This window comes from Rhizobium sp. AN5 (assembly GCF_900215255.1).
GTDB lineage: Bacteria > Pseudomonadota > Alphaproteobacteria > Rhizobiales > Rhizobiaceae > Agrobacterium > Agrobacterium tumefaciens.
Genome location: NZ_OCMJ01000004.1, coordinates 2,151,830 through 2,207,898 on the forward strand (window position 1 = coordinate 2,151,830; position 56,069 = coordinate 2,207,898).

The following is a 56,069-nucleotide window of genomic DNA, read 5'->3' on the forward strand; positions in this document are numbered from 1 at the left end:
GATTGCAGCACCGGAAACAGGCTGAAAATATCGTCAGGAATGAAACGCTCCTTGCGCGGCAGTGGCGCATAACCGCTTTCAAGGTTTTCCTGCACGCTGAGCAGCGGAAAGATTTCACGCCCCTGTGGTACGTAGCCGACGCCGCGCTTGGCCCGGTGGTAAGGCGCCAGCCCATCCAGTGCCGCCCCTTCAAAGCTGATCGACCCGCCACTGATGGCATGCTGGCCGGTGACCGCGCGCAACAACGAGCTTTTGCCCACGCCGTTTCGGCCGAGAACACAGGTGATCTTGCCCATCTCCGCTTTCAGCGACACGCCCCGCAGAGCCTGTGCTGCGCCATAGTGGAGGTTGATGTTTTCGACGTTCAGCATGGTGCAACTCCATTGATGCTTTGGTGGGCGGCGCTTACCCCCCTCTGCCCTGCCGGGCATCTCCCCCACAAGGAGGGAGATCGATTCGCGGCTATGTCTCGCCCATCTCGACTTTAGAGCACGAAGTTGTGGAAGAGAGCCTTGCTGATCTCCCCCCTTGTGGGGGAGGGGGTAAAGCCGCAGATGCTTCCATCACCGTCCCAGATAATTCTCGATCACCTTCGGATCGCTGGACACAAAATCGATCGACCCTTCAGCCAGCACCGAGCCCTCGGCAAGACACGTCACCTTCACGCCCAGCTCGCGGATGAAGCCCATGTCGTGCTCCACCACCACGACCGAGCGGGTCTTGGCGATTTCTTTCAGAAGCACGGCGGTTTCGGCTGTCTCCGCATCCGTCATCCCGGCCACCGGCTCGTCTACCAGAAGCAGCTTCGGCTCCTGCGCAAGCAGCATGCCGATTTCCAGCCACTGTTTCTGGCCGTGCGAGAGATTGGCCGCGAGATCGCCGCGGCGGTGGCTGAGACGCACGGTGGCGAGGATCTCCTCGATACGCGCCTTGTCCTCCGCTGTCAGCCTGTAGAACAGCGTGGCGAAGACGCCGCGTTTGCGGTTCAGCGCCAGTTCCAGATTGTCCCAGACGGTATGGCTTTCAAACACCGTTGGCTTCTGGAATTTACGTCCGATGCCCAGCTGGGCAATATCCGCCTCGTCCTTTTTCGTGAGGTCGATGCTGTCTTCGAACAGCACCGTGCCGGTATCCGGCCGGGTCTTGCCGGTGATGATATCCATCATCGTTGTCTTGCCGGCGCCATTCGGACCGATGATGGCCCGCAGCTCACCCGGCTCCACCACGAAGGACAGGGAATTGAGCGCCCTGAACCCGTCGAAGGAAACGGAAACACCGTCGAGATAAAGCAGGCTTTTGGTTCTGTTTTCGGAAACCGTGTTCATGTCAGCCTCACTCCGCCGCCTGTTGCGCCGCTGTTGCAGCACTGTCATTGCCCGGTTGTCCGGCCGCACTTGCCGCCCGCGCAACACGCTTTTCGCGCCGGCCGACCAGATAATGCTGCACGGTGCCGACGATGCCCTTGGGGAAGAACAGCGTCACCGCGATGAACAGCCCACCCAGCGCAAATAGCCAGAATTCGGGGAAAGCGCCGGTGAAATAGCTCTTGCCGCCATTGACCAGCAGCGCGCCGATGATCGGCCCGATCAGCGTGCCGCGCCCGCCGACTGCGGTCCAAACCACCACCTCGATGGAGTTGGCGGGGGAGAATTCGCCGGGATTGATGATGCCCACCTGTGGCACGAACAGCGCACCGGCAATGCCCGCCATCATGGCCGAGACGACGAAGGTAAAGAGCTTGATATTTTCCACCCGGAAACCGAGGAAGCGCACCCGGCTTTCGGCATCGCGCACGCCCACCAGCACCTTGCCGAATTTGGAATTGACGATGCCGGATGCAATCAGCAGCGATATCGCCAGCATAACGGCCGTCATCGCAAACAGCACGGCACGGGTGCCATCCGCCTGCACGGAAAAGCCGAGAATATCCTTGAAATCGGTGAGACCATTATTGCCGCCGAAACCCATATCGTTGCGGAAGAAGGCAAGCAGCAGGGCGTAGGTCATGGCCTGCGTGATGATGGAGAGGTAAACGCCGTTGACGCGCGAGCGGAAGGCGAACCAGCCGAACACGAAGGCGAGCAGGCCGGGCACCACCAGCACCATCAGTGCTGCAAACCAGAACATGTCGAAGCCGTGCCAGAACCACGGCAGTTCCTTCCAGTTGAGGAACACCATGAAGTCAGGCAGCACGGGATGGCCGTAAACACCGCGCGTGCCGATCTGCCGCATCAGATACATGCCCATGGCATAACCGCCGAGAGCGAAGAAGGCGGCGTGGCCGAGCGAGAGAATGCCGCAATATCCCCAGACCAGATCAAGCGCCAGCGCCAGCAGCGCATAGGCCAGATATTTGCCGAGCATCGACATGATGTAGGTCGGGATGCGGAACGCGCTGTCGGCTGGCAACAGCAGATTGGAGGCGGGCACCAGCACGGCGATGGCCAGGATGATGCCGATGGCGATGGAAATGCGGCGATCGAGCGCGCGCAGGAGGAAGCCGGTAATCATGCTTCGATCGCCCTTCCCTTGAGTGCGAAGAGACCACGCGGCCGCTTCTGGATGAACAGGATGATGAGAACGAGCACGAGGATCTTGCCGAGCACGGCGCCCACCGTCGGCTCAAGGAACTTGTTGAGCACGCCGAGCGACAGCGCACCCACCAGCGTTCCCCAGAGATTGCCAACCCCGCCGAACACCACCACCATGAAACTGTCGATAATGTAGCTCTGGCCGAGATTGGGCGAAACATTGTCGATCTGCGACAGCGCCACGCCGGCAAGGCCGGCAACGCCGGAACCGAGCGCGAAGGTGAAGGCATCCACCCAGGGCGTGCGAATGCCCATGGAAGAGGCCATGCGGCGGTTCTGGGTCACAGCGCGCATCTGCAAGCCGAAGGCGGAGCGCTTCAAAAGCACCAGCAGCGCGAAGAAGACGGAAAGCGAGAAGCAGACGATCCACACGCGGTTCCAGGTGAAGTTGAGGTAACCAACGCTGAACGAGCCGGACATCCAGCTCGGGCTGCCGACCTCACGGTTGGTCGGGCCGAAGATGGAACGCACGCCCTGTTGCAGGATCAGCGAGATACCCCAGGTGGCGAGCAGCGTTTCCAGCGGCCGCCCGTAGAGATAGCGGATGACACCGCGCTCCATGACAAGGCCGACGCAGGCCGTGACCAGAAAGGCGGCCGGCAGCGCAATCGCCAGTGACCAGTCGAACAGGCCGGGGAAATGGCTGCGGATCAGCTCCTGCACCATGAAGGTGGAGTAAGCGCCGATCATCACCATCTCGCCATGCGCCATATTGATGATGCCCATGACGCCGAAGGTGATGGCAAGCCCGATGGCGGCCAGCAGCAGCACGGAACCGAGCGACAGGCCGTACCAGATGTTCTGCGCGTAATCCCAGATGGCGAGCGCACTTTGAATGCCTGATATCGCGCTGTCGATATCAGGCTTCAGGCTTGGATCGACCGAAGGGGACGCCGCCATCAGAATGCCGATCGCGTCGCGTCCGCCAAGCTTCTTGATGGTCGCAATCGCATCCTTCTTCTGTTCAAGCGACCGGTCGGAGGAGAGCAGCGAGACAGCCCGCGCCTCCTCCATCCGGGTCCGCACCTCACTGTCGGTTTCCTTGGATATGGCCGCTTCCAGCAATTCCAGATTTTCGGCGCTGGGGGCTTTCAGAACCGCATCGGCGGCGGAAAGCCGCACCGAGCGTTCCGGACTGAGCAACGTCAGGCCGCCCATCGCGGCGCGGATGACGCGGCGCAGATTGTTGTTGACCCTGATCTTGGTAACCGCCGCCTTAGGCGCTTCGCCAGCGCTTTCGCCGGTCAGCGGATCGATGAGCGTGAAATTGGAACCCGACAGCTTGGTCATGAACACCAGATTGTCGGCCTTGCGCACGTAAAGATCGCCTGATGCAAAAGCCTCAAGCGCCGGCACCACCCGCGCGTCGCCGGTGGCAGCAATCTGGCCGATCAATGTTTCGGCCTGCTTGAAGTCAGCCGTGCCGAGCTGGTCGATCAGCGCCTTCGGATCGCTCTGCGCGAGGGATTGGGCGGCGATCCCCAGGGTGAGCCAGAGGAAGATGGCTCCGAGAAAAGATCGGATCGTCATGTCGGGTTCCTTGGAGCGGCGGTGTATTTTATCTGGCGATGAGTATGTGGCTTACCCCCCTGCCCTGCCGGGCATCTCCCCCCACAAGGAGGGAGATCGGCAAGGTGCACCCGCATCGCTCCATCTCAACCGACGAGAAATGCGGGGCCTCACCACGAGTCGATCTCCCCACCTGTGGGGGAGACGCCCGGCAAGGCAGAGGGGGCATGCTTGTTCAGTTTTCAACTATTCAAGCGCCGCCCCCAGCAAAGAGGGCGGCCCCAACACCCCGCCTATCAGCTACCCTTGCCGCCGCACTTACCGGTCGCAACGTTGAAGTTCCCGCAGGACATCGGCTTGCGCCAATCCGAGATCAGGTCCTTCGAGTCAGGCAGATAATCCGACCATTCGTCACCCACGACCTGTGGCGTCTGCTGCACGATTTCGAACTGCCCATCGGCCTGGATTTCGCCGATCAGCACCGGCTTGGTGATGTGGTGGTTCGGCATGACGGTGGAATAACCGCCCGAAAGGTTTGGCACCGAAACGCCGATGATCGAGTCGAGAACCTTGTCCGTATCGGTGGTGCCGGCGGATTCGACGGCCTTTACCCAGGCGTTGAAGCCGATATAGGCGGCTTCCATCGGGTCGTTGGTCACGCGCTTGTCGTTCTTGGTGAAGGCGTGCCAGGTCTTGATGAACTCGGCATTGACGGGCGCATCGACGGACTGGAAATAATTCCACGCGGCGAGGTGGCCGACCAGCGGTGCGGTATCGAGACCGGCAAGTTCCTCTTCGCCCACCGAGAAGGCGACGACCGGAATATCCTCGGCCTTGATGCCCTGGTTGGCCAGTTCCTTGTAGAAGGGCACGTTAGCGTCACCATTGATGGTGGAGACAACGGCGGTCTTCTTGCCGGCCGAGCCGAATTTCTTGATGTCGGACACGATCGTCTGCCAGTCGGACTGGCCGAACGGCGTGTAGTTGATCATGATGTCCTCTTCCTTGACGCCCTTCGACATCAGGTAGGCCTTCAGGATCTTGTTGGTTGTCTGCGGATAGACATAGTCCGTGCCGGCCAGAACCCAGCGCTCGACGCCTTCGGTGCTGGCGAGGTAATCGACGGCCGGAATGGCTTGCTGGTTGGGCGCCGCACCGGTGTAGAAGATGTTGCGGGAGGATTCTTCACCCTCATACTGAACCGGGTAGAACAGCAGGGAATTCAGCTCTTCGAAAACCGGCAGCACGGATTTGCGCGACGAGGATGTCCAGCAACCGAAAACGGCGGCGACCTTGTCCTGCGAAATCAGCTGGCGGGCCTTTTCGGCAAACAGCGGCCAGTCGGAAGCCGGGTCGACCACGACGGCTTCGAGCTTCTTGCCGAGAACGCCGCCCTTTTTGTTCTGCTCGTCGATGAGCATCAGCATGGCGTCCTTCAGCGTCGTCTCTGAAATCGCCATGGTGCCGGAAAGAGAATGCAGCACGCCTACCTTGATCGTATCGTCGGCGGCAAATGCGCCGTGGAAGGCGGTGGTGGACATGATTGCGCCGAGCAGTGCGGCGCTAAGCGTCTTGCGGAATGTCATCGGAAGAACCCCTCTCCTTGTTTAGCCCTCGTGGGGCTTCAGCGGCATCGTTGACCGCTGCTGGAAGGGACTATCGATCTCGCGGGCGAGAAACCGTATACGTCAATTGACGTAGGCGGGGTGGCGAAAGCTGCAGGGAGTGTTGGGGAGAGAGAAATCCCGGCCGGGGCAATCAATGTGAAACGTGACATTTCAACTTGCTTCCTCTCCTCCAGGGAGACGAGCGCGGCAGCGGGTCGAGGGTGGAAGGTCGGAGACAGACTGAGAAGTTGTTCCTTCATCCGGCGCTTCGCGCCACCTTCTCCCCGGCAGGGGAGAAGAAACGATCAGCAAAGCTTCACATCAAGCGTGCGGCTTGTCGTCCCGCTCTTCGTCGCGGATCGCGTCGTCATGATACCAGGAGCCGAAATCGACATGCGGCTGACGTGCCTCGCGCTCCAGATCGCTCAGCCCAATGTTACGGAACTTTGAGAGCCCCGCGCGTCCGCCGACCGGAAATTGAAAGATCGTTGCCGTTTCGCGATGAAAGCCAGTTGCCATATCGAACATCTCACTTTGTTTGCATCGAAGCACTTTGGTCGTGAAGCAAACCCGTTAGCTCTGGTTTAGCTCCATCTGATTAAAAAAAAATCACGTTGCGAAAAATATAGGCATTAAATGATCATTCAGCAAGAAAAACCATTCCGGAAGCGCCGGTTTTTGGGGCAAATGCCGATCCGCCGTTCGCAATCGAAAACATTGCACCGCAACAGGGCATTTTGAGCGATGCCACCCGCTATCTGTTAGGAATCACTGACGAAACATTGGGGTTCGATTTACCTGCCGCAGTGCAGCATGAGCGGTTAATGGCCATATCGGCCGCCTCAGCCCTGAGCATGCCTGAAAGATTTTTCGAAGAATCCGCAAAACATCGCCAATCTGGCACGCGGCATGCATCTATATGGCCAGCCCTTGAACGCGAATGTGCTTCCGGTGGCGAAAGCCACGGCAAGCCTCAAGGCTTCGCATTGTTACCTATGAGAGGTTCGTAATGACTAAGTTCAAACTCGAGTACATCTGGCTTGACGGTTATAAGCCGGTCCCCAACCTGCGCGGCAAGACACAGGTCAAGGAATTCGATGAATTCCCGACGCTCGAGCAGCTGCCGCTTTGGGGTTTTGATGGCTCGTCCACACAGCAGGCCGAAGGCCACTCTTCGGATTGCGTGCTGAAGCCCGTCGCGATCTACCCCGATCCGGCCCGCACCAACGGCGTACTGGTCATGTGCGAAGTCATGATGCCTGACGGCGTCACCCCGCATGCATCGAACAGCCGCGCGACCATCCTCGACGACGAGGACGCATGGTTCGGCTTCGAACAGGAATATTTCTTCTACCAGGACGGCCGCCCGCTCGGCTTCCCCGAGCAGGGTTACCCGGCTCCGCAAGGTCCGTATTACACCGGCGTCGGCTTCAAGAACGTCGGTTCGGTTGCCCGCGAAATCGTTGAAGAACATCTCGACCTCTGCCTCGAAGCCGGCATCAACCACGAAGGCATCAATGCCGAAGTGGCCAAGGGCCAGTGGGAATTCCAGGTATTCGGCAAGGGCTCCAAGCGCGCCGCCGACCAGATCTGGATCGCCCGTTACCTGCTGCTGCGTCTTTGCGAACAGTACGGCATCGACGTCGAATTCCATTGCAAGCCGCTCGGCGATACCGACTGGAACGGTTCGGGCATGCATTGCAACTTCTCCACCAAGTTCATGCGTGAAGTTGGCGGCAAGGAGTATTTCGAAGCCCTCATGGCCGCTTTCGCCAAGAACTGGCAGGAGCACATCGACGTTTACGGTCCGGACAACCACCTGCGCCTGACCGGCAAGCACGAAACCGCTCCGTGGAACAAGTTCTCCTACGGCGTTGCCGACCGTGGCGCCTCGATCCGCGTTCCACACTCCTTCGTCAACAACGGTTACCGTGGTTACCTCGAAGACCGTCGTCCGAACTCGCAGGGCTGCCCTTACCAGATCGCTTCCGTCGTTCTGAAGACGATTGCAGAAGTGCCGCTCGCAAAGTCGGCTGCTGCCTGATAACCCAAGACATGGCGTCGCCCGCAACCGGGCGACGCCATTTTTATGTCCACCGAACGGCCGGACCGGACAGGCGACCTTTCGCCCTCTGCCCTGCGTGGAATATTCTTGCCTATGCGCAAACTCGAAGACGTTGCGTGGCTTTGACCAACCGCATCGGCTTTTCCGAAACCGCGACACGGTTTTCGGTCCGATGCTCTAAAGCAAGAAGGTGAGCGATGGGCATTCTCAAAAAATTCTCTCTCGAAAACCGCATCGCCATCATTACCGGCAGCGGCCGCGGTCTCGGTTTCGAAATCGCCAGGGCCTTTGCCGAGGCTGGCGCCCATGTGTGGCTGACCGGCCGTAACGCCGAGGCGCTGGAACAGGCAGCAGACACACTTCGCAATGCCGGCGGAAAAGCCGATTATGCCGCTTTCGACATTGCCGATACCGCCGCCGGAACTGCCCTTGTCCACCGCATCATGGACGAATTCGGCCATCTCGATATCCTCGTCAACAATGTCGGCGCACGCGACCGCCGCCCGCTTTCCGAATTCAGCGACGAGGACGTGCTGGAGCTTATCCGCACCGACCTCACCTCCTCCGTCTCGTTGTCGCGAGATGCCGCGCAAGCCATGAATACCAACGGTTACGGCCGCATCATCACCATCACCTCCATTCTCGGCCACATCGTCAGGCCGGGCGATGCGATCTATCCCGTTGCCAAGCAGGGGCTGACAGGGCTGATGCGCGCAATCGCTGTCGAATATGGCGCGCGCGGCATCACCAGCAACGCCATTGCACCGGGCATGTTCGCCACGGAAACCAATGCGGCCCTTGCCGAAAATCCTGACATGGTCGCCTTTGCCAAGCTGCGAGTGCCGTTGGAACGCTGGGGCAGGCCGGATGAAATCGCCGGTGCTGCCCTGTTTCTGGCCAGCGACGCGTCCTCCTTCGTCAACGGCCATGTGCTGACGGTCGATGGCGGCATGTCGGTGCGGCTGTGAGAATGGCAAAACACCTTTTGCGGGAAGGGGCTGGATCCTAGGCATGGCCGCACGGCAACGCATCATCCCCGTCAGGCGCGAATATAACCGCTGGGTCGCCAACCAGACGCTGGAAGATTATGCGCTGCGCTTCACCGCCAAAAGCGCCCGGCAATTTTCGTCCAACCGCATCTCCCACACCGCCATCGGCGCGATTTCCTTTCTGGCGCTCGAAGCCATCGGCGGCGCGATCACGCTGTCATACGGCACCACCAACGCCTTTTATGCCATCATCGTCGCGGCCATTGCCATGCTTGCCGTCGGCCTGCCGATCAGCCGTTACGCCATCCGTCACGGCGTCGATATCGATCTCCTGACACGCGGCGCGAGCTTCGGTTACATCGGCTCCACCATCACCTCGCTGATCTACGCCGCCTTCACCTTCATGCTCTTCGCCATCGAGGCGTCGATCATGTCCGGCGCGCTGGAGCTGGCGCTCGGCATTCCGCTGTGGATCGGCTACATCATCTCCGCCGTCATGGTCATTCCGCTCGTCACCCATGGCGTGCGCCTCATCAGCCGTTTCCAGATCATCACCCAGCCCTTCTGGATCGTGCTGAACGTATTGCCCTTCATCTTCATCGCTTTGATGGACTGGGAAAAATACGATCTGTGGCGGGCCTTTTCCGGTATTCATCACGCCTCCGGTCCGCCGGGCACCGTGGCCCATTTCAATCTGGTGGAATTCGGCGCGGCGTCTGCCGTCATCCTCGCGCTGATGTCGCAGATCGGCGAACAGGTGGATTTCCTGCGCTTCCTGCCCGCCGAGGGCCAGAGCCGTCTGCGCCATCGCATCGCGGTCTTTCTGGCCGGTGCTGGCTGGGTCGTCGTGGGCGTGCCGAAGCTGCTGGCCGGTTCCTTCCTCGTGGTCTTGACCTTCAGTTCCGGCGTCTCGGTGGACCGCGCCGCCGATCCGGCCCAGATGTACCTGACCGCCTTCGGCTACATGATCCCCAACCATACGGCGGCCATGCTGCTGATGGTCGCCTTCGTGGTGGTCTCGCAGCTGAAAATCAACGTCATGAACGCCTATGCGGGCTCGCTCGCCTGGTCCAACTTCTTCTCCCGCCTCACCCACAGCCATCCCGGCCGCGTGGTCTGGCTGGTCTTCAACGTGGTGATCGCGCTGCTGTTGATGGAACTCGGCATCTATCGCCTGCTGGAAGAAACGCTCGGCATTTTTTCCATCGTCGCCATGGCCTGGCTCTGCACCATCTCGGCCGATCTGTTCATCAACAAGCCGCTCGGCCTTGCCCCACCGGGCATCGAGTTCAAGCGCGCCCATCTCTACGATATCAACCCCGTCGGCGTTGGCTCCATGGCGCTTTCGGCCACCATTGCGCTGATGGCGCATTTCGGCACCTTCGGCGCACTCGCTGCCTCGCTAGCGCCCTATCTCACCCTCATCGTCGCCTTCATCGCCTCGCCGCTGATCGCCTGGGGCACGAAGGGCAAATTCTATCTGGCCCGCAAGCCGCGCCAGAAATGGCGCGAGCTGAGCGCCATCACCTGCTCCATCTGCGAACACCCGTTCGAGCCGGAAGACATGGCATGGTGTCCGGCCTATGCGGCGCCGATCTGTTCGCTCTGCTGCTCGCTGGACAGCCGCTGCCATGACATGTGCAAGCCGAAGGCCAAGCTCAACTATCAGGTCGCGACGGTCGCAAAATCTTTCCTGCCCCACCAACTGGTTGCAAAACTCGCCACAAGGCTCGGACGTTATGGCATGGCGGCGGCCATCGCCGTCACCGCCATTGGCGGCATATTGGCGCTCATCGCCCATCAGGTCGGCACCGCCTCGCCGGCAACGGCTGACGTGGTCAACCGCACCATCCTCATCGTATTTTTCGTCTTTGCCGTCATTGCCGGCATCGTCTGCTGGTTTCTGGTTCTTGCCCATGACAGCCGGGTGGTCGCGGAAGAGGAATCCTCACGCCAGAACACGCTGCTGTTGAAGGAAATCGCAGCCCACAAGAAGACTGACGCCGCCCTTCAGGACGCCAAGGAAACGGCTGAGGCCGCCAACCGCGCCAAGAGCCGCTACGTGGTCGGCCTCAGCCACGAATTGCGCACGCCGCTCAACGCTGTTTTGGGCTACGCCCAAATCCTCGAACGCGATGAGACCATTCCCGCGCCGCGGCAATCGGCCATCAAGGTCATTCGCCGTTCCGCCGACCATCTCTCCGGCCTGATCGACGGGCTTCTGGATATTTCCAAGATCGAGGCTGGCCGCCTGCAGGTCTATTCCAACGAGATCAATATTCAGGATTTCCTCGACCAGATCGTCGATATGTTTCGCCCGCAGGCGCAGGCCAAGGGTCTGGAATTCCGGCATGAACGCGCCCATTCCCTGCCGCAATATGTCCGCACGGATGAAAAGCGTCTGCGCCAGATCCTCGTCAACCTGCTCTCCAACGCCATCAAGTTCACCGACGAGGGCAGCGTCACCTTCGATGTCGCCTATCGCAGCCAGGTGGCGAGCTTCACGGTGTCGGATACCGGGCGCGGCATTGCCGAAAAAGATCTTGCCCGCATCTACGAGCCTTTCCAGCGCGGCGAGGCCGAAAGCGTGCGCCCCATGCCGGGCCTTGGCCTCGGCCTCACCATCACGAGGCTTCTGACCAACACGCTGGGCGGCGAGATTTCCGTCTCCAGCGAAAAGGACAACGGCTCCACCTTCCGCGTCCGTCTCATGCTGTCGGCCGTGCACCGGCCAAGTACCGCACCTGCGCCGGAAAAAACCATTCGCTCCTATTCCGGCCCACGCCGCACCATCGTGGTGGTTGATGATAACGAGGATCACCGCGAGCTGATGCGGCAGGTGCTTTCGCCGCTCGATTTCGTGGTTCTGACCGCCCAGAGCGGACCGGAATGCCTGACACTCATCGAAGGCGTGCAGCCCGACCTCTTTCTCATCGATATCTCCATGCCCGGAATGTCCGGCTGGCAGCTTGTGACGAAGTTGCGTGAAGCAGGGCAGACGGCTCCGCTCATCATGCTCTCGGCCAATATCGGTGACGGCACTGTAGCGGGTGCCGGAGAAGACAATCACAACGACGCCATCGCCAAGCCGGTCGACATCCGCCACCTGTGCGACAGGCTTGCGGTGCATCTCGGCCTGAAATGGATTTACGATACCGACCTTCCCCCGGCACCCATCCCCCAGCCGCCGGCGCAGATCGTTCATCCCGGCGCAATTCATATCAAGGATTTGCAGAGGCTCGGCGAAATAGGCTACATACGCGGCATAGAGGCAAAACTCGCAGATCTCGCCCGCAACACGGACAACCTGCCCTTCACGCAAGAGCTTGGCACCTATGTGCAGGCTTTCGATCTGGCCGGTTACGCCCATTTTCTAAAGCGGTTTGAAGAGAGCGACAGGGGAGACGGCAAGGCATGAGCGGGCAAGGCGCAGCACTGCCGAGAGACATTGTATTGCTGGTGGATGACAGCCCGGAAGCGCTGGGGTTCCTCACCGATGCGCTGGAACAGTCAGGCTTTTCGGCGCTGATCGCCACATCCGGTCAGGCCGCGCTCAACATTGCAGAACGCATCACGCCCGATATCATCCTGCTCGATGCCGTCATGCCGGCCATGGACGGTTTCGAAACCTGCCGCCGCCTGAAGGCCAACGCCGCCGTGGCCCAAGTGCCTGTCATCTTCATGACCGGGCTGACGGAGACCGAACATGTGGTGCGGGCGCTCGAATCCGGCGGTGTCGACTATCTGACCAAGCCGATCAACATCGACGAGCTGCGCGCCCGCATCCGTGTGCATCTCTCCAATGCCCGCTCGGCGCAGAGCGCCCGCGTGGCGCTTGATGCCGCCGGACGCCACCTGCTTGCCGTGCGCGCCAACGGCGCGATCCACTGGTCCACACCACAGGCAACCCGGCTGGTCAACGCCGCCACCGGCCGCGATGATGGGCTGGAGATCGTCGTTGCCCATATTTCCGGCTGGCTGGCCGACAGGACAACGGTGGATTCCGCCCGCGATGCACCGCTGACGATCACCGAGGCCGGGCGGCCCGCTTTGCAGCTCTCCTTCCTCGGCGCAATGGGACCGGACGAATATCTCTTCCGTCTGACAGCCGCCAACGAGAAATCCGACGACCACCTGCTGAAGGACCACTTTGCCCTGACGACGCGGGAATCGGAAGTTCTGCTCTGGATTGCCAAAGGCAAATCCAACCGCGATATCGGCGATATTCTCGGCCTTTCCGCCAGAACCGTGAACAAACATCTGGAACAGATCTACGTCAAACTCGGCGTCGAAAACCGCGCCTCCGCCGCCGTCAAGGCCGCGCATATTTTGCATCAGGGGTGACGGCTGCATCTGATGTGATACGGTTCGGAAAACATATATTTTCCGCCTAAGCGTAGAGCATCAACTTATTCGCCGAGCGAGTGCAGCATATTTCTTCTCCCCTCGGAGAAAAGAAACAAGCGGCAACGCCGCAATCCAAGCCCCCCAAAAAACATCACCTTCCATCCAACCCAGACCCCGCAGGGAGGTTCCCATGGACCATTTCATTATTCTTTCCGGCTGCTCCGGCGGCGGCAAATCAACCCTGCTTGCCGAGCTTGCTCACCGCGGTTTCGCAACCGTCGAGGAACCGGGGCGGCGGATCGTTATCGAGGAAACGAGAAATAACGGCACCGCCCTCCCCTGGATCGACCTCGAGGCCTTCGCCCGCCGGGCGATCGCCGTGGCGCTGGAGGACCGGCAAAAGGCGCCAGCGGAAGGCCTCGTCTTCTTCGACCGCGGCCTGATCGACGCCGCCTCAGCACTTCACCATATAAGCGGCGATGGTTTCATCGAAACGCTGCGGCGCACGCACCGCTATAACCCGCTGGTCTTCCTCACCCCGCCCTGGCCGGAAATCTACCGGGGCGACAGCGAGCGCAAGCACGGTTTTGAGGCGGCAGTGGAGGAGTATCACCGCCTGCTGCACGACTATGCCCGATTGGATTATGAGACGATTGTGCTGCCGAAAGCCCCCGTCACGGAACGTGCCGATATCGTCCTGGAGAGGCTGGCGGTTGAAGCTGGCTGAATGTGCGATCATGGCTTCGAGCCTTTCCCATCACCGTCATTCCGCCTTTGAGATGGAATCCGGCTGACGTGCGGCTGGGAGAGTCCTTCAACCCAAGGACTTAGGCTGGCTGAGTTCCGGCTCCAGGCCCGCATGATGGCGCCGGGAATGCCCCGCACCAAAAAGCAGAAAGCCCGGTCTTGCGACCGGGCCTCCGTATTGCAGTCCAGTAAGACTTACGTCCCCTGCTGGATGTAGGTGAACTTGCCGTCCGGGCCCTTCTTCCACTCGTACATGACGTAACCGGGAAGCTTCGGGTCGCCCTTCTCGTCGAAGGAGATATCGCCAAGTGCGGTCGGGAAGGTGCCCTTCTTCAGCGCTTCAGCAACCTTTTCCGGCTCAACGGAACCGGCAGCCTTGGCAGCACCGGCAATCGCCTGCAGGGCGGCGTAGGAGTAGAGCGTGTAGGCTTCCGGGTTGAAGCCGGCGGCCTTGAACTTCTCTACCAGTTCCTTGTTTTCAGGACGCAGCGTCGGATCGGGACCGAAGGTGTTCAGCGTACCTTCGACAGCGTCGCCGGCGATGGAAGCAAGTTCGTTCGAGACGATACCGTCGCCCGAGATGAGCTTCGCTTTCAGACCCTGGTCAGCCGACTGGCGGATGATCAGACCGGCTTCGGTGTGCAGGCCACCCCAGTAGATAACGGAAACGCCGGCTTCCTTCATCTTGGAGATCAGTGCGGAGAAGTCCTTGTCGCCGACATTGACGCCTTCATACATTGCTTCCGTCAGGCCGGCCGCATTGGCTGCCTTCTTGGTTTCGTCGGCAAGGCCCTGACCATAGGGGGTCTTGTCGTGAATGATGGCGATCTTGGCGTCCTTGTAGTGGTCGGCCAGATACTTGCCGGCAATGCCACCCTGCTGGTCGTCACGACCGCAGGTGCGGAAGGTGTTCCACAGGCCACGCTCGGTGAAAACAGGGTTGGTCGCAGCAGGCGTTACTTCGAGAATGCCGTTTTCGGCATAAACTTCGGAAGCCGGAATGGAGACGCCGGAGTTGAAGTGACCGACGACGAACTTCACGCCATCAGCAACGAATTTGTTGGCAACCGAGATACCCTGCTTCGGGTCGGAAACGTCATCGCCGAGAACGATCTTGATCTGCTCGCCGTTGATGCCGCCTGCAGCATTGATATCCTTCGCAGCCTGTTCAGCACCCTTCTGAAGCTGAGCGCCAAATGCGGCGTTCGGGCCTGTCAGCGGGCCGCCGACAGCGATCACGATATCGGCCCAGGCCGAACCGCTGAAGGCGACCATGGCGGTCAGCGCAACGGCGGAAAGAAGAGACTTCTTCATTACTATACTCCCAGTTCCTTTGGATGGGTTGACTACCAGGACCTGTTCAGTACCCACCTTAACCGAACAGGAAACGTTCCACTCACGCGAGTATCGTGCAGCCGGAGGAATCCGGCTGTCAATCTTTCTTTTTATATGAAAATGCCGACGTCCGATCGTAGAGCCAATAGTAGTTATTGACCATCTGGCTCGTCCTGCGCATGCGGAAACCGATGCTGGAAAAAGCCAGAAGAAGAACGACGTCAAACACGTAGTAGAAGCCGTTGATGAACGGCCCGTTGAAAAGCGCGAAATGCAGAAACCGCATCACGAGCCCCAAAGCCAGCGTGTAGATCACCACACGCGGGAAATCGCCCCAGCCATCGGCGACGGATCTGCCCGTGCGCCACGCCGTCCAGAAACCAAGAAGAACAACCAGTGCGCGCAGAATATAACGCACGCCGCTATCGGTCTCGAATAAAAGGCCCTGCATCTTCTTTCCCCATCAGCGCCGGGATGCAAATGTCCGGCCCTGCCTTGTTTGTCGTCCCGCCGTTTTTCCGGCAGGCATTTTATTGTTTGCCACCGGCCATTTCCCCTTCGAAAACGGCCGGCGGCGGTTCGTTATCTTGCGCCGCAAAATTTCCGGCGCAAGTAAAATCTTTCAGTGCCGGCCGCCTTCGAGATAGGCCGCGCGTACCTGCGGATCAGCCAGCAATTCCCTGCCCGAACCGCTCATCGTCACCTTGCCGTTGACCATCACATAGGCACGGTCGGAAAGTTTCAGCGCCGCAAAGGCGTTCTGCTCCACGAGGAAGACGGTCAGGCCCTCTTCCTGGTTGAGCTTCTTGATGGCCTCGAAGATGCCCTTGACGATCAGCGGGGCAAGGCCCAGCGACGGTTCGTCAAGAAGCAGCAGTTTCGGCCGTGCCATCAGCGCGCGGCCGATGGAGAGCATCTGCTGCTCGCCGCCGGAAAGCGTGCCGCCACGCTGGCTCTGACGTTCTTTCAGCCGCGGGAACATGACGAAAATCTTCTCGACGTCCTCTTTGAAATATTTGAGGTTGTCGAGATTGGCGCCCATCTGCAGGTTTTCCAGCACCGTCATGCGCGGGAAAATCCGGCGGCCCTCGGGTGACTGGGCAATACGCTTGCGGGCGATGAGGTGCGTCGGCAGGCGGGTAATGTCTTCGCCGTCGAACGTCACCTGGCCCGTGCGCGCCTGCGGGCTGCCGCAGATGGTCATCATCAGTGTCGATTTGCCAGCGCCGTTGGCGCCGATAAGGCTGACGATCTCGCCCTTGTTGACCTCGACATCGACACCGGCCAACGCCCGGATGTTACCGTAATAGGTTTCGACACCCTGTACTTTGAGAAGCGGTTCACCGGACATCAGGCCACTCCTCCGTCGAGTTCTTCCGCAATCACGTCTTCCACTTCATCATCCTCGACACCCAGATAGGCGGCGATGACCTTCGGGTCGTTCTTCACATGGTCCGGCGAACCGTCGGAAATCTTCTGGCCGTATTCGAGAACCACGACGTGATCGGAGATCTGCATCACCACCGACATGTCGTGCTCGATAAGAAGCAGCGACGTGCCTTCATCGCGGATACCGCGCAGCAGCGCATTGAGCGCCAGCGATTCCTTCGGGTTGAGACCGGCCGCCGGTTCATCGAGGCAGAGAAGTTCCGGCCCTGTGCACATGGCGCGGGCGATTTCCAGACGACGCTGCGCGCCATAGGGCAGATCGCCGGCCGGGTCGTCGGCGCGGTCGGTCAGATCGGCCTTGTCCAGCCAGTATTTGGCCTTCTCGATCGAACTGTTGACCGCCCTCTTGTAGGCGGGCAGGCCGAGAAGACCGAGAATGGTGTAGCCCGATGCCTTCATCAGCGCATTGTGCTGCGCCACCAGCAGGTTTTCCAGAACCGTCAGACCCGAAAACAGGCGGATGTTCTGGAAGGTGCGCGCCACCTTCGCCTTCTTGGTGATCTCGAAATCCGGCAGGCGCTCCAGAAGATGCGCCTCGCCGGTTTGCTGACGCATGGTGATCATGCCCATCGTCGGCTTGTAGAAGCCGGTGATGCAGTTGAAAACCGTGGTCTTTCCAGCACCGTTCGGACCGATCAGCGCCGTGATCTCGCCGCGCTTCGCCTCGAAGGAGAAGTCGTTGATGGCCATCAGGCCGCCAAACCGCATCGAGAGATGTTCGACCTTGAGGATCGTATCGCCAGTTAGATTGGGTGTCATGTTTGTCGTTCCGGAAGCCATCAACCGTGACCTTCCTTGGTAAAGCTGCCCGAGACGGCCTTGCGTTCCCTGAGGAAGGCCGTCGGTTCTCGTGAGCCGACAAAGCCGCGCGGCTTGAACAGCATGACGATGACCATGGCGAGACCGAACAGCAGCATGCGGTAGAGTTCCGGCGTGAAATCAGGCCCGAAGACATGCTTCAGGAATTCCATTTCGCGCAGCAGCTCCGTGCCGCCGACCATGACGAGGGCGGCAATGGCGATGCCCGTGAGCGAACCCATGCCGCCGAGAACGACGATGGCGAGGATGACGGCCGATTCCAGGAAGACGAAGCTTTCCGGCGATACGAAACCCTGACGCGCGGCGAAGAACGAGCCGGCGAAACCGCCAAACATCGCGCCTGTCGCAAAAGCGGTAAGCTTGGTGATGACGGTATCGATGCCGAGCGAGCGGCAGGCGATTTCGTCTTCACGCAGCGCTTCCCACGCACGGCCGATCGGCATGCGGCGCAGCTTGATGGTGACGTAAGCCGTCAGCATGCACAGAAGCAGGATCACGTAGAACAGGAAGATCTTGTAATAGGCCGACGACATCGTCAGGCCGAAGGCCTTGGCGAAGTTGTTCGGCGCGCCGACATCGAAGGACCAGATGCCGAAGACAGACGCCTTGGCGATGCCGGAAATGCCGAAGGTGCCCTTGGTCACATCCGTCCAGTTCAACAGCACGAGGCGGATGATTTCACCGAAGGCGAGCGTGACGATGGCAAGATAGTCGCCGCGAAGTCTGAGCACCGGGAAGCCGAGGATGATACCCCAGAAGCCCGCAAGAATGCCGGCCACCGGCAGAAGCACCCAGAAGGACAGGCCGAGATGGCTTGACAGCAGCGCGTAAGAATAGGCGCCGACCGCATAGAAGGCCACATAACCGAGATCGAGCAGGCCCGCGAGGCCGACGACGATGTTGAGGCCCCAGGCCAGCATCACATAGATCAGGATCTGGATGCCGAAATTGTCGACGAATTTCAGGGAACCCTGAAAACCGAACAGCTGCACGGCGATGACGGGATAAAGCAGCAGCAGGACCAGCGCGAGCTTCAGGAAGTGCTTGTGGAAAAAGCCTTTTTCCTCGGAGATTTCCAGAATGCCGCTTTTGGCCTTGGCAAGCTTGCGGCGATCCATCGACGGCCGGATGAAGCCGACCATCAGGAAACGGCCGATGGCGGCGACGCCGACGAAGATCGACAGAAGCCCCCAGCGGGTGCCCCAGATAAGCTGGTTGTTGATATCCTGATAGGTAACGATACCGACGTAAAGAATGAACATGCCGAGCGAGACGATGCCCGCAAAGATGCCTTCCTTCACCGCCGTTGCCATCAGGCTCGGGCTGGAAGTGTCGTTTTCGGAAGCGATATTGGTCATGGGATCACACCTTCTCGACTTCCGGACGACCGAGAATACCGGTCGGCTTGAAGATCAGCACGAAAGCCAGGATGCCAAATGCCGCGACGTCCTTGTAGGCAATGGAGAAATAGGCAGACCAGAGAGATTCAATGAGGCCGATCAGGAGACCGCCGAGAACGGCGCCAGGAAGCGAACCGATACCGCCGAGAACCGCCGCGGTAAACGCCTTGACGCCCGGAATGAAGCCATCGTTGAAGGATGCGACACCGTAATACATCAGATACATCGTACCGGCGACCGCCGCGAGTGCGGCACCCATGATGAAGGTGATCGAGATCGTCTTGTCGACATCCACCCCCAGAAGGGCCGCCATCTTGCGGTCCTGTTCGGTGGCGCGCTGCGCCCGGCCGAGCGGGGTCTTGTTGACGATGTACCAGAAGGCGAACAGCAGCACCGACGTCACCGCCATGATGATGAACTGCTTCAGCGAGACGGTGATGGAGCCGAAATGGTAGCTTTCCGTCACCATGGACGGGATCGGCTTGTTACGCGGACCCTGTGTCACCTGGATGAAGTTGGACAGCGCGATCGACATGCCGATGGCGGTGATCAGCGGCGCAAGGCGGAACGAGCCTCTGAGCGGACGGTAGGCCACGCGCTCGATCACCCAGTTCCACAGGCCGGTCATCAGCATGGCGACGACCATCATCAAAATCAGAAGAAGCGCCACCGGAATACCGGCAAAAAACGATGTTGCGATCAGAAAAACGATCAGCGCGGCGAAACCGCCAAGCATGAAAATATCGCCATGGGCGAAGTTGATCATGCCGATGATGCCGTAGACCATCGTATAGCCAATTGCGATGAGGCCGTAGATCGATCCAAGAGTCAGCCCGTTGATGAGCTGCTGGATAAAATACTCCATGTCTTTCCCCTGGGCATGACCTCTAATGAGCCACGCCTCGTTTATGTTAATTATAGGGGGAACCTTTTCGATTAGCCCCCACCTGCAAAATGCATATCGTGTTCGCTAAAAATGTGAAGTCAAAAACGGGCGATCCTGCACAAAATTTGGAATTTCCACATTCGCTGCCGTTTTCCCGATCAGAATAGCCAGGATTTCGGCAGTAAGTGCTAAAAAAATGGCGTCCGAATGCTTATTTCAGTGTTGCCTGACGCATTGTTTGACGGGTGGCGGGCAAAAGAGTAGCGAAATAGAGGGGCAAAGGATCCCCGGCACGAAATGGCAACGGCAACAAGATGATCGACATATTGACGAAAGCGGCGCTGGACGCCGGGCAGGCAATCATGGCGGTCCATCGCGCCGGGCCACACGTATCGTACAAGGACGATTGCTCACCCGTGACCGAGGCAGACCAGCGGGCGGAGGTGATCATTCTGCAGGCACTGGCTGCGCATTTTCCCGAAATCCCGGTCATTGCCGAAGAAGCGGTCTCGAACGGCATTCTGCCGGAGACAGGCGCGGAATTTTTTCTGGTCGATCCGCTGGATGGGACCAAGGAATTCATTTCCGGCAAGGATGATTTCACCGTCAATATCGCCCTGATCAGAAACGGCGTGCCGGTTGCAGGCGTCGTTTACGCCCCCTGCCGCGGCCAGGCCTGGACCGGCAAGGACAACAGCGCCGAAAAGCTCGCAATATCAGGCGAAGGCGCGATCCTCGCGCGCCACCCCATCCGGGCACGCCAGCGCGGCGCCTCCCCCGTGGCGCTGATCAGCCGCTCGCACTGTACCGCGAAAACAGAAGCCTTCGTGGCCGAACACGGCCTGAAAGATTGCATCTCCGTCGGTTCCTCACTGAAATTCTGCATGCTGGCGGAAGGTGCTGCCGATATCTATCCCCGCTTCAGCCGCACCATGATGTGGGATACGGCGGCAGGCGACGCCGTACTGCGCGCCGCCGGTGGCAGAACGCTGGATTGCGAGGGCCGGCTGCTTGCCTATGAGGTGAGAGGCGATGGTGAAGATGCACTCGCCAACCCGGATTTCATTGCCGAGGGTGCGATGGCGCTTGCGGCGGATATCGCGCGATAGGACGGCGGCGAAACTTCTATGCCTCCTTGGGTGATAAGCCATTCGCTTCGGTGTATGCGGCGTACCCCCTCTGCCCTGCCGGGCATCTCCCCCACAAGGGTGGAGATCGACTCGTGGCGAGGTCCCGCCAATCTCGACGTTTGAGAACGAAGCGGGGGGTAGCACATCTAGCTGATCTCCCTCCTTGTGGGGGAGATGCCGGCAGGGCAGAGGGGGTGAAGCCGCAAACACCGAAGCAAAGGCTGCTCTCTCCCGCTCGCCCACAGCCACCCTTCTCCGCAACCACGGAACACACCCCCACCGAAGCCGCAAAATAATTTCATCCCCGCTCATCCCCGCCCCGCCGCGCCGCATCACAATCGCCGGCGAACAGCCACCGAGCGCGGAAGAGACATCATGACTGAACAGACGGCGAGACTTCGGCTTCCTTATATCCTGCCCTCGCAGGCTCAGAAACACGTCACCCACAATGAGGCGATGCAGCGGCTGGACGCGATCGTCCAGCTGGTCGTCAAGGACGTGGTCGCCGCCCCGCCCGACAATGCGCCGGAGGGAGACTGCTTCCTGCTCTCGCTTGACGCCGCTGGCGACTGGGCGGGCAAGGGCGGGAAGCTCGCCTTCCGACAGGACGGTGCGTGGCTGCTGATAGCACCGCAGCCCGGCTGGACGGCATGGTTTGCCAGCGAGGGTAAACATCGCGTCCTGCGGGACAGCGCATGGCGGGACTTGCCGCTGCCTGCCGCAGCTACCCTCGAAAGGCTTGGCATTGGTACACAGGCCGATGCCACCAACCGTCTGGCGCTTGCCGCCCCCGCCAGCCTCTTTACCCACACAGAAGAGAACGGCAACCACCGCATGGCGATCAACAAGGCGACAAAGGCCGATACCGCCTCGCTGCTGTTCCAGTCCGGCTGGAGCGGCCGGGCAGAAATGGGCCTTGCAGGCAATGACGGTTTTTCGATCAAGACCAGCGCCGACGGCATTTCCTGGCACACGGCCCTTTTGTGCAGCGGCGACGGCAGGGTCACGATGCCGAACCGGCCCGTGGTTCTGGCCAGCCTGCCTTCGGGCACGACGAGGCCGCCCAACGGCTCGGCTTCGGGGTTTTCCATGCTCTTCATCGACGAGGGTGGTTTCGTTCTCGGCGACGCGGTCGGCACAGGCGGCGGAAGGGAACTCGTCGTTCCCGTGAAAGGTCTCTATCTGGCCACCCTGTCGCTTGCCGTGATGTCCTCATCCGGGCACCGGGTTTCGCTTACCGTCAACGGTGCGGCTGGCGGCCTCACTGTGGCGGGCAACGCCTCCAATGCCGGCACCTCGCAGTCGACGACCTTTATCCTGCCTCTCAATGCTGGCGATCGCCTGCGACTGTTGCATGAGGGAACCGTGGAATTCGCCCACGGCAGCGGGAAAACGTGCCTTTCGCTTGCGGCCCTGTGAGGAAAACAACCGATGGACGATAAAAAACACGATTTTTGGAAAAATTTTTTCCCGACAAAATAAGGCGACTCGAACAGATCGGGCGAAACCGTTCAAATTCTTAATAAATTGTCACGAACTGCTTAGGCAATTTTTAAAGGTACGGGGCTAAAGTTCCCGTCATATGGTCTTGAGTTTGTATAGAGTGTCCAATGACCGAAATGATACGCCCACGAGTTAAATATGTCATCGGCCCCGATGGCAGCCCTCTGACGATTGCGGATCTTCCGCCGTCAAATACCCGTCGATGGGTTATTCGCAGAAAGGCAGAGGTCGTCGCCGCCGTGCGCGGAGGACTGCTGAGCCTTGAGGAAGCCTGCGAGCGTTATACGCTCACCGTCGAAGAATTCCTGTCCTGGCAGTCGTCGATTGCCGATCATGGCCTTGCAGGCCTGCGCACCACGCGCATTCAGCAATATCGCCACTAAACCAGTGCGCCGGCGCGGCAACGCGCCCAAACCGAACTTCCAAAACGCCCCGTCGTATCGACGGGGCTTTCGGTTTGATTTCGGATTTCCCCTGAAAATTGCCAGACACAGCCGGTGACTGTCACCGGTTTGTGTCCACTGCGTTCGCTATCCCGCTGTTTCAATTCAGGCGCAGGCCGTTACAGTGGAAAAAACGAAAAGCAATGCGAAGGCAGAGATCATGGATATCAAGACAACCGAAAACGGATCGCGCGGCGAATATTCAGCAACCGTCGACGGCCATAAGGCGGAGATGACCTATTCCCGCACCTCCCCTTCCCTCATCATCATCGACCATACCGGCGTGCCCGATGCACTGCGGGGCAAGGGTGTCGGCCAAGCGCTCGCCGCCCATGCCATCGATGAAGCGCGCAAGGGCGGCTGGAAAATCATTCCGCTCTGCCCCTTCTTCAAGGCCCAGACCCTACGCCATGCCGACTGGGCGGATGTTATCCAGGGGTAAGGGGTAAGGGGTAAGGGCAAAAGATAGAAAATGCGTTGCAGGTCGATAAAGTTTTAACCCAGGCGTTCCAAGATCGATAGGCAGCGGCACCATCTCGTGTTAATTTTTACGCGTTGGAGGCGATTTGTAACCGCATCGCTATCCGGAGCGGACAATGACCGAAGAACGCAAGAGGCCAGATTTGGATGATGCCGTAAGATTGCTGAATGTCGGCAATCTCGCGCTGATGCTGCGTGATTTCTGGAAGTTACTTCGATCCGCATGGCCGTCGAAGCCGAAGACTGACAATCGCGACGACGGCCAGGCAAGCTGACCTGTCATTTAAGCTAGAACGTCACGCCACCTTCAGCGGCGGCGTCCCGGCATGCATGCTCCGGCGCACTTCCTCGCGGAATTCGGGCGTATCCTTCGCGCCGTGCACCGCAACGGCGTGCTGCACGGCCGCCTCCAGAAGCTCTTCCTGAGAATCGGCTGAGATGGCGATCGAGCATTTGCTGTCGCTCGGGAATTCGCGGCAATCGATATATTGGCGGGCCATTTGTTTCCTCCCCGCTTTTGGCCCACCCGCGTCCGCGCAGGGCGCGCGTGGGACAAGCCTCCGGCTCTTGGTCGGAACCTCACTAAATTACGCCTTTCCCCAGCCCCGGACAATCGAAAACGCAGGGATTCCCTGCATCCCTGCCCCCGCAAGAAACCTGCCAGCAGGGCGCAGCGGCGCGCCAAAGCAAAAGGCCGCCAACGAGGGGCGGCCTTTCAGAAAAAAGCATGGGCATCCCGTCATTGAAAGCCGCCTCCTGATCCACCGGCAGCCGTCAATGAGGACGATCCTTATATGATCTTCGCCGATACCTAGGCGCGGGCGCGGATCGCTCCGTCGCGGTTTTCCAGTGCCGCCGCCTTTTCATATTCGGCCTGCACCTCTTCCAGAGAAGCCTCTGCGGCTTCCTGCTGGGTCTTCAGCTCCCGGATCGAGACCTGAAGATTGTCCGCACGCTGACGCGCGGCCTTGGCGAAGGTCGGATATGCGAAGTGGGTCGGATCGGTAATGCCGGACTTGCTCTCTTCCAGCGATATCTGATGCACCAGTTCCTTTGCCATCCGCTCAAACTCGGACATCATCTGCTGCAACTGGCTAAGTTGCCGGCGTTTTTCATTAACCTGAAATTCTTTCAGGCGAACCAGGCTGTCACGCGACTTCATACGCAATACTCCATGGATAGCGAGACCCGGATCAAAAAGGCACTATGCCCCCTCGATCGGCCCGTTTAACCCGCCCGCTCAACCGGCCCGGTTAACCCGTTGTGCCGGAATGATTCCCAAAAGTTACCCGGCGTTAATAAAAAAACGCCGCCGTTAACCTTTCGTTTACGGGCATCGTTAATGATAAACACGATCATTTAAGGGTCGGTAAATGCCAGGTCCAAAAAAACGGGCCCGACGATGTAAGAGTCGATTGAATCACTTAGCGAGATATCCTCACGTTAAGCTTCAATTTTGGCGATGGTGGATTCACGTGCAAAAACAGCGAAATGCCAACTTTGCTTAATAAATTCGATACACCTTGCCAAAGGCAATTAGAATTTGTTAACCATTTGGTGGCAGCCTGCAAATCAGGCAACGTCTGGATCCGCATCGCGCGAGGCAATGATTTACCAATCTGCGGGCGGCAAAGGGGATAATTATGCGGGTTCTACTTATTGAAGACGACAGCGCAACAGCGCAGAGCATCGAACTGATGCTCAAGTCGGAAAGTTTTAACGTCTACACGACCGACCTCGGCGAGGAAGGCGTGGACCTCGGTAAGCTCTACGATTACGACATTATTCTTCTCGATCTCAACCTGCCCGACATGTCGGGTTACGAGGTCTTGAGAACCTTGCGCCTTTCCAAGGTCAAGACACCCATCCTCATCCTCTCCGGCATGGCCGGCATCGAGGACAAGGTTCGTGGTCTCGGCTTCGGCGCAGACGACTACATGACGAAGCCGTTCCACAAGGACGAGCTTGTTGCCCGTATTCACGCAATCGTCCGCCGTTCCAAGGGCCATGCGCAATCGGTCATCTCCACCGGCGAGCTGATCGTCAATCTCGATGCCAAGACGGTTGAAGTGGGCGGCCAGCGCGTTCACCTGACCGGCAAGGAATATCAGATGCTTGAGCTGCTTTCGCTGCGCAAGGGCACGACGCTGACCAAGGAAATGTTCCTGAACCACCTTTATGGCGGCATGGACGAACCGGAACTGAAGATCATCGACGTCTTCATCTGCAAGCTGCGCAAGAAGCTCGCAAATGCCGCAGGCGGCGCAAACTACATCGAGACCGTCTGGGGCCGCGGTTATGTCCTGCGCGAGCCTGATGGAGCCACGGAATTTCTCGAAACCGCCTGATCCCCTTCAGGATATGGCAGTTTTTAAAAGACCCGCTGGCGACAGCGGGTTTTTTGTTGCGATTTCATGATTGGATAGTGCCATGGACCATTCTATCCCCACCCTCAGGACGGAACGCCTGATTTTGCGCCCGCAGATCATGGCGGATTTCCCCGCCTATCGCGACTTTATGGCGTCAACCCGCTCCATCGGCGTCGGCGGACCATACGACCTGCCGTCGACATGGGGCGTTTTTTGTCACGATCTCGCCAACTGGCATTTTTTCGGCCACGGGGCGCTGATGATCGAACTTGGCGAAACCGGGCAATGTATCGGCCAAGTCGGCATCAATCACGGCCCGCTGTTTCCCGAAAAGGAACTGGGCTGGCTGCTTTATGGCGGCCAGGAAGGGCACGGTTATGCTGCGGAAGCGGCCTCTGCACTGCGCGACTGGGCATTCGAGACCCTGAAATTGCAGACGCTGGTCAGCTATGTCTCGCCGCGCAACAGCAAATCAGCAGCAGTTGCACAGCGCCTCGGCGGTGTTATTGACCCATCGGCACCACGGTCTGATCCTGAAGACCTTGCCTATCGGTATCATCCGCAAAAAGCGGCCTGAAGGATCGGGACGTCGCACAACGGTTCATCGAGACGTCCCGAACACCTGTCTTAATGCATTTCCACGTTCAGGAAGCCGACAATCGCCTCCGCGATCTGCCGGTGGATAGCCAGGCGGTCCCTGCCCCCGCCGTCACGGCAGACGAAACCTTCCCCCGGTGAAAGCTCCTCGACGATTTTTTCGCCGTTTGGCTTGCATATCTGCATGAAGCTGAAATGGCTGGCATCCGGTATTTCCCGATAAACCGTGGTCGCCTTTGGCAGATTGCGGGCGATATATTCCGAATCGGCCTTGATGGCGGCAATCTCGGGCGTTTCCACACCGGCGGCCAGAACCAGAACCGGTACATCGACACGTTTCAGCGTTTCCGGCAGGAAACCGGCGGCCGGGCCAGCGTCCAGCGCAATCACCGCGCGGATGCGAGAATCGCGCAAATCCATCGAAAGGCGTAGATCGGCCTTGCCGCCGTTAACGATTCCGACCTTGGCCAGCAACCGTGGCGCCTTGCATTGCGGCAGAACCTTCTCCGCATTGCAGTCTTTTAGCGCGAGATCGGCGCTGTAGCGGGCGCCAGTCAGCTCCATAGCGGTCCAGCCTCCGAGAGAATGGCCGATGACCGCGATGCGTGCCCTGTCGATTTTGCCAGCGAGTTGATCGTTATCGAGCAACGCCGTCAACGTTCTGCTGATGTCGCGCGGGCGTTCCCATAACGGCACGATCTCCATCGCATTCTCTTCAGTAAATGATTCGCCCGCGTGATCCGGCGCTCCCACGATATAACCCTGCTGAACAAGCTCACCGGCGATCCAGTTCAGATTGCGCCAGCTTCCGCCAAACCCGTGTGACAGCAACACCAGAGGACGGGAACCGGCCAGAAACGACGCATCAGGTTGAACCTCGAGACCATAAAAGGCCGCGTTTTCGCCCACCGTCTCAGTTTTTCCCGATGGCGCGGACGGATACCACAATGACAGGTTCAGCATTCGCGTGCCCGAATCATCGGGCAATTCCAGCTGTCTGAAACCAATGGCGTTCTCCGCTATCACGGGCGCAGCGGTGGAGAGGATGGCGATGGCGACCACAAGAAAATAGCGCATGTGAAGCTCCAAAAATTGATCTTGGATCAACCCTTGGTTCAAACCGCCACCGTCCGAGACCTCGAACAGGTTTCAGGTCGCCCTGAAACGCGATCGAGACGGCACGGCTGGAATGCGCAGGACTAAACCCCCACCACCCGCTCGAAAAGCCGGATGGGATTGCCCCGGAATGTCGAATCGCGAAACAGGCGGAAGCCGAAACGGGCGGCGATGACGAGCGAGGGGGTGTTGAGCGGGTCGATCATGCAGACTGTCCGCTGCGAAATTCCGCTGCGATCGAACCACCCTGTTGCCGCCGCCACCGCCTCGGTCGCGACGCCCTTGCCGTTCAGATCAGCATCGATTTTCCACATCGCCTCTGGCACGCCATCGAAATCGGCGCCGTTTCCACGGCGCATATGGGCAAAGCCCACCTCGCCGACGATACGCCCGGAGCTTGTCTCCTCCACGACAAAGGGACCGAAGCCGAAGACCGACCAATGGCCGATGAAGCGCAACAGACGGGCAAAGGCGACTTCGGGGTCCAGCGGCGTAATCGATGTGACCCCTTCGATGGGCCGGACATCCGCGCTCCAGAACGCACAATAAAGCGCTTCATCCGTGATGGCGTGCGGCCGCAGGACGAGGCGCGCGGTTGTCAGACGTGTCATGAACCTCTTCCCCAAAAGCAAAAAAAAGGCCGGCGCGTCAGAAAACGCTACCCGGCCCTTTCGCAAAACTACCTCTGCAACTGAACGATCACGCGGCAACCGTCTTTGCGGTAAACACGATGCGATCCTCATGCACCTTGTATTCCACGGCCATATTGGCCTCCTCCGCCAGAAGCAGCGTGTAATAGGGCTGCACGGAATGGGCGTCGACCGCCTCTTCCAGCCTGCCTTCGTAGATCTCGGCGAATTTGGCCGGAATGCGCATCATCTTGCCCTTGACGGTGATTTCGAATTTCGCGTCACCCTCCGGGTCTTCCAGCACCACATCCACATTGCCACCGCGCGGGATCGCGCTGTAGGACACGAGAAAGAGGTTGAGCAAAAGTTTGACACGATTTTTCGCGACGATGGCGCGTGGGCCGTTCCAGCTCACTTCGGCCTTCTTTTCGGCGGCAGCGAAATCCTTGGCGGCTTTTTCAGCCTCGCCGGTATCGATCGAAGCCCCGGCGGAGCCGGACGCGCCGAAAGCAAGGCGGGCGAACTTCAGCCGCACGGATGCGTTAAGAGCGGATGTGCGGATGAGATCCAGCGCATCGTCATCCGTGCCGCCCTCGTCCAGCAATTCGAGGCCGTTATTGATGGCGCCGACAGGAGAGATCACGTCATGGCACACACGACTGCACAGAAGAGCTGCCAGATCGGGACCGGACAGCGTGATATTGAGTTTGCTCGTCATAAAATTCTCTCCTGCGCAAGGGAGGCGCGGACGGTGTGGAAATTGTTAAGCCATAATGACACCATATTTGGTAAACCGATTGTTAATAGGATGGTTTCAAAATGCCAAATGCCTTAACAGGCCACCCTGGAGCGCCCTGCGTCCGTTCGGACGTATAAAGGATGCTCTGGAACTTTGAATCTTCGCATGGGCCCTGCCGAAAATCGATTCGGATTTTCGGGCTGATGCACCAACGAACAGACGGACGGACATGACGATGCGCCTTACGAAAACCCGCACCATTGCACGCCTCGGACTGGGAAAGATTTTTGCGCTCCTTGCCAGCCTTTTGATGTGGGCCGCACCGGCCTCGGCCCAGAACAGCGATCAATATTCTTTTCAGGAAGTCGTGGATGCAGGCCACGGATTCTTCGGTGAAACCACCGGCGGCCTCGCCAAGGTGGTGGAACGCGCCTTCCAGCAATACGGTCTTCCGAACGGTTATATTCTGGGGCAGGAAGGCTCCGGCGCTTTCGTCGCGGGCCTTACCTATGGCGAAGGCACGCTTTATACCAAGAATGCCGGCCAGCATCCCGTCTTCTGGCAAGGCCCCTCGCTCGGCCTCGATTACGGCGGTCAAGGCACCCGCGCCATGATGCTGGTCTACAACCTGCCTTCGGTCGATTCGCTTTATCGCCGTTACGGCGGCGTCAGCGGCTCCGCCTTCATCGTCGCCGGCGTCGGCATGACCTATCTGAAAAGCAGCGATGTCACGCTGGCACCCATTCGCACCGGCATCGGCGCGCGCCTCGGCATCAATGTCGGCTACCTGAAGCTTACCCAGGAACCGACCTGGAACCCCTTCTGACGCTGAGATGGGGAGGCACTCTTGCGGCTCCCCGCGCAATTGCCTTGGCGATACCCCTCCCAACGGTTGCAATAATAGCGTAACGTGCTCTCGCGCTCCTCTTTCCGAATGCGCGCGTATCTGAGTTTCGGAGACTGTCTCGCGTGATTGAATATGCCATTCTTTTCGGATTGGGTTTTCTCACCGCAACCCTGCTGGCCTTGCTGATCGCGCCCGCGATCCATCGCCGCATCGTTGCCTATACGGAAAACCGGCTGCGCGCGACAATGCCCATCAGCCCCCAGGAAGTTCGCGCCCAGAAGGACATGGCACGCGCGCTCTACGCCGCCGAAAATGCCAAGGTTCGTCAGGAACTGGACACTGAACGGGAAAAAAACACCTCGCTCCGCCTCGCCAACGAGGCAGCATCCAGCGATGCCTATCGCCTCGGCGAGCAGAACCGCGGCCTTTTGCTGAAAATCGAGGAATTGACGCTGGAAATCGGCGAATTGCGCGGCGCACTCGACGCCAGCGAGGAACGCGCGGGCGCAATACAGGCAAACCTTCTAGAGCAGGAACAGGCCGCAAATGCGCGTGCCGGCCAGATGTCCGAGATCACCGCTCGCCTCACCAATCTCACCCGCGAGCTGGATGATTCGAAAATCCTCGCCGCCACCCGCGATCTGGAGGCCGAGCAGGCAAAACAGACTGCCTCGCGTTTCCGCAAGGAGGGCGAAACGGCAACCCGCGAATTGCAGGATGTCGCTGCCCGCAACAAGGAGGCCATGACGGCGGTTGCGCGCGAAAGCCGCAAGGTCACCCGTCTGGAAGAACAGATCGCCAATGTCATGGCAAAAAATGCCGATCTCGACACCATGCTGACCCTGCGCAATCAGGAGGTTGCCCGCCTGAAGGAACAGCTTGCCGCAACCGGCGGCCGCGCTGACGACATGATCATCCGTCTGCCCAACCCCGCCGTACTGAACGGGGAAACCGCAAGCCAGCCGCAAAAGGCGCCCGCCCTGCCCGAAATCGCGCCCGTGGTCACGGCAGAGACTGCACCGGTCTCAACCGCCATGGAGCCGGCAGCGCCGCCGCCGGAAAATCTGGAGCAGGAGATCGAGGATATCCGCAATCAGGGAACGGCACTCACCGAACGCCTGCTGAATGTGCGCGGCACCGGCAACGACGAACCGATCCGTCGTGAAATCGCCCGCATCGCCGCCCAGATGATCGCGCTCACGGCGGCACAGGAAGGCGACAAGTCGCCGATCCCGGGGCTGCTTGCTAAGGCCACCGCCTCGACCGGCCGTGAGAGCCTTGCGAAGCGGGCGAGTGTGTTGATGGAGAAGCGGAAGGGTTGATACCTCTACGCCTTTGCGTATGCGGCTTCGCCCCCCTCTGCCCTGCCGGGCATCTCCCCCACAAGGAGGGAGATTAGCAAGAAGCGCTACCGCCACTTTATTCTTAAATGTTGAGATGGCCGAGACCTCGCCTCAGGTCGATCTCCCTCCTTGTGGGGAAGATGCCCGGCAGGGCAGAGGGGGGTGAGCCCCACGCGCAAAGGGTAAACCTAAACCCGCCCGATAGCCCCCGCCATCTGATAAAGCGCCAGCCCCGAAGCCGTCCCCGCATTCAAACTGTCCAGCTGCGGCGACTGCGCAATCCGGGCGGTATGGAACCGAGACAGTACCGATTGCGGCAACCCCTCGCCTTCCGTGCCGATGACCAGCGCCATGCGTTCCGAACGCGGAATATCGCGAATCTCGGTCTCGCCATTCGGCGAAAGGCTCCAGATCGCAAAACCGGACTGCGAAAGCCGCTCCAGCATCTGCACCGCACCACCGCCGCGATGGTAGGGAACCGAGAGAACGGAACCGACGGACACCCGGAGCGCCTTGCGATAGAGCGGATCGCATGAAGTCTCGTCCAGAAACACCGCATCGGCATAAAAGGCAGCGGCGTTGCGGAACATCGCACCCAGATTGTCGTGGTTGGAAATGCCGCAGCCCACCAGCACCAGCGACGAGGCGGGAAGCGCGCCCGTCAACCCGTCCAGCGTAATGTCACGAACCCGGCGGCCGAGCGCCAGAATGCCGCGATGAAGGTGAAAACCGACAATGCCATCCAGCACCGGCGCTTCCGCCACATAGACCGGCACATCGGGCGGAAAATCGGCAAGGATATCCGCGACGCCCGAAAGCCGGTTCTTGAGGATGAGAATGCTTTCCGCCGCAAAGGCACCACCCGCCTTGTGGGCGGCGGCCAGCATGCGCAACACAACCGTGCCTTCCGCGATGAAACGGCCCTGGCGACCGGTGAGATCACGCTCGCGAATATCGCGAAAGGCGGCAATGCGCGGATCGGCCGGGTCTTCGACCGGGATCAGAGCCCGACCGTCCAGGAGCGCATGCGCGCCCGCCGGATCAATATCCTCACTGTGCATCGACCGTCACATCGGCGAGAAACCGGCCGGCCGCGACGTTGAAGACCAGCGCCTTGCGGGTGCCGTTGGCAAGCTTGCCGTAAAACAGCATGTCACCGCCGGAATAGCTGACATTGTCGATCGTAAAGCCCTGCGGCAGGCTGGCGGTCACGGCAAGCGGTCCGTTGCCGGTGGGAACCGCCAGATTTTGCGGTACGCTCTGCGTTACAACGGTTTTCGATGGTCCTACCGCCTTGTAGACAACCGCGCCGAACACAGCCATAAGGCTGATGAACATCACGGAGCCCGACACGATCTGCAAACGGATCATCTTGCGGCGAACTTTATCCATGGCCGGATCAAGCGGCTTGTCTTCCTGTTCGTCTTGCTCGATGTGCGTCATCGGGTTCCCTAGAATGCTGATTGATCGGAAAAATAAGAATGAACGACCCCTTTAAACAAGGCGGAGACGCAAGGAAAGTCCTGATTGCCGGCGAAGACGCCGAAGGCCGCATCGATGTGTGGCTTGCGGGCGAAGTTGGCGGCGATCTGTCGCGCAGCCGCCTGAAAGCCCTGATCGAGCAGGGTGCCGTTTTATTGAACGGCACGCCGGTGACCGAGCCGAAAAAGAAGGTGCACCCGCACGACCGCGTCGAGATCGTCATGCCGGAGCCGGAAGACCCCGAACCCAAGGGCGAGGATATCCCGCTCGATGTGGAATATGAGGACGACGACCTGATCGTACTCGTCAAACCCGCCGGTCTCGTTGTGCATCCCGGCGCCGGCAACTGGACCGGAACGCTGGTCAACGCCCTCATCTATCATTGCGGCGACAGCCTCTCCGGCATTGGCGGCGTGAAGCGCCCCGGCATCGTGCATCGGCTGGACAAGGAAACCTCCGGCGTCATGGTCGTGGCGAAAAACGACAATGCACACCGCCATCTCGCCGCTCAATTTGCCGATCACGGCCGCACCGGCCCGCTGGAACGCGCCTACAAGGCCGTCGTCTGGGGCCGACCGCGCACGCTGCGCGGCACCATTGACGCCGCACTCGGCCGCGGCGCCGACCGCACCAAACGCGCCGTCAAGCGCGAGGACACGGACGATGCCCGCGAGGCGATCACCCATTACGAGGTGATGGAACGTTTCCATGAAAAGGCGGATGCGTCCTGCCTCGCCTCGATGGTGGAGTGCCGCCTGGAAACCGGCCGCACCCATCAGATCCGCGTGCACATGGCCCATATCGGCCATCCGCTGATCGGCGACCCCGAATATGGCGCGGCCTTTCGCACCAAGGCGAACCTGCTTGAGGAACCGGCAAGAAGCACCGTCAACCGCTTTCCGCGACAGGCGCTGCATGCCTATCTCCTGGCCTTTGAACATCCCCGCACCGGCGAGGTGATGGAATTCGAAACAGACATGCCTGATGATATGGAAGAACTGCTTACCGCCCTGCGCAGCTGAAAATGCCGCACGGCGAGGTCAAAAAAACCACGCCGTGCATCTAGCCGGAAACCACGGAAAATAAAAAGAGATTAGCGGATAGCGATATTCCCCACATGGTCTTTCTTGTAGACCGCCCCAATTCCGCTTCAATCGTCACACCTCTTCGAACCCCGGAAAGCTTGAAATCGTCACCGCGAATGCCGTGGCCGGACCTCGGGCTTGCCGAAAGACAGACGTTGCAAGGAACGCCGTTTTATCCGCAGAGCTGAACGGAACCGGCATGACGACGGGATCTATCGCGCATGAACACCGATGAACGCCAGTTTATCTTTCAGGAATTACGAAGCGTCGAAGGCTATATCGACCCACCCGACGCGCTTGTCTTCAAGGCGCTGCTGCAGGCGCAGACAAGGGACGGCCTGAAGGGCGGCATGGCGGAGATAGGCGTCTATTATGGCCGGTCCTATTTTCTGCTGCGCAAATTCGCGCAGCCGCAGGAAAAGGTACTGGGCGTCGACCTGTTCGAACTCGACCCACCCTCGGACGGAAGCCTCGACCAATATGACCGCCTGATGGAAAACGGCAGGCGGTTGGGTTTTGCGATGGATGAGGACTTGATCATCAAGGGGGACAGCACCCGGCTCGCACCCACCGATATCACTTCGCGGACCGGTCCCGTCAGGTTCTTCAGCATAGACGGCGGGCACCACCTGCACCATGTGCTGGCGGACGCGAAACTGGCGCTGGAGGTGATCGCCCCGCACGGCGTCATCGTCTTCCACGATACCTTCAACCCCGCATGGCCGGAAGTGACCGTTGGCGTCGCCGATTTTCTGCGCACCCACGGCCACAGCCTCGCCTGCTTCGCCATGACGAAATACAAGACCTATGTCTGCCGCCGCGAATTTCACGCTGTCTACGCGGACGCGATTGCCTCAGGCCCCGACTTGCAGACACTCGATCATGTCGAAACGGAGTTTATCGGCTCCCGGGTCGTTCGCCTGCACAACCCCACCCGCCGGCGGGTCATGTATGAGCTGATGGTGCGCTCTGGTCTCGGTGGTTTTTCGGAACGAATTTACCGTTCGAAAGTTAAACAGGTCAAAGAAGGTGTCGCCGGGACATAACGCATGTGTGAACGCTGTGTTCGCTTGAAACGCGGCGGGCGCATACATATTTGTTACGTGGGTTCGTGCGGGGTCGGTAACGACCCGCCACTAGCGGTGTGCCTTGGGCGAGTAATCGCCAATCGATGAGGGTGCCGTTCCAGACCATAGATAAGGGGGTGCTTTATGGCCCGCAATAGTTTGCCTACAATTACGGCCGGCGAAGCCGGTCTCAATAGATATCTCGACGAAATCCGTAAATTCCCGATGCTGGAGCCGCAGGAAGAGTACATGCTTGGCAAGCGTTACGCCGAGCATGGCGACCGCGACGCCGCTCACAAGCTCGTCACCAGCCACCTGCGCCTTGTTGCCAAGATTGCCATGGGTTACCGCGGTTACGGCCTGCCGATTGGCGAAGTCGTGTCCGAAGGCAATGTCGGCCTGATGCAGGCGGTGAAGAAGTTTGATCCGGAACGCGGTTTCCGTCTGGCCACCTACGCCATGTGGTGGATCAAGGCTTCGATCCAGGAATATATCCTGCGTTCGTGGTCGCTGGTGAAGATGGGTACGACTGCAAACCAGAAACGCCTGTTCTTCAACCTGCGCCGGCTGAAAGGCCGTATCCAGGCGATCGACGATGGCGATCTGAAGCCGGAACACGTCAAGGAAATCGCCACCAAGCTGCAGGTTTCCGAGGAAGAAGTGATCTCGATGAACCGCCGCCTGCATGGCGACGCGTCGCTGAATGCGCCCATCAAGGCATCCGAAGGCGAATCCGGCCAGTGGCAGGACTGGCTGGTGGACGACCATGAAAGCCAGGAAGCCGTGCTGATCGAGCAGGACGAGCTGGAAACCCGCCGCCGTATGCTGGCCAAGGCCATGGGCGTGCTTAACGACCGTGAACGCCGCATCTTCGAGGCCCGCCGCCTAGCCGAAGACCCGGTAACGCTGGAAGAACTCTCATCCGAGTTCGACATCAGCCGCGAACGCGTGCGCCAGATCGAGGTTCGCGCCTTCGAGAAGGTTCAGGAAGCGGTGCAGAAGGAAGCCCTTGAAGCCGCCCGCGCGCTGCGCGTGGTGGATGCGTAAGGCAAGGGTTTGACGCCAATGCGCTGACCATGAATTATCCTCGGCCTTCGGCCGGGGATTTTTTGTTTGTAAAGGGCGGGCGATGGGAAATGGTCTGCCTCTGAGACCCGCGATTTTGCTGGAGGAAAGCGGTAGGGAAAATATCCGCGCTTCAGAGTATGCCGCCTACCCCCCTCTGCCCTGCCGGGCATCTCCCCCACAAGGAGGGAGATTGGCAAGAGGCGCCCGCGTTGCGCTATCTCGACAGTCAAGAAAGGCGAAACCTTGCCGCGAGTCGATCTCCCCACCTGTGGGGGAGATGCGCGGCAGGGCAGAGGGGGGTGAGCCGCACCCACCAACATCCCCAAAACCCATCACCCGACAAAGCAAAGACACCGCCGCAGCCATTCCATAAGCAGGTCGCCCGTTGCCTAACAAAAGGGCGGGCTGAGCCGCCCCCACACCAATTACTGACCGGTCGCGGGCTTTGCAGCCGCCCATTCGCGCAGCGCCGTATCGAAGGCGGCGATGCCGTCATTGCCCTTTTGCAAGGTCAGAAGCGCACGGCGGCCGTTGCGGTAGGAAACCGGGATGTCGATCCAGTTGCGGCTCTTCAACAGCTCCAGATTGGTCTTCATCGCATCCGGGAAGTCGTTGAGCGCGATCATGTGGAAATCGTCGGTGATCTTGGCCGGAACCGCGATCAGGGCGTTACCACGATCCTGCTCCGTGCTCTTCATCGCGATACGCTGGACGCTGTCGATCGCGCCGCCTTCGAAGCCGGGCGAAACCGAGAAGACGATCTCGATCAGATGGCTTGCCGGAAGCGAAGGATCGGTGTTGCGCTTGAAGGTGATGAGCGCGCTGAGGCCACGGCCGGGAACCGTGATCTGGCCCTGCACCGTTGCGGACGGACGACCCTCATTGTCGTTTTCCTGCTGCAACGACCAGGAAACGCTGCCCTGAATGGCGGTCGGAACCGTCTGGCCCAGCACTTCCTCGTAGAGGAACATGCGGTCGCCCGTGGCGGCAGCGGCCGCAGCAGGCGGCTGTGCCGGCGGCGTACCAGCCGGAGTACCCGCAGCCGTATTGGCCGGAGCCTCGCCCGCAGGTGGCGGCGCGACATTCTGCTCATAGACCGACTGGCCTTCCGCCGTGACGGGCTGACCGTTGGCGCCCGGCGCCGGCCCCTCATCGCGCTCGGTCCCGTCGGCCAGAAGCCGCTGGGTGAACTTCGTGCCGGTGACGGACCCGTCATCGGCATGCGGCTGCGCCTGATGGTTGGTCGGGCTTGTCGTCGGCTGCTGCCCGCTGGCAGGCGGCTGCTGGGCAGCTGGCGGTGTGGATGTCGGCGTCTGCGCCGTATTGGCTGGAGGCGTCTGGGTGCCGCCATCCTTCTGTGCCGACTGCACCAGGCCACCGACCATGTCGTTCAGCGCATCACGGTTCAACCAGAGCGCATAACCACCACCGGCAAGAAGCCCGGCGCCCACAAGCGCAAGCACCAGCGAGGCATAATTCCGGCGCGGCTTCTTCTTGACCATGTAAGCGGGCGTCGCGGCACCAGCACCGAGAGCGGGCATCTCGTTCGTCGTTGCCCGGCTGGAAGATGATGCGCCGTCATAACCGATCAGCTCGTCCAGATCGTCCCAGGGCGTGCGCTCCTTGTTCTCCTTGGAGGCACGGTCATCGAAGGGATCGTTATCGGCGCGCGGCAACGCAGGCGTGGCCTTCGGCGGGATAGCGAGATCCGTGTCCTCGAAATAGGACGAGAAGTCCTCGACGACAGCAGCCTTCTTCGGGGCCGTGTCTTCGGTCTGCCGGGGTTCGGAAAAATCGTCGTGCCCGCCAAAAATCGGATCGTGATCGGCAGCAGCGCGGTAACCGGCATGCTCGTCTCCGTCGCGCCGCTCAGGCTCGAAGCTGACATCCGGGGCCTGATAGTGCTGCGCGGAATAACCGGCGACGACGGAATGGTCGTCCCTCTCGTGGCGCACTTCGGCCTCGGCAGCAGGGCGAACATCCTCGTCCTGCGCTTCTTCGAGTTTGCGCCAGTCATCCTCATCAACCGGCTGCGCCCAATGGGGCGGCACGGAATCATCGGCATGGGGGGCCGCCGCTTCAGGCGCGATATCGTCAACGCGCTCGTCCTCCGGCTGATAGGCCGGCTCTTCATGCGCGCGGGTGAAATAGGTACCGGCTTCCTCGTGAGGACCGGCTTCATGAACCGGCGCGACACGGGCCGGTTCGGGTGCGTCGTAAAGCTCCTCCGGCTCACGCGCGCCGTAATGCTGCTCCTCATGCGGGATTAAAGCGGCGACGGGTTCCTCGGGGAGAGGCTCTTCTTCGCGGGCCGGTTCTTCATAAACCGGCTCTGGCTGGACAGGATAAACCGGCTCCGAATGTGCGGGCACAACCGGAGCAGGCTCTTCCTCCACCGGCTCGTACCGCTCGGCGGCATGAACGGCAGGCTCTTCGGCAACATCCTGTGGATGATAGGCAGCGTCCGCCTCTTCCGCCACGGGGGAGAAAGCATCGTCCTCCTCCAGTGCCGGCAAGGCCTCGGCATATTCACTGTCCACCTCGGCTATGGCGGCGTCCAGCTTGGCGATCTGCCGGCGCAACAATTCTTCCGGCGGACGTGGCTTCATATTCTCGAGCTGGCGCACAACCGCACTGCGCGCCTTGTCGTAAACCTTCGCCCGGTTTTCGGGAGTATTGTTCGCCAAGCCATCCACGGCCTTGCGAATGACTGCTACAAAATCCGCCATAAGCACTTTCTCGTCGTGACCGGCGACGTACCGGCCCGATATGGTTTATGAATCTAGATCGCCGAGGACATTAGTCCTCAAACGGATCAGTCACAAGTATGGTGTCATCACGCTCCGGACTTGTCGACAGAAGCGCGACAGGCGCCCCGATCAGTTCTTCCACCTGACGGACATATTTGATTGCCTGAGCAGGCAAATCCGCCCATTTTCGGGCGCCGACGGTAGATTCTTTCCAGCCTTCCAGCGTGACATAGATCGGCTCGACACGAGCCTGCGCACCCTGGCTTGCGGGAAGATGATCGATTTCCTGCCCGTCGAGCTTGTAGCCGACGCAGATTTTCAGCTCGTCCAGACCGTCGAGAACGTCAAGCTTGGTGAGCGCGATGCCGGTGATGCCGTTGGTGGCGACCGACTGGCGCACCAGCGCTGCGTCAAACCAGCCACAACGACGCTTGCGGCCGGTGACAGTGCCGAACTCATGGCCCTTTTCGCCCAGGAACTGGCCGATTTCGTCATGCAGCTCGGTCGGGAAAGGACCTTCGCCGACGCGGGTCGTATAGGCCTTGGTGATGCCGAGAATATAACCCAGCGAACCCGGACCCATGCCCGAACCGGCAGCGGCCTGACCGGCAACGGTGTTGGAAGAGGTGACATAGGGGTATGTGCCGTGGTCGATATCGAGCAGCGAGCCCTGCGCGCCTTCGAACAGGATGCGCGCACCGGCGCGGCGCTTCTTGTCGAGCAGCAGCCATACGGTTTCGCTGAACGGCAGGATGCGTTCTGCAACCGAGCTCAGCTCTTCCATGATGGTTTCATGCGAAACTTCAGCAGCGCCGAAGCCGCGACGCAACGCATTGTGATGCGTCAGGATGCGATCGACCTTAGCGGACAGCGCCTCCATGTCGGCCAGATCCATGACGCGAATGGCGCGGCGGCCGACCTTGTCTTCGTAGGCCGGACCGATGCCGCGGCGCGTGGTGCCGATCTTGGTGCCGCTGTTGGAGGCGGCGTCTTCGCGCATGCCATCAAGTTCGCGGTGCAGGGAAAGAATGAGCGTGGCATTGTCTGCAATGCGCAGGTTTTCCGGCGTGACCTTCACGCCCTGCACTTCCAGACGGCCGATTTCAGCGATCAGCGCATGCGGATCGACCACGACGCCGTTGCCGATGACGGCGAGCTTGCCGGGACGCACGACGCCGGAAGGCAGAAGCGAAAGCTTGTAGCTGATGCCATCGATGACAAGAGTATGGCCGGCATTGTGGCCGCCCTGATACCGCACGACGACATCTGCCCGCTCGGACAGCCAGTCGACAATCTTGCCTTTGCCTTCGTCGCCCCACTGCGAGCCGACCACCACAACATTCGTCATTTCTTGCTTTCCTGCTCATGGCGCTTGCGCGCCCGATAACCCGATGGGAAACCCAAACCCGCGAATGTATACTGCGTTGTTTTACGGAAAGCGACCCTGTTTCTTATGGTGAATTTTGCTTTTTCCGTGACAAAACGTCGAATTCCGCATTATCTCGCCCCGTGGGGGGACAAGCGCGGACGCAAGGCCGCTATTCACCCCTTAGCCTTTTCCCGCCCCTTGAAGAAGCGAAACATCAGCGTGCCTTCGAAAGCCTATCTCGCCCTCATCATCGCCACGCTCTGCTGGGGTGGCAATACCGTTGTCGGAAAGCTCGCCGTCGGCCACATCAGCCCCATGGCGTTTACCTTCCTGCGCTGGGTTTTGGCCGTTGCCATCATCTTCGCCATTTCCGTGCCGCAGCTCATCAAGGACTGGCCGGTGGTGAAAAAACGCCTGCCTTACTTCTTCGTGCTCGGCAGTGTCGGTTACACCGCCTTCAACGTCTTTCTTTATACCGCGCTGCAGCACACCTCCGCCATCAATGCCGCCGTCATCCAGGCAGGCATTCCCATGGTCATATTCGTGCTGAACTTCATCCTGTTCCGCACCCGTGTGCTGTTCGGCCAGATCGCCGGTTTCTGTCTCACCATTGCCGGTGTGGCGCTTCTCGCCTCGCATGGCGATCCGGTCTCGCTGCTGCAACTGGAGATGAATGCCGGCGACGCCATCATGCTGCTGGCGGTGCTGGTCTATGCCATCTACACCGTCATCCTGCGCTGGAAACCAATCGTGGACTGGCGCACGCTGATGGCGATCCCCGCCTTTTTCGCCCTCCTAACCTCAGTCCCGCTGGTCTTCTGGGAAATCTCACGCGACAACGTCGTCTGGCCCGATCAGAAGGGTTGGGTGCTGGTGGTCTATGCCGCCATCTTCGCGTCGCTCATCGCCCAGATCCTGTACATCAAGGGCGTGGAGCAGATCGGCGCCAACCGCGCCGGTCTTTTCATCAACCTCGTCCCGGTCTTCGGCACGCTTCTCTCCGTCATCGTCCTCAGCGAAACCCTGCATCCCTACCAGATCGCGGCGCTGGTGATGGCGCTGGCCGGCATTGCCGTAGCGGAACGAAAAAAATCGCCGGCTTCCTGATCCCGTAAGGGTCTGGAAAACCGGCGCAGTCTGGCAGGCATGAAAAGTTCGGGTTAGAGCGCGGTTTCGCGCTCAACCGGAGAGAAAGCGGCATTGCCGAGCACGATATCGCCCTTGTCGGTGCTCACAATAAGCACCTTTTCGAGCGATCCGTCATCATCAAGCAAAAAGGCAAGGCGCAGTGCTGCGGAAGACCAGCCGGCACCGGCCAGTGCCGTGCGCTTGATCGCGGCACAATCGCCACAATCATTGGCGCTTACCGAAGGCGTTGCCGGAACATCGGCTGAAAAGCCGGAGAAATAATCATCGAGTGCGCCCATGGTGGCGTTCACATCGCGGTTGACGCGCAGCAGTTCATCGCGGCGTTCGCCGGTCAGCGGCGCGGCAATCGTCGAAACGCATTGGCCGGCGGACAGAACGCAGCCATCAAAACCGCCGGGCGCCGAAATACCGATCTGTGTTACGGCGCTCTTTTCGGCTGCGGCAAAGCTGCGGGCAAAACCGGCGGCACCAGCCGCATCGGCATGAGTCGACATGGAAGCAATGGCAATTCCGCAGATGGCGGCAGCAATAATCTTCTTCAGCATTTTCATACCCCGTTTGACGATCCGCCGGCTTGTGCCGGTCTCGATTTCTGTTTTCCGCAGCGGCCCCGTCCTTGCAGGTTGTCCGCTCCTTGTCTGTGATCCCACAATGGCACAGCACTGTTTTCAGGCGCTTTAAGCCGATTGCTACAATTTTATCGGTTTTCATTTTTGTACAGCGGGCAGGCTCTCCGGAAACATAGCCCGCGCCCGTCGCCCCGAAACCGAGGCAACGCTTAGAAGCGATAAAGGGGCCGCATCGCTGCGGGAGTATCAAATGGTGTAGCAGGGTTTTGCAGACGATGCGGCCCCGGCTTCAACATGTGACCCGCCCGCCAAACCGGTTCCTGTTTGGAGGATGAGCACATGCCGGCCGCCTCAACCGTGACATCGGGAAACTCCCCGGTTTTGGCCGCCTGCCCCGCCCACCTTGCGCCGCGCGCACGCTGGATGACCGGGATGGATCAAGCATAAGCGGCTTTGTGAGACCGGGGATGTGCGCGGATGCCGGCAATGCCATGTCCGGAAAAAAGCGCCACTCACCCCATGGTTTTGCCGCATCCCGGACACAGGAATTTTCAGCGGGTTAACAAGCGCTTGATCGGCGGCATTTGAATTAACCTTGTCTTAAAACCCGACGTTAATGGTTAGCAATTTAAGAATAGCGGAACGAAAGGGTTCCGCGATGCGTGGCTTATTTGCCGTTGTTTTACTGATGACTGTTCTGGCCGGTTGCGCAACCGCACCGTCGCAGGTCACCAATGCCTGCGCGATTTTCGAGCAGCGGAACGGCCTTTTCAACAATTGGCGACGTGACGCAAGGGCAGCAGAACGGGAGTTCGGCGTGCCGGTGCCGGTGATGATGGCAACGATCTACACCGAATCCGCCTTCCGCCCCTATGCCCGCCCGCCGCGCACCAAACTCTTCGGCTTCATTCCCTGGACGCGCCAGTCCACCGCTTACGGTTATGCCCAGGCGCTGGACGGTACATGGGAAGTCTACAAGCGCGAAACCGGCCGCTGGTCGGCCAGCCGCACGGATTTCACCGACGCGATCCATTTCGTCGGCTGGTATCACGCCAAGAGCCGCCGCGAAAACGGCATTGCGCTGAACGATCCCTATAACCTCTACCTCGCCTATTATTCCGGCCATGCCGGTTACGCCAAGGGAAGCTGGCGCAACAATTCCGCCGTTCAGAAAGCCGCCCGCCGCTCCGCCAACATGGCCCTGCGTTACGAGGCGCAGTTGCAGCAATGCGGATATCGCTGAGGCGGGGGTAGCAGGATCGTTCTGTCTGGATGCGACGCGGAAAGGCGGATCACCTACCCTCTCCGTCACCCCGGACTAGATCCGGCATGACGGTGAGGAATGAGGCCGGGCAGAAAGCTACCCTGCATAAGGCGCCAGAAACGCCCGCACCGCCTCGATCTCGTTCGAACGGATTTCATGCCCGCCCGGATGCCACACCGTTTCCACCGTGCCGCCCTGCGCTTCAAGGCTCTTTTCCAGCGCCTTCGTCAGCGGCACCGGGCAGATGGGATCGCGTTCTCCGGCCGTGATCAGCACCCGGCGCGAGGATTTGGCCGCAGCCGCCTGCGGCTCGAACGGGATGAGCGGATGCATCAGCACGGCGGCATCAAAAAGCTCCGGCTGTTCGATCAGCACATTTGCGAGAATATTCGCGCCGTTGGAAAAACCGAGACCGATAACCGGACCAGCCTGATAGTGCTCCCGGTTGGCTTTGACGAAATCCGCCATCTTGGCTGTTGCCCGCTCTAGATCGGCCATGTCGTAGACGCCCTCGCCCGTGCGACGGAAAAACCGCGCCGCGCCATGTTCGGCGACATCGCCGAGCGGCGAGATGATGGTTGCCTTTGGCAGCAAGCCCGAGCCGAAATCGAAGAACTGGTTTTCGTCACCGCCGGTGCCATGCAGCACGACGAAGATCGGTGCGCCAGCATTGCCGGGGCGAGACTTGTGGAAATATGTGTCCTTGTTCATGAATGCTTCCTTATATTCCCCGTCATGGTCGGGCTAGACCCGACCATCCACGCCGATAGCGCATGGACCCTCGGGGCAAGCCCGAGGGTGACGGCCGCCGAATTTCACCTAAAATCGATCGCAGCCGTTAAACCGCCTTCTCGTCATCCAGCGGCTCCAGTTGCTTTTCCAGCTGGGCGCGCAGATGCGCGTGCTGGGTCGGCAGCTTCAGCGCCTCGCCGAGATGCGCCGTGTCCTCATCGCGGTCGAAACCGGGCTCGTTGGTGGCCACTTCGAACAGCACGCCACCGGGCGTACGGAAATAGATCGCCCAGAAATAATCGCGGTCGATCACCGGGGTCACCTGATAGCCCGTATCCATCAGCGCCTTGCGGACTTCGAGCTGCTTTTCGCGGTTTTCGACCGCAAAGGCGATGTGGTGCACCGAACCCGCGCCGAGGCGCGCGCCGGAGATGTTCGGCATGGTTTCGATGTCGATGACATCAGCACCGTTGCCGCCTGGAATGCCGAGGCGCAGCACGCCATCCTGGCGGTCAACTTCCTCATAACCCATGAACTTCAAAAGCTCGGCGGTTGCCCCTTCGTCACGAAGGCGCAAGGAGGCGCCCTGAAAACCGTGGATCGCCTGATCCGCACCGACGCCATTGCCGGTCCACTGCGCACGGGCATCATCCTTGACCTCGACCAGCGCGAAACCATCACCATTGGGACCTGCAAAATGCAGGCGCTTGTTGCCGAATGCCTCGTCAGCCTTCAGACCGTCCACGCCCGCCTTGGAAAGACGATCCTGCCAGTAGCCGAGCGAGCCTTGCGGAACGGAAAACAGCGTTGTGCCCACTTCGCCGGTGCCGGGACGGCCACGGGCAATATGCGGGAACGGAAAATAGGTCATGACGGAGCCGGGCGTGCCGACCTCATCGCCATAATAGAGATGGTAGACATCCGGCGCATCGAAATTGACCGTCTTCTTCACCCGGCGCAGGCCGAGCGTATCGGTGAAAAAGCCGTTGTTCTGGCGCGCACTACCGGCCATGGACGTGACGTGGTGCAGGCCCTTGATCTGGTTCAACATGATAAACCCCTTTTCGCCCTGGCGGCCCGTCAATCGGGCCAGCCGTGTTCATGGCGTGAAGATGGGGTAAGAAGTGCTGCGGGCATAGACCGGCAACAGGAACGGATTGTTCCCGATTGGTGAACGATAAAACCGACTGTTCAACCCAGTCGATAGAGGCATGCCTCAATGATCGTCGGCAAGGCCCATGGTCCAGTAACCGACGGCGCGCAGCGATGCCTTGGGGAAGGCGATCTCATCGGTGAGGAAGGATTTCGCCGCCCTCGCCTCGGACTTCTCGCAGGCAACGAAAACATGCAGGCCGTCATGCTCGCCCGTCCAGGCATGGCCGCGCAACGCCTGTTCGATAAGGCCTGATGTGCCGGCGGGCTTGCCGCGCCGATAAAGCCATGTCCATTCGACATTGGCGGCGCAGACGATCTCCTGCCGTTCCGCCTCGTTGTCGATCTCGGCATAGACGCTGAGCGTCTTGCCAGCAGGCATTTCCGCCGCCATGCGCAGCATCACCGGCAGCGCGGTCTCGTCGCCGGCAAAGACGTAACGCTCCGCTTCCGGGCAAGTGCCGCTCGGACCGATAATGCCGAGAACGTCGCCCGGCTTTGCCGTCGCACCGAAATTTGCGCCCGGCATGTCATCGCCCTCATGCATGACGAAATCGATATCCACCTCACCGCGGCCGACATCGCCGGAGCGGATGGTATAGACGCGCCGCGTCAGAAGATCGTCGCCCGCCGGCCAGACGATCGCGCCGGTGGGCGCGAGGTAAGGCCAAACCGCAGCGCGCGCCTGATCGGGAACGAGCAGCAGGCGAACATGCATGCCGCCGGTGACAAGCCTTTCAATACCGCTTTCGACGGACACCACGAGACGGCGCATATGCGGCGTCAGATTATAGGCGCGGGCAACCTTGCCGACGAAGAGATTGGGTAGCTCGCGCTGATAGGCGCCGTGTCCGCTCCAACGGAAATCGAGCCCTGTCTTGCCGGAAAACTCAACGATATGCTCAGCCACCATGGCCTTGACCGACGTCAATGTATGTTCGGAAACGCAGCTTACCCGGGCGGCGAACCGGCCACCTTCGGCGCTGAAGCTGCCATGACCATATTCCGCCTTGAAACGCACCGTCGTCCCTTCCCGCTCCATCTCCATATGCTCCGAGAAATGATCCTCGAAAGCATCGACGATCGATGCGGGATCGGGCAGCGAGACAGTGGTTTCTGCAGACAGGAGAGACACGGGCATAAATCCTTCACTTTGTAGTCGAGTATTCTTAAACCGGACCCGACTGCGCTGTAAAGATGTTTGCTGGACTCACCGTCATGCCCGTCTTGAGTGGGCATGACGGAGGAGGCTGGAAGGTTGCTTAAGCAGTTTCCGGCAATTGCCAGTCGATAGGCTCGCGGCCATGGGAAACCAGGAAGGCGTTTGCCTTGGAAAAATGGCCATTGCCGAAAAAGCCGTTATGGGCCGAAAGCGGCGAAGGGTGCGGCGAGCGCAGCACGAGGTGTTTTTTCTGGTCCACGAAAGCCGCCTTCTTCTGGGCATAGGAACCCCAGAGCAGGAACACCACATGCTCGCATTCGTCATTGACGGCGCGGATGACGGCATCGGTGAATTTTTCCCAGCCCTGCCCCTGATGCGAGGCAGCGCGCGATTCTTCCACCGTCAGCACGCTGTTGAGCAAAAGCACGCCCTGTTTCGCCCAGCTTTCCAGAAAACCGTGACTGACGGGGCGGATGCCGAGATCGCTCTGCAATTCCTTGTAGATATTGACGAGCGACGGCGGAATGCGCACGCCGGGCTGCACCGAAAAGCAAAGCCCATGTGCCTGGCCAACCCCGTGATAGGGGTCCTGCCCCAGAATGACGACCTTGACCCTGTCGAGCGGGGTCAGATCCAGCGCCCGGAAATATTCGGCACCTTTGGGAAAGATGTGCTTGCCAGCAGTTTTCTCGGCAAGCAGGAAATCTTTGAGCTTCTGCATGTAGGGGCTGGCGAATTCGGTGGAAAGAACACGTTTCCAGCTGTCTTCGAGTTTGACGCCTGCCTCTGCCATGATGTGCCTCTTTGTTACTTGAACCGGTTGCCGCGATGCAGCACTTCGATCTTGTAGCCATCCGGATCGCAAATGAAGAAATATTTCGCGAAAGGCTGACCTTTATGGTCGGCTTCGATGATCTTGCCCGGAGACAGGCCAAGCTCGATGAAACGCTGATGTTCGGCATCCACATCGGCAACGCTGACCGCGAGATGGCCGTAGCCGTCACCCAGCGCATAGGGCACTTCGCGGCCCCGGTTGACAGTCAGCTCCAGCTCGAAATCACCTTCGGCATTGCTGAGATAGATCAGCGTGAAATTTTCGAACTCGGCACGTTCCGCAATCTCAAGCCCGAAAGCCTGCTTGTAAAACTCCACCGAACGCTTTTCTTCCAGCACCCGGACCATCGAGTGGATCAGCTTGGCCATGGTGTTTTCCTTCTGCTTCTTATCTCATCGTCGTCCGGTTGTGCTCCGGACATTGCGGACCAAGGGGATAAAGACAGAGTGCCGTGCTTTCAACCCTAAAGACGGATTAAGGACCCGGGGAAACCGCCCGATCACGGCAAATGTGATGGCGAAACAGTTGGCGCATGACCTGGACACGCGGGATTTCCGGTCAAAATGGCCCTCACATTTCGCCCCGCCGCTCTATCCTGAGTAGATAACTCATGATACCGGCATATCCATGCGCCTTCTGTACCTCTGTCTTGGCTGGCTTATGGTCGCGACCGGCATCGTCGGCGCGTTTCTTCCCGTTTTGCCCACCACGCCATTTCTGCTGCTGGCGCTCTGGTGCTTTTCCCGCTCCTCACCGAAACTCGAGGCGTGGCTTCTGACCCACCCCCGATTCGGCCCGTCGCTTCGGCAATGGCGTGAGCGCGGCGCAATTGCCCGCAAGGCGAAGATTGCGGCCTTGTCGGCCATGTGTGCGAGTTATGCCGCCTTCTGGTTCCTGAGCGACCCGCCGGCTCTGCGCGCGGCAATCGTTGCCGCCGTCATGCTCGGCTCTGCACTCTTCATCGTCACCCGGCCGGAAAGCTGAGGCGACATCACCTTTAGAGCCTTGTCGCATTTCCTGACGGAAAACCGGGTTCCACTTTTCCTGGAAATGCTCTAGCGATGCCTCGACTGCGGCAGCACATAAGGAATATGCCGCGCCGGCAGCCGTCCGACGACGCCGCCAATGCCATAGACCCTTGCAATCGTCTCGTCACTGATCGTGTCCAGCGATGGACCGCTCGCCGTTACCCGGCCGCCATGCATGACGATAAGTTGATCGGCAAATTCTGCCGCAAGGTTGAGATCGTGCAGGATCGCAAGCACGAGACCGCCGCCAATAGCGAAATCCCTCGCCGTTTCCAGCACCGCGATCTGGTGGCCGATATCGAGACTGGCCGTCGGCTCATCGAGAAACAGCGCCCGCACTTCGCCGTTTTCCACGGGATGCGGCACCTGGGCAAGAGCGCGGGCAAATTGCACCCGCTGCTGCTCGCCGCCAGATAGCATGTTGTAGGAACGCTGCTCGAACCCGCGAAGTCCGGCCCTGGCGAGCGCCCGGCGGGCCTGCTCTTCCGGCGCGCGCGACCCTTGCGCGACAGCGCCCATGCGCACGATTTCGAGCGCGGTGAAAGGAAAGGCAAGCTGGGTATTCTGCGGCAGCACGGCCCTGATGCGCGCAAGCTGAACCGGCGTGAACAACGGCAGGGCGGTATCATTATAGGTCACTGAACCGGCCTCGGCACGCATCTCGCCGGACAGAACCTTCATCAGCGTCGATTTGCCGGCACCGTTCGGGCCGATAATGACATTGACCTTGCCGGGCTTCAGATCGACGCAGACCTCGTCGAGCAGACGGCGGCCGGAGCGGATGAGGGTGAGGTTTTCGGCCCGGATCATGACATGTTCCGCATGGAAAATCCGCCGCGACCAAGCAGCAGGAACAGGAAGACCGGCGCGCCGATCAGCGCGGTGACCACGCCGATGGGCAGTTCCGCCGGTGCCGCAACCGTGCGGGCAAAACTGTCGGCGAGAAGCAGAAGTGCGGCCCCGCCAAGTGCAGAGGCCGGCAGCAGGAAGCGGTGCGATGGACCAATGGCGAGCCGCAGCAGATGCGGCACGACGATACCGACAAAACCGATGGAGCCGGCAGCCGCCACGCTTGCCCCGCAGGCAGCGGCAACGGCCAGAATGACGACTCGCTTCAGCCGCTGCACGGGAATGCCCATGTGAAAGGCCGCCGCATCGCCAAGGATCAGCGCATCCAGCCCCCTTGCGACAAAGGGAATGATGGCGAGCACGACGATGATGAAGGGCAAGGTGGCGAGAACCTTGGCAGGGGTGGCCCCACCAAGCGAACCGAGAGACCAGAAGGTGATGTCGCGAAGCGCCCGGTCATCGGCCACAAAGATCATCAGGCCGGTCAGCGCACCGCTGATCGCCGCAACCGCAATGCCGGCCAGAATAAGCGTCGTCGTGGAGGTGGCGCCATCCCTTGTGGCAATGACGTAAAGCAGCCAGGTGTTCAAAAGCCCGCCGAAAAACGCCATCAGCGGCAGAAAATGCGGGCCGAAAAATACGGCGACCGTTGCAAGCGCGCCTTCCCCGAGAGAAATGGCCGCAACCGCAAAAAGTGCTGCACCCGAGGTGACGCCGACAATGCCGGGATCGGCCAGCGGATTGCGGAAAAGACCCTGCATCATGGCGCCCGAGACGCCAAGCCCCGCGCCGATCAACATGCCGAGCGCCGTGCGCGGCAGGCGCACCGCCTCGAGGATGACTTTATCACGCGCATCGAGTTGATCCGCGCTGCCAGTCAGATAGGCCCAGAGTTCGGAAATGCCGACGCCCGTGGGTCCGCTGACGAGCGACACGCCACAGGCAAACAGCAGGATGCCAACGAGCACGGCAAGGGTAACGACCCCCTGACGGGATCTGTCACCGGCAACCCTGCCCTCCGTGGAACTCAAGGCAGCAAGGCTCACGGCTTCACCACATCAGGGTAGAGCTTGTGCGCCAGTTCACGACCGGCGGCGGGCGTGCGCGGGCCAAAACCGATGAGGTAAAGCCCGTCCATGCTGATCAGCGCCTTCTCCGCAGCAGCCGGCGTGGACTGGAACGCGGGCAGCGCGAAAATCTCATCCGCCTTGCCGGCATGGTCGCCGCGCGCCATGGTCAGCACCACATCGGGCGCGGAGGCGATGACCGCCTCATCCGTCAACGGCTTGTACCCGCTGATTTCCTGCGCGGCATTGATGCCGCCGGCCATTTCGATGATCGCCGCCGCTTCGGTGCCCTTGCCCGCCGCCATGATGCGACCGCCGGCGCTTGAGAGCACGAAGAGCACGCGCTTCCTGTTCTTTTCCGGCACGGCTGAGACGTCCTTGGCGAGCACATCAAGCCCGGCCTTGGTTTCCGCGGCCAACGCCTTTGCCTTGTCGGCAAGACCAACTGCCGCACCGACATCCTCGATCTTCCTGGGGATGGCGTCGCCGCTCGGCGGGGTATCGACGGTGACGAAAGGCACCGCACTGGCCTTGAGGATGGCAACGACATCCGCCGGGCCGGACCCGTCTTCAGACAGGATGAGATCGGGCTTCTGCGACAGAATGCCCTCCGACGAGAGCGCCCGCATATAGCCGATATCGGGCTTGGACAGCACGTCCGCCGGATAGCTGCTGGTGCTGTCACGCGCCACGATGCGGTCGCTCGCGCCCAGCGCATAAAGGATTTCCGTTACCGTGCCGCCGACTGCAACGATGCGTTTCGCCTCCGGGTTGCCCTTGTCCGAAGCTCTAGCTCCGGGCGCGGCAACGGCGATGATGGCGGGCACGAGGGCGGCGAAAACGAACGAGCGAAGGCTTAAATTCAACATGACGCTATCCTGAAACACAAGCTGGCACGGGCGGATACGGGATTGCCCATCTTATTTAACTTGAGTTATTTGCACATGTTTATAGAAGGCGCAATCGATAAGTGGAGTAAAATTGTTCGCTTTATCGTCAGCCTCTTTCCATCCACGCTTCGGCTGGATATCCTGACTGCAACTGTAAACTTAAAGGGAGACTTCCATGTTTATCGCAATGAACCGTTTTCGCGTCGTACCGGGCTATGAGGATACCTTCGAATCCATCTGGCGCGAGCGCAAATCGCACCTGAGCGAGCTGCCGGGCTATATCGAATTTCACATGCTGAAAGGCCCGAAGGCGGATGACCACACGCTTTATGCCTCGCACACCGTCTGGGCCACCAAGGAAGATTTCCTGAGCTGGACCAAATCCGAACAGTTCCGCGCCGCCCATGCCAAGGCCGGTGAGAACCGTGGAAAGGTCGAATATCTTTCCGGCCCGCATTTCGAAGGTTTCGACGTCATCATTCACGAAGACAAGAATGGCGAACGCCGTTCGATTGCTGCCTGAGGCTCGCCGATGAGCATTGCAGCCCAAAAGACCGATGACCGGCAGGCCCGCGCTGCCGCAGCACTTGCCGAAAAGCCTGACGGCATCGTGGAAGCCATTGCCGCCAAGGCCGAGGTGACATCAGCCGAAATTCTGGCGATCCTGCCGCAAGGTGCGGCCGTTTCGGCTGGTTCCGATCAGTTCGACGCCATCTGGAACGAGATGCGCGGCTGGGGTGAAGTCCTGATGATCGTCCAGACCGGCGATATCGTGCTGGAAGTGCCGGGCGACCTGCCAGAGGGCAGCGAAAGCCACGGCTGGTTCAACATCCACGGTGACAGCCCCATCGGGGGCCACATCAAGAAGGACAATTGCACCGGCATCACCTTCGTCGATCGCGGCTTTCATGGCCGACGCTCCTGTTCCGTCTGGTTCATGAATGCCGCCGGCGGCGCCATGTTCAAGATTTTCGTCCGTCGCGACGAAAACAAGGAACTGCGTGGCGATCAGCTGGCGAAGTTCGAAGCGCTGCGGGACAGTTTCCGTGGCTAGGTGAATGGGAGGCTGCTGGTGGCGGCCTCCCTCCTTCCTCATCAATCCGCGATGGCTCAGCCCCACTCGTGAGGAAACATCCACCGGTTCATCGCCCGTTCAGTGCCGTTTTTTATCATCCGCTGAAATTCGATCAGCAGCACGGAGCAAGCACCATGAACGACCGCCAGCCACTTCTTTCGCGCCGGAATTTCGCAGGGCTCGTCGCGCTTGCACCGCTTTTTGCAGCGGGCGGTGCGGCTGCCGCACCCGCAAGCCTGCGCGGCAGCGTTTCCTATCGCGAGCGGATCGCCCTGCCGCCGGGCGCGACTGTTACGGTGCGCCTCATCGATGTCTCGCTGGCGGACGCGCCTTCGCAGACGATCGCCGAAACCACCATACGCCCGCGTGGGCAGGTGCCGGTGCCCTTCGTGCTGCGTTATGACGACCGCGACATCCGTGGCCGCCGTTCCTATGCGCTCAGCGCCGAAATCCGCGAGGGCGACCGGCTGCTCTTCACCACCACACGCCGTTACTCGGTTCTGGCCGGCGGGCGTGACGACACCGATCTCGTTCTGGAACGGGTGGCGGCGGCTCCACGCAGGCCAGAGCCGCAAGCTGGCATTGAGGGGCGCTGGCTGGTGCAGGAAATCCGCGGCGAACGGGTTCGCGGCCGCCGTGAGGCAACGCTGGAAATTTCCCGCGAGGGCCGCGTTTCCGGCAATGCCGGCTGCAACGGCATCGGCGGCGAGGTGAAGATCAGCCGCAACCGCGTCGATTTCGGCCGGATGATTTCCACCCAGATGGCCTGCGCTCCTGAGATCATGCGCCGGGAAAGGCAGTTCATCGAAGCGCTGGAAGGCGCCCGCTCCTTCCGGCTGGAGCCGCGCCGCGGCACGCTGGAGCTTATCGACGGCCGCGGCCGTCCGGCCATGCGCCTGCGCCGCGCCTGAGACCGGTAACGGCAGGCGGCAACGCCTGCCGTTACCGTGCTGGCCGTGGAACATTCCATGTCGCTTCCGGCACGGCGCAGCCCCTTTTCCCGTCTTATGACTTTGCTGCACTCGTCTTGGCGCTTTGCTCCGCCACAGAGCTGCGCTATGGAACGCGCCAACTGCGCCGGTTCTCGCCGGTGCAAAGTCTTTGAGGGAAAACGAATGACAACCTATGTTCTGACAGTAGCCTGCAAATCGACCCGCGGCATCGTCGCCGCGATTTCCGGTTATCTGGCGGAAAAGGGCTGCAACATCGTCGACAGTTCGCAGTTCGACGACCTCGAGACCGGCAAGTTCTTCATGCGCGTCTCCTTCATCTCCGAAGAGGGCGTATCGATGCAGGCCATCACCGAGGGCTTTCAGCCGGTGGCGGAAAAATTTGGTATGGAAGCCCGCATCTATAGCGACGGCCAGCGCATGAAAACACTTCTGATGGTGTCGCGCTTCGGCCATTGCCTCAACGATCTGCTCTACCGCTGGAAGATCGGCGCGCTGCCGATCGATATCGTCGGCGTCGTCTCCAACCATTTCGAATATCAGAAAGTGGTGGTTAACCACGATATTCCCTTCCACCACATCAAGGTAACGAAGGAAAACAAGCCGCAGGCCGAGGCGCAGCTGATGGACCTGATCGAGACCAGCGGCACCGAACTGGTGGTGCTGGCGCGTTACATGCAGGTGCTGTCCGATAACATGTGCCGCAAGATGTCGGGCCGGATCATCAACATCCACCACTCCTTCCTGCCATCCTTCAAGGGCGCCAACCCCTATAAGCAGGCGTATGACCGCGGCGTAAAGCTGATCGGCGCGACAGCCCATTACGTCACCGCCGATCTGGACGAAGGCCCGATCATCGAGCAGGACACGGTGCGCGTCACCCATGCCCAATCTGCCGAAGACTATGTCTCTCTTGGCCGTGATGTGGAAAGCCAGGTACTGGCACGCGCCATCCATGCCCACATCCACCACCGCACCTTCATCAACGGCAACCGCACCGTAGTCTTCCCGCCAAGCCCGGGCAGCTACGCTTCGGAACGGATGGGCTAAGACGCCACGAAAACGACGCGGAATTATTTCTGCCGACTGGCAACCGAGCATCCCATGTGACCGTTTCTTCACTGTAGCCCAACAGCGAGGTCTCTCACATGAAAAAACTCGTCATTGCCGGCGCTGCGTTGCTCATCGCGGCGGGTTCCAGTTTTGCCCAGCAGCCGCCACCACCGCCGGGACCAGCGGACGCTGGTTCGAGGGCGGATGCGCCGCCGCCACCTCCTCCGCCCGGCCCTGGTGGTCCGAGGGAAGCAGGCTGGCGGGACGGCCCGCATGGCAAGAGAATGCCACCCCCGCCCTCCAAGGCAGCGCATTTCAGGATTGAAGATGGCGAGCGCAAAATCGACGTCAAATGTGCCGATGACGAGCCGATGAAGGCCTGCGCTGACATCATGATGCAGATTATCGACAAGATGAACGAATAGGACCGCGAGTCTCATCCAAGGGGACGGCGCGGCAGTGCCGCCTCAGGAAAACTCTACCCGCGCCCTTAAGCCCCGCCCGCCCGCGCCGTCCTCCAGCGTCAGTCGCCCGCCGAACAGCCCGGCGATCTCCTCGATGATCGCAAGGCCGAGGCCGGCGCCTGGGGCGGCGTTGGCTTCGCCGCGGGCGAAGCGCTGGCGCACCATGGCGCGTTTGTCGGTAGGGATGCCGGGGCCGTTATCCTCGACTTCCAGCCAGACGGTTTCTGCCTGCTTGCCGACGCGCACGGTAACTTCCGCGCCGCGTCCGGCATAGTTGATGGCATTGCCGACGAGATTGCCGATCAACTCACCGATGAGGAGCGGTTCGGCAAGGATTGTCACTTCGCCCTCGCCTTCGAAACCGAGGTCGATGCCGGCGTCCGCCGCACGCGGCACGAAATCTGCCGTCACGTTTTGCGCCACCGCCACGAGGTCGATCTGCGAAAAATCGTGTTTTTCGCTGGAGCCCGCGGCGTCGATATTGGCCATGCGCAGCAGCTGTGCGAGGATATGTTCGGCATGGGCCACCGAAGCGCCGCCCTTGCGCGCCGCCGCCTGCGCGTCTTCGAGACTTGCGGCGCGGGCGGAAAGCGCAAGCTGGGTGCTGATGATGGCAAGCGGCGTGCGCAATTGATGGCTGGCATTACCGGTGAAATGCCTGAGCGCATCGAGCGCCGATTGTAGCCGCACCATGAAGGAATTGACCGTTTCCACCAGGTTTTCCACCTCCACCGGCACGGATTGCCGGATTGGATGCAGGTCGTTGGGGCTGCGCTCGGCAATCGCTTCGCTGAGCCGGTAAAGCGGCCGGAGCGAAATGGTCACCGCGATCCAGACAATGATCGCCGCGCCCACGATCATGAACAGCAGGCGCAAGGCCGAGCGCAGGATGATGGCCTGCGCAAGCTGGCTGCGGGCGATCGTCGTTTCAGCCACCGTCACGGAAAAGGGCACGGAATTGATGCCGGTGGAAGCAAAACGGCGGATCGCGGCGATGCGGATCGGCTCGTCACGAAACACGGCATCGCGATAGGCAGGCGTTTCTCCAGCCGGGTTCTCCACCGTCGGCAGGTTCTGGTAACCGGTGAGAAATTGCCCGTTTGGCCCATCAACACGATAAAACACCCGGTCCTGCGCCGCCGATGTCAGCATTTCCAGCGCGACATAGGGAATATCGACCTCCAGCGAGCCGTCTTCGGCCACCACCACCCGCTCGGCAATCGCAAGCGCGGAACCTGATAGCACCCGGTCGGAGACGACATTGGCCGTATTGACCGCCTCGCGCCAGGTATCAGTGAGCGCAACGCAGCCGATGATGGCGGTGGAGATGAGAAGCCAGCCTAAAAGACGCCGCCTGAGCGAATAGGCGGCCTGTCTCATTCAGCCATCTCCGGCAGCTTTTCCAGATAATAGCCGATGCCACGCGCCGTCTTCACCGTCAGCCCGTGGGGGGCAAGCCGCTTGCGCAGCCGGCTGACATATTGCTCGATGGCGTTGCCTGATATCTCGTCGTCGAAACCGGTCAGCGATTGTACGATCGCCTCCTTGGCAACCACCTTGCCCGCCCGCATGAACAGCACCTCGAGCAGCGCCACTTCACGCGCCGGAATATCGAGCGGGCGCCCATCGGCTGAAAAGGTGCGGGATGTGAGGTCGAACAGGACTTTGCCGAAGCCGAGCGTAGACGAGCGCAGGCCGGCATTGCGGCGCAGCAGCACCCGCACTCTCGCCTCAAATTCGGTGATGTCGAAGGGCTTGATCATGTAGTCGTCGGCGCCGAGATCGAGCCCCTTGACCTTCTCCTCCGGCGTACCCCGTGCCGTCAGGATCAGTACCGCCGCCTTGTCCTGCCGCGAGCGCATGGAACGCAACACCTCGATGCCGTCCATTTCCGGCAGGTTGAGATCGAGAATGACGAGATCGAAATTTTCTGCCGCAATCGCCGCGTCGGCGGAAGCGCCGTCTGAAACGACATCCACCGCATAACCGCTGCCGCGCAGAAGAGCGCACAGCCCTTCCGACAGCACCTGATTGTCCTCGACCAGCAAAATACGCAATTCTTCCTCCCG

The 56,069-nt window shown here is 60.2% G+C and carries 57 protein-coding genes (1 of these 57 cut by a window edge); 25 read left to right on the forward strand and 32 right to left on the reverse strand.

Annotated features, from left to right (window positions below; translation table 11 throughout):
• From urtE to CRP02_RS23295, 6 genes are all read right to left on the reverse strand, one after another.
• On the reverse strand, window positions 1–371 hold the 5' portion of the coding sequence (gene urtE / locus CRP02_RS23270) for an urea ABC transporter ATP-binding subunit UrtE (protein WP_003513916.1). 325 nt of this gene lie to the left of the window's left edge; only the first 371 of its 696 coding nucleotides appear in the window; the start codon lies at window positions 369–371; the stop codon falls past the left edge of the window.
• Between the two features lie 192 nt (window positions 372–563).
• Entirely contained in the window at window positions 564–1,325 is a 762-nt protein-coding gene (gene urtD / locus CRP02_RS23275; protein ID WP_003513917.1) for an urea ABC transporter ATP-binding protein UrtD, read from the reverse strand.
• 7 nt (window positions 1,326–1,332) lie between these two features.
• On the reverse strand, window positions 1,333–2,511 hold the full coding sequence (urtC, locus tag CRP02_RS23280) for an urea ABC transporter permease subunit UrtC (protein ID WP_097172416.1): 1,179 nt from the start codon (window positions 2,509–2,511) through the stop codon (window positions 1,333–1,335).
• The gene (gene urtB / locus CRP02_RS23285; protein ID WP_097172417.1) at window positions 2,508–4,121 is read right to left on the reverse strand and encodes an urea ABC transporter permease subunit UrtB; all 1,614 of its coding nucleotides are present in this window, start codon (window positions 4,119–4,121) and stop codon (window positions 2,508–2,510) included. The genes urtC and urtB overlap by 4 nt, the downstream gene beginning before the upstream one ends.
• Window positions 4,122–4,396: 275 nt before the next feature.
• Complete coding sequence (gene urtA, locus CRP02_RS23290; protein WP_097100797.1) at window positions 4,397–5,686, reverse strand: urea ABC transporter substrate-binding protein; 1,290 nt, start codon at window positions 5,684–5,686, stop codon at window positions 4,397–4,399.
• A gap of 342 nt (window positions 5,687–6,028) precedes the next feature.
• Window positions 6,029–6,235, reverse strand: coding sequence for a DUF2735 domain-containing protein (locus CRP02_RS23295; protein ID WP_003513926.1), 207 nt, complete (start codon window positions 6,233–6,235; stop codon window positions 6,029–6,031).
• A 481-nt stretch (window positions 6,236–6,716) separates the two neighbouring features.
• On the opposite strand from CRP02_RS23295, the gene CRP02_RS23300 reads away from it, so the two are divergent.
• The 5 genes from CRP02_RS23300 (at window position 6,717) to CRP02_RS23320 (ending at window position 13,835) form a co-directional block, all read left to right on the forward strand.
• Complete coding sequence (locus tag CRP02_RS23300) at window positions 6,717–7,751, forward strand: glutamine synthetase beta-grasp domain-containing protein (protein WP_003510168.1); 1,035 nt, start codon at window positions 6,717–6,719, stop codon at window positions 7,749–7,751.
• Between the two features lie 218 nt (window positions 7,752–7,969).
• A complete protein-coding gene (locus tag CRP02_RS23305) occupies window positions 7,970–8,740 on the forward strand; it encodes an SDR family oxidoreductase (RefSeq protein WP_097172418.1) in 771 nt (256 codons plus the stop codon).
• Between the two features lie 43 nt (window positions 8,741–8,783).
• On the forward strand, window positions 8,784–12,179 hold the full coding sequence (locus CRP02_RS23310; protein ID WP_097100799.1) for an ATP-binding protein: 3,396 nt from the start codon (window positions 8,784–8,786) through the stop codon (window positions 12,177–12,179).
• Entirely contained in the window at window positions 12,176–13,105 is a 930-nt protein-coding gene (locus CRP02_RS23315; protein WP_013636721.1) for a response regulator, read from the forward strand. The genes CRP02_RS23310 and CRP02_RS23315 overlap by 4 nt, the downstream gene beginning before the upstream one ends.
• Before the next feature lie 193 nt (window positions 13,106–13,298).
• Complete coding sequence (locus CRP02_RS23320) at window positions 13,299–13,835, forward strand: AAA family ATPase (protein ID WP_097172419.1); 537 nt, start codon at window positions 13,299–13,301, stop codon at window positions 13,833–13,835.
• Window positions 13,836–14,050: 215 nt separating this feature from the next.
• Here the strand turns inward: CRP02_RS23320 and CRP02_RS23325 are convergent, their stop codons facing one another.
• From CRP02_RS23325 to CRP02_RS23350, 6 genes are all read right to left on the reverse strand, one after another.
• Window positions 14,051–15,169: a branched-chain amino acid ABC transporter substrate-binding protein gene (locus CRP02_RS23325; protein WP_003513936.1), complete on the reverse strand. Its 1,119-nt coding sequence runs from the start codon at window positions 15,167–15,169 to the stop codon at window positions 14,051–14,053.
• Window positions 15,170–15,287: 118 nt separating this feature from the next.
• Window positions 15,288–15,641 carry a DUF6867 family protein gene (locus CRP02_RS23330; RefSeq protein ID WP_003513938.1) on the reverse strand — a complete coding sequence of 118 codons (354 nt, stop codon included), beginning with the start codon at window positions 15,639–15,641 and terminating at the stop codon, window positions 15,288–15,290.
• A 171-nt stretch (window positions 15,642–15,812) separates the two neighbouring features.
• Window positions 15,813–16,541 carry an ABC transporter ATP-binding protein gene (locus tag CRP02_RS23335; protein WP_003513939.1) on the reverse strand — a complete coding sequence of 243 codons (729 nt, stop codon included), beginning with the start codon at window positions 16,539–16,541 and terminating at the stop codon, window positions 15,813–15,815.
• Window positions 16,541–17,419: an ABC transporter ATP-binding protein gene (locus CRP02_RS23340; protein ID WP_097100801.1), complete on the reverse strand. Its 879-nt coding sequence runs from the start codon at window positions 17,417–17,419 to the stop codon at window positions 16,541–16,543. Before CRP02_RS23340 ends, CRP02_RS23335 begins: the two co-directional genes overlap by 1 nt.
• Entirely contained in the window at window positions 17,419–18,771 is a 1,353-nt protein-coding gene (gene livM, locus CRP02_RS23345) for a high-affinity branched-chain amino acid ABC transporter permease LivM (protein ID WP_410171782.1), read from the reverse strand. The genes CRP02_RS23340 and livM overlap by 1 nt, the downstream gene beginning before the upstream one ends.
• A gap of 49 nt (window positions 18,772–18,820) precedes the next feature.
• Entirely contained in the window at window positions 18,821–19,723 is a 903-nt protein-coding gene (locus tag CRP02_RS23350; RefSeq protein ID WP_013636726.1) for a branched-chain amino acid ABC transporter permease, read from the reverse strand.
• 335 nt (window positions 19,724–20,058) lie between these two features.
• On the opposite strand from CRP02_RS23350, the gene cysQ reads away from it, so the two are divergent.
• From cysQ to CRP02_RS27665, 5 genes are all read left to right on the forward strand, one after another.
• Entirely contained in the window at window positions 20,059–20,853 is a 795-nt protein-coding gene (cysQ, locus tag CRP02_RS23355; RefSeq protein ID WP_097172420.1) for a 3'(2'),5'-bisphosphate nucleotidase CysQ, read from the forward strand.
• 396 nt (window positions 20,854–21,249) lie between these two features.
• Complete coding sequence (locus tag CRP02_RS23365; RefSeq protein WP_097172422.1) at window positions 21,250–22,293, forward strand: DUF2793 domain-containing protein; 1,044 nt, start codon at window positions 21,250–21,252, stop codon at window positions 22,291–22,293.
• Window positions 22,294–22,484: 191 nt separating this feature from the next.
• Complete coding sequence (locus CRP02_RS23370) at window positions 22,485–22,760, forward strand: DUF1153 domain-containing protein (RefSeq protein ID WP_003513963.1); 276 nt, start codon at window positions 22,485–22,487, stop codon at window positions 22,758–22,760.
• A gap of 220 nt (window positions 22,761–22,980) precedes the next feature.
• A complete protein-coding gene (locus CRP02_RS23375) occupies window positions 22,981–23,262 on the forward strand; it encodes a GNAT family N-acetyltransferase (protein ID WP_097172901.1) in 282 nt (93 codons plus the stop codon).
• Window positions 23,263–23,416: 154 nt separating this feature from the next.
• Entirely contained in the window at window positions 23,417–23,575 is a 159-nt protein-coding gene (locus CRP02_RS27665) for a hypothetical protein (protein WP_179784110.1), read from the forward strand.
• Window positions 23,576–23,596: 21 nt separating this feature from the next.
• Here the strand turns inward: CRP02_RS27665 and CRP02_RS23380 are convergent, their stop codons facing one another.
• Window positions 23,597–23,800 (reverse strand): DUF1059 domain-containing protein, encoded by a 204-nt coding sequence (locus CRP02_RS23380; protein WP_097172423.1) that lies wholly within the window; start codon window positions 23,798–23,800, stop codon window positions 23,597–23,599.
• 311 nt (window positions 23,801–24,111) lie between these two features.
• Window positions 24,112–24,462 carry a flagellar export protein FliJ gene (locus tag CRP02_RS23385; RefSeq protein ID WP_013636730.1) on the reverse strand — a complete coding sequence of 117 codons (351 nt, stop codon included), beginning with the start codon at window positions 24,460–24,462 and terminating at the stop codon, window positions 24,112–24,114.
• 481 nt (window positions 24,463–24,943) lie between these two features.
• Here CRP02_RS23385 and ctrA point away from each other — a divergent pair, with 481 nt between their 5' ends.
• Window positions 24,944–25,648 carry a response regulator transcription factor CtrA gene (gene ctrA, locus CRP02_RS23390; protein WP_003491823.1) on the forward strand — a complete coding sequence of 235 codons (705 nt, stop codon included), beginning with the start codon at window positions 24,944–24,946 and terminating at the stop codon, window positions 25,646–25,648.
• Window positions 25,649–25,730: 82 nt separating this feature from the next.
• Complete coding sequence (locus tag CRP02_RS23395) at window positions 25,731–26,246, forward strand: GNAT family N-acetyltransferase (protein ID WP_097172424.1); 516 nt, start codon at window positions 25,731–25,733, stop codon at window positions 26,244–26,246.
• 50 nt (window positions 26,247–26,296) lie between these two features.
• On the opposite strand, the gene CRP02_RS23400 is transcribed toward CRP02_RS23395, so the two are convergent.
• The 3 genes from CRP02_RS23400 to chpT all read right to left on the reverse strand — a co-directional run bounded on the left by CRP02_RS23400 (window position 26,297) and on the right by chpT (window position 28,729).
• Window positions 26,297–27,343, reverse strand: coding sequence for an alpha/beta hydrolase family protein (locus CRP02_RS23400; protein WP_179784111.1), 1,047 nt, complete (start codon window positions 27,341–27,343; stop codon window positions 26,297–26,299).
• 122 nt (window positions 27,344–27,465) lie between these two features.
• Window positions 27,466–27,993: a GNAT family N-acetyltransferase gene (locus tag CRP02_RS23405; protein ID WP_097172425.1), complete on the reverse strand. Its 528-nt coding sequence runs from the start codon at window positions 27,991–27,993 to the stop codon at window positions 27,466–27,468.
• A gap of 88 nt (window positions 27,994–28,081) precedes the next feature.
• The gene (gene chpT / locus CRP02_RS23410; RefSeq protein WP_097172426.1) at window positions 28,082–28,729 is read right to left on the reverse strand and encodes a histidine phosphotransferase ChpT; all 648 of its coding nucleotides are present in this window, start codon (window positions 28,727–28,729) and stop codon (window positions 28,082–28,084) included.
• Between the two features lie 250 nt (window positions 28,730–28,979).
• Here chpT and CRP02_RS23415 point away from each other — a divergent pair, with 250 nt between their 5' ends.
• Both CRP02_RS23415 and CRP02_RS23420 read left to right on the forward strand, forming a co-directional pair.
• Window positions 28,980–29,576, forward strand: coding sequence for a DUF1134 domain-containing protein (locus tag CRP02_RS23415; protein WP_003513975.1), 597 nt, complete (start codon window positions 28,980–28,982; stop codon window positions 29,574–29,576).
• Between the two features lie 143 nt (window positions 29,577–29,719).
• Window positions 29,720–30,919, forward strand: coding sequence for a hypothetical protein (locus CRP02_RS23420; RefSeq protein WP_097172427.1), 1,200 nt, complete (start codon window positions 29,720–29,722; stop codon window positions 30,917–30,919).
• 209 nt (window positions 30,920–31,128) lie between these two features.
• Here CRP02_RS23420 and CRP02_RS23430 read toward each other — a convergent pair whose 3' ends face one another.
• Together CRP02_RS23430 and CRP02_RS23435 are read right to left on the reverse strand one after the other, a co-directional pair.
• The gene (locus CRP02_RS23430) at window positions 31,129–32,001 is read right to left on the reverse strand and encodes a TrmH family RNA methyltransferase (protein ID WP_097172428.1); all 873 of its coding nucleotides are present in this window, start codon (window positions 31,999–32,001) and stop codon (window positions 31,129–31,131) included.
• Complete coding sequence (locus tag CRP02_RS23435) at window positions 31,991–32,383, reverse strand: hypothetical protein (protein WP_003513978.1); 393 nt, start codon at window positions 32,381–32,383, stop codon at window positions 31,991–31,993. Before CRP02_RS23435 ends, CRP02_RS23430 begins: the two co-directional genes overlap by 11 nt.
• A 38-nt stretch (window positions 32,384–32,421) precedes the next feature.
• Between CRP02_RS23435 and CRP02_RS23440 the strand changes: the two genes are divergently transcribed.
• The 3 genes from CRP02_RS23440 to rpoH all read left to right on the forward strand — a co-directional run bounded on the left by CRP02_RS23440 (window position 32,422) and on the right by rpoH (window position 35,621).
• Complete coding sequence (locus tag CRP02_RS23440; RefSeq protein ID WP_097172429.1) at window positions 32,422–33,444, forward strand: RluA family pseudouridine synthase; 1,023 nt, start codon at window positions 32,422–32,424, stop codon at window positions 33,442–33,444.
• A 284-nt stretch (window positions 33,445–33,728) separates the two neighbouring features.
• Window positions 33,729–34,553: a class I SAM-dependent methyltransferase gene (locus CRP02_RS23450; RefSeq protein ID WP_097172430.1), complete on the forward strand. Its 825-nt coding sequence runs from the start codon at window positions 33,729–33,731 to the stop codon at window positions 34,551–34,553.
• 165 nt (window positions 34,554–34,718) lie between these two features.
• A complete protein-coding gene (gene rpoH, locus CRP02_RS23455; RefSeq protein ID WP_003491840.1) occupies window positions 34,719–35,621 on the forward strand; it encodes an RNA polymerase sigma factor RpoH in 903 nt (300 codons plus the stop codon).
• A 446-nt stretch (window positions 35,622–36,067) separates the two neighbouring features.
• Here the strand turns inward: rpoH and CRP02_RS23465 are convergent, their stop codons facing one another.
• Both CRP02_RS23465 and CRP02_RS23470 read right to left on the reverse strand, forming a co-directional pair.
• On the reverse strand, window positions 36,068–38,371 hold the full coding sequence (locus CRP02_RS23465; protein ID WP_179784112.1) for a hypothetical protein: 2,304 nt from the start codon (window positions 38,369–38,371) through the stop codon (window positions 36,068–36,070).
• Between the two features lie 70 nt (window positions 38,372–38,441).
• The gene (locus CRP02_RS23470) at window positions 38,442–39,740 is read right to left on the reverse strand and encodes an adenylosuccinate synthase (protein WP_003513983.1); all 1,299 of its coding nucleotides are present in this window, start codon (window positions 39,738–39,740) and stop codon (window positions 38,442–38,444) included.
• Between the two features lie 240 nt (window positions 39,741–39,980).
• Here CRP02_RS23470 and CRP02_RS23475 point away from each other — a divergent pair, with 240 nt between their 5' ends.
• Complete coding sequence (locus CRP02_RS23475) at window positions 39,981–40,868, forward strand: DMT family transporter (protein WP_179784172.1); 888 nt, start codon at window positions 39,981–39,983, stop codon at window positions 40,866–40,868.
• 53 nt (window positions 40,869–40,921) lie between these two features.
• Here CRP02_RS23475 and CRP02_RS23480 read toward each other — a convergent pair whose 3' ends face one another.
• Window positions 40,922–41,455, reverse strand: coding sequence for a transglutaminase-like cysteine peptidase (locus CRP02_RS23480; RefSeq protein WP_026330751.1), 534 nt, complete (start codon window positions 41,453–41,455; stop codon window positions 40,922–40,924).
• A 682-nt stretch (window positions 41,456–42,137) separates the two neighbouring features.
• On the opposite strand from CRP02_RS23480, the gene CRP02_RS23490 reads away from it, so the two are divergent.
• A complete protein-coding gene (locus CRP02_RS23490) occupies window positions 42,138–42,722 on the forward strand; it encodes a transglycosylase SLT domain-containing protein (protein ID WP_097172433.1) in 585 nt (194 codons plus the stop codon).
• Between the two features lie 117 nt (window positions 42,723–42,839).
• Here CRP02_RS23490 and CRP02_RS23495 read toward each other — a convergent pair whose 3' ends face one another.
• From CRP02_RS23495 to CRP02_RS23515, 5 genes are all read right to left on the reverse strand, one after another.
• Window positions 42,840–43,454, reverse strand: coding sequence for an alpha/beta hydrolase (locus CRP02_RS23495; protein WP_097172434.1), 615 nt, complete (start codon window positions 43,452–43,454; stop codon window positions 42,840–42,842).
• Window positions 43,455–43,581: 127 nt separating this feature from the next.
• Window positions 43,582–44,526, reverse strand: a complete 945-nt coding sequence (locus CRP02_RS23500; RefSeq protein WP_097172904.1) for a VOC family protein — start codon at window positions 44,524–44,526, stop codon at window positions 43,582–43,584.
• 165 nt (window positions 44,527–44,691) lie between these two features.
• Window positions 44,692–45,768, reverse strand: a complete 1,077-nt coding sequence (locus CRP02_RS23505) for a siderophore-interacting protein (RefSeq protein WP_097172435.1) — start codon at window positions 45,766–45,768, stop codon at window positions 44,692–44,694.
• A gap of 121 nt (window positions 45,769–45,889) precedes the next feature.
• A complete protein-coding gene (gene ung / locus CRP02_RS23510) occupies window positions 45,890–46,582 on the reverse strand; it encodes a uracil-DNA glycosylase (protein ID WP_025594362.1) in 693 nt (230 codons plus the stop codon).
• A gap of 14 nt (window positions 46,583–46,596) precedes the next feature.
• Entirely contained in the window at window positions 46,597–46,992 is a 396-nt protein-coding gene (locus CRP02_RS23515) for a VOC family protein (RefSeq protein WP_097172436.1), read from the reverse strand.
• Between the two features lie 259 nt (window positions 46,993–47,251).
• Here CRP02_RS23515 and CRP02_RS23520 point away from each other — a divergent pair, with 259 nt between their 5' ends.
• On the forward strand, window positions 47,252–47,608 hold the full coding sequence (locus CRP02_RS23520; protein WP_003514002.1) for a YbaN family protein: 357 nt from the start codon (window positions 47,252–47,254) through the stop codon (window positions 47,606–47,608).
• Window positions 47,609–47,679: 71 nt separating this feature from the next.
• Here CRP02_RS23520 and CRP02_RS23525 read toward each other — a convergent pair whose 3' ends face one another.
• From CRP02_RS23525 to CRP02_RS23535, 3 genes are read right to left on the reverse strand one after another with little or no spacing between them, the layout of a single operon-like run.
• Window positions 47,680–48,462, reverse strand: coding sequence for a heme ABC transporter ATP-binding protein (locus CRP02_RS23525; protein WP_097100817.1), 783 nt, complete (start codon window positions 48,460–48,462; stop codon window positions 47,680–47,682).
• A complete protein-coding gene (locus CRP02_RS23530; protein WP_080797800.1) occupies window positions 48,459–49,547 on the reverse strand; it encodes a FecCD family ABC transporter permease in 1,089 nt (362 codons plus the stop codon). Before CRP02_RS23530 ends, CRP02_RS23525 begins: the two co-directional genes overlap by 4 nt.
• Entirely contained in the window at window positions 49,544–50,437 is an 894-nt protein-coding gene (locus CRP02_RS23535; RefSeq protein ID WP_097172437.1) for a heme/hemin ABC transporter substrate-binding protein, read from the reverse strand. The genes CRP02_RS23530 and CRP02_RS23535 overlap by 4 nt, the downstream gene beginning before the upstream one ends.
• 196 nt (window positions 50,438–50,633) lie before the next feature.
• Here CRP02_RS23535 and CRP02_RS23540 point away from each other — a divergent pair, with 196 nt between their 5' ends.
• From CRP02_RS23540 to CRP02_RS23560, 5 genes are all read left to right on the forward strand, one after another.
• Window positions 50,634–50,981 carry an antibiotic biosynthesis monooxygenase family protein gene (locus CRP02_RS23540; protein WP_097172438.1) on the forward strand — a complete coding sequence of 116 codons (348 nt, stop codon included), beginning with the start codon at window positions 50,634–50,636 and terminating at the stop codon, window positions 50,979–50,981.
• A 9-nt stretch (window positions 50,982–50,990) separates the two neighbouring features.
• The gene (gene hutX / locus CRP02_RS23545) at window positions 50,991–51,512 is read left to right on the forward strand and encodes a heme utilization cystosolic carrier protein HutX (protein WP_013636749.1); all 522 of its coding nucleotides are present in this window, start codon (window positions 50,991–50,993) and stop codon (window positions 51,510–51,512) included.
• A gap of 155 nt (window positions 51,513–51,667) precedes the next feature.
• Window positions 51,668–52,444, forward strand: a complete 777-nt coding sequence (locus CRP02_RS23550) for a YbaY family lipoprotein (RefSeq protein ID WP_097172439.1) — start codon at window positions 51,668–51,670, stop codon at window positions 52,442–52,444.
• Between the two features lie 204 nt (window positions 52,445–52,648).
• The gene (gene purU, locus CRP02_RS23555; RefSeq protein WP_045017750.1) at window positions 52,649–53,533 is read left to right on the forward strand and encodes a formyltetrahydrofolate deformylase; all 885 of its coding nucleotides are present in this window, start codon (window positions 52,649–52,651) and stop codon (window positions 53,531–53,533) included.
• 98 nt (window positions 53,534–53,631) lie between these two features.
• Window positions 53,632–53,961, forward strand: coding sequence for a hypothetical protein (locus CRP02_RS23560; protein ID WP_097172440.1), 330 nt, complete (start codon window positions 53,632–53,634; stop codon window positions 53,959–53,961).
• A 42-nt stretch (window positions 53,962–54,003) separates the two neighbouring features.
• Here CRP02_RS23560 and CRP02_RS23565 read toward each other — a convergent pair whose 3' ends face one another.
• Window positions 54,004–55,380, reverse strand: coding sequence for a sensor histidine kinase (locus CRP02_RS23565; protein WP_097172441.1), 1,377 nt, complete (start codon window positions 55,378–55,380; stop codon window positions 54,004–54,006).
• Window positions 55,377–56,057, reverse strand: coding sequence for a response regulator transcription factor (locus tag CRP02_RS23570; RefSeq protein ID WP_025594373.1), 681 nt, complete (start codon window positions 56,055–56,057; stop codon window positions 55,377–55,379). Before CRP02_RS23570 ends, CRP02_RS23565 begins: the two co-directional genes overlap by 4 nt.
• Window positions 56,058–56,069 lie beyond the last annotated feature (12 nt).

Bases quoted from the DNA above. Each gene is read 5' to 3' on its own strand.
- livM (WP_410171782.1), bottom strand. From the start codon at position 18,771: ATGGCAACGGCGGTGAAGGAAGGCATCTTTGCGGGCATCGTCTCGCTC.
- urtD (WP_003513917.1), bottom strand. From the start codon at position 1,325: ATGAACACGGTTTCCGAAAACAGAACCAAAAGCCTGCTTTATCTCGAC.
- CRP02_RS23400 (WP_179784111.1), bottom strand. From the start codon at position 27,343: ATGCGCTATTTTCTTGTGGTCGCCATCGCCATCCTCTCCACCGCTGCG.
- CRP02_RS23515 (WP_097172436.1), bottom strand. From the start codon at position 46,992: ATGGCCAAGCTGATCCACTCGATGGTCCGGGTGCTGGAAGAAAAGCGT.
- CRP02_RS23330 (WP_003513938.1), bottom strand. From the start codon at position 15,641: ATGCAGGGCCTTTTATTCGAGACCGATAGCGGCGTGCGTTATATTCTG.
- CRP02_RS27665 (WP_179784110.1), top strand. From the start codon at position 23,417: ATGACCGAAGAACGCAAGAGGCCAGATTTGGATGATGCCGTAAGATTG.
- CRP02_RS23405 (WP_097172425.1), bottom strand. From the start codon at position 27,993: ATGACACGTCTGACAACCGCGCGCCTCGTCCTGCGGCCGCACGCCATC.
- CRP02_RS23495 (WP_097172434.1), bottom strand. From the start codon at position 43,454: ATGAACAAGGACACATATTTCCACAAGTCTCGCCCCGGCAATGCTGGC.
- CRP02_RS23440 (WP_097172429.1), top strand. From the start codon at position 32,422: ATGAACGACCCCTTTAAACAAGGCGGAGACGCAAGGAAAGTCCTGATT.
- CRP02_RS23465 (WP_179784112.1), bottom strand. From the start codon at position 38,371: ATGGCGGATTTTGTAGCAGTCATTCGCAAGGCCGTGGATGGCTTGGCG.
- CRP02_RS23305 (WP_097172418.1), top strand. From the start codon at position 7,970: ATGGGCATTCTCAAAAAATTCTCTCTCGAAAACCGCATCGCCATCATT.
- cysQ (WP_097172420.1), top strand. From the start codon at position 20,059: ATGATCGACATATTGACGAAAGCGGCGCTGGACGCCGGGCAGGCAATC.
- CRP02_RS23385 (WP_013636730.1), bottom strand. From the start codon at position 24,462: ATGAAGTCGCGTGACAGCCTGGTTCGCCTGAAAGAATTTCAGGTTAAT.
- CRP02_RS23315 (WP_013636721.1), top strand. From the start codon at position 12,176: ATGAGCGGGCAAGGCGCAGCACTGCCGAGAGACATTGTATTGCTGGTG.
- CRP02_RS23365 (WP_097172422.1), top strand. From the start codon at position 21,250: ATGACTGAACAGACGGCGAGACTTCGGCTTCCTTATATCCTGCCCTCG.
- urtB (WP_097172417.1), bottom strand. From the start codon at position 4,121: ATGACGATCCGATCTTTTCTCGGAGCCATCTTCCTCTGGCTCACCCTG.
- CRP02_RS23525 (WP_097100817.1), bottom strand. From the start codon at position 48,462: ATGATCCGGGCCGAAAACCTCACCCTCATCCGCTCCGGCCGCCGTCTG.
- purU (WP_045017750.1), top strand. From the start codon at position 52,649: ATGACAACCTATGTTCTGACAGTAGCCTGCAAATCGACCCGCGGCATC.
- CRP02_RS23310 (WP_097100799.1), top strand. From the start codon at position 8,784: ATGGCCGCACGGCAACGCATCATCCCCGTCAGGCGCGAATATAACCGC.
- ung (WP_025594362.1), bottom strand. From the start codon at position 46,582: ATGGCAGAGGCAGGCGTCAAACTCGAAGACAGCTGGAAACGTGTTCTT.
- CRP02_RS23435 (WP_003513978.1), bottom strand. From the start codon at position 32,383: ATGACGCACATCGAGCAAGACGAACAGGAAGACAAGCCGCTTGATCCG.
- CRP02_RS23350 (WP_013636726.1), bottom strand. From the start codon at position 19,723: ATGGAGTATTTTATCCAGCAGCTCATCAACGGGCTGACTCTTGGATCG.
- CRP02_RS23375 (WP_097172901.1), top strand. From the start codon at position 22,981: ATGGATATCAAGACAACCGAAAACGGATCGCGCGGCGAATATTCAGCA.
- chpT (WP_097172426.1), bottom strand. From the start codon at position 28,729: ATGACGAGCAAACTCAATATCACGCTGTCCGGTCCCGATCTGGCAGCT.
- CRP02_RS23295 (WP_003513926.1), bottom strand. From the start codon at position 6,235: ATGTTCGATATGGCAACTGGCTTTCATCGCGAAACGGCAACGATCTTT.
- CRP02_RS23450 (WP_097172430.1), top strand. From the start codon at position 33,729: ATGAACACCGATGAACGCCAGTTTATCTTTCAGGAATTACGAAGCGTC.
- CRP02_RS23565 (WP_097172441.1), bottom strand. From the start codon at position 55,380: ATGAGACAGGCCGCCTATTCGCTCAGGCGGCGTCTTTTAGGCTGGCTT.
- CRP02_RS23430 (WP_097172428.1), bottom strand. From the start codon at position 32,001: ATGCACAGTGAGGATATTGATCCGGCGGGCGCGCATGCGCTCCTGGAC.
- CRP02_RS23325 (WP_003513936.1), bottom strand. From the start codon at position 15,169: ATGAAGAAGTCTCTTCTTTCCGCCGTTGCGCTGACCGCCATGGTCGCC.
- CRP02_RS23395 (WP_097172424.1), top strand. From the start codon at position 25,731: ATGGACCATTCTATCCCCACCCTCAGGACGGAACGCCTGATTTTGCGC.
- CRP02_RS23300 (WP_003510168.1), top strand. From the start codon at position 6,717: ATGACTAAGTTCAAACTCGAGTACATCTGGCTTGACGGTTATAAGCCG.
- CRP02_RS23520 (WP_003514002.1), top strand. From the start codon at position 47,252: ATGCGCCTTCTGTACCTCTGTCTTGGCTGGCTTATGGTCGCGACCGGC.
- hutX (WP_013636749.1), top strand. From the start codon at position 50,991: ATGAGCATTGCAGCCCAAAAGACCGATGACCGGCAGGCCCGCGCTGCC.
- CRP02_RS23535 (WP_097172437.1), bottom strand. From the start codon at position 50,437: ATGTTGAATTTAAGCCTTCGCTCGTTCGTTTTCGCCGCCCTCGTGCCC.
- CRP02_RS23540 (WP_097172438.1), top strand. From the start codon at position 50,634: ATGTTTATCGCAATGAACCGTTTTCGCGTCGTACCGGGCTATGAGGAT.
- CRP02_RS23490 (WP_097172433.1), top strand. From the start codon at position 42,138: ATGCGTGGCTTATTTGCCGTTGTTTTACTGATGACTGTTCTGGCCGGT.
- CRP02_RS23500 (WP_097172904.1), bottom strand. From the start codon at position 44,526: ATGTTGAACCAGATCAAGGGCCTGCACCACGTCACGTCCATGGCCGGT.
- CRP02_RS23560 (WP_097172440.1), top strand. From the start codon at position 53,632: ATGAAAAAACTCGTCATTGCCGGCGCTGCGTTGCTCATCGCGGCGGGT.
- urtA (WP_097100797.1), bottom strand. From the start codon at position 5,686: ATGACATTCCGCAAGACGCTTAGCGCCGCACTGCTCGGCGCAATCATG.
- CRP02_RS23370 (WP_003513963.1), top strand. From the start codon at position 22,485: ATGACCGAAATGATACGCCCACGAGTTAAATATGTCATCGGCCCCGAT.
- ctrA (WP_003491823.1), top strand. From the start codon at position 24,944: ATGCGGGTTCTACTTATTGAAGACGACAGCGCAACAGCGCAGAGCATC.
- CRP02_RS23320 (WP_097172419.1), top strand. From the start codon at position 13,299: ATGGACCATTTCATTATTCTTTCCGGCTGCTCCGGCGGCGGCAAATCA.
- CRP02_RS23340 (WP_097100801.1), bottom strand. From the start codon at position 17,419: ATGGCTTCCGGAACGACAAACATGACACCCAATCTAACTGGCGATACG.
- CRP02_RS23550 (WP_097172439.1), top strand. From the start codon at position 51,668: ATGAACGACCGCCAGCCACTTCTTTCGCGCCGGAATTTCGCAGGGCTC.
- CRP02_RS23470 (WP_003513983.1), bottom strand. From the start codon at position 39,740: ATGACGAATGTTGTGGTGGTCGGCTCGCAGTGGGGCGACGAAGGCAAA.
- CRP02_RS23480 (WP_026330751.1), bottom strand. From the start codon at position 41,455: ATGCTGAAGAAGATTATTGCTGCCGCCATCTGCGGAATTGCCATTGCT.
- CRP02_RS23505 (WP_097172435.1), bottom strand. From the start codon at position 45,768: ATGCCCGTGTCTCTCCTGTCTGCAGAAACCACTGTCTCGCTGCCCGAT.
- CRP02_RS23335 (WP_003513939.1), bottom strand. From the start codon at position 16,541: ATGTCCGGTGAACCGCTTCTCAAAGTACAGGGTGTCGAAACCTATTAC.
- CRP02_RS23380 (WP_097172423.1), bottom strand. From the start codon at position 23,800: ATGGCCCGCCAATATATCGATTGCCGCGAATTCCCGAGCGACAGCAAA.
- CRP02_RS23415 (WP_003513975.1), top strand. From the start codon at position 28,980: ATGACGATGCGCCTTACGAAAACCCGCACCATTGCACGCCTCGGACTG.
- urtC (WP_097172416.1), bottom strand. From the start codon at position 2,511: ATGATTACCGGCTTCCTCCTGCGCGCGCTCGATCGCCGCATTTCCATC.
- rpoH (WP_003491840.1), top strand. From the start codon at position 34,719: ATGGCCCGCAATAGTTTGCCTACAATTACGGCCGGCGAAGCCGGTCTC.